This is a genomic window from Hallella bergensis DSM 17361, assembly GCF_000160535.1.
Lineage (GTDB): Bacteria > Bacteroidota > Bacteroidia > Bacteroidales > Bacteroidaceae > Prevotella > Prevotella bergensis.
Genome location: NZ_GG704780.1, coordinates 55,631 through 113,301, shown reverse-complemented (window position 1 = coordinate 113,301; position 57,671 = coordinate 55,631). Strand labels below are relative to the sequence as shown.

General features: G+C 51.6%; 47 protein-coding genes (1 of these 47 cut by a window edge). 22 read left to right on the top strand and 25 right to left on the bottom strand.

What is annotated here, in order from left to right:
* From HMPREF0645_RS00450 to HMPREF0645_RS00415, 8 genes are all read left to right on the top strand, one after another.
* Nucleotides 1-2,793: the 3' portion of a PD-(D/E)XK nuclease family protein gene (locus tag HMPREF0645_RS00450; RefSeq protein ID WP_007172806.1), read on the top strand. 171 nt of this gene lie to the left of the window's left edge; the window shows 2,793 of its 2,964 coding nt (coding positions 172-2,964); the start codon falls outside the window, past its left edge; it ends in the stop codon at nt 2,791-2,793.
* 113 nt (nt 2,794-2,906) lie between these two features.
* The gene (locus tag HMPREF0645_RS00445) at nt 2,907-5,459 is read left to right on the top strand and encodes an ATP-dependent Clp protease ATP-binding subunit (protein ID WP_007172805.1); all 2,553 of its coding nucleotides are present in this window, start codon (nt 2,907-2,909) and stop codon (nt 5,457-5,459) included.
* A 633-nt stretch (nt 5,460-6,092) separates the two neighbouring features.
* Entirely contained in the window at nt 6,093-6,659 is a 567-nt protein-coding gene (locus HMPREF0645_RS00440; protein WP_007172804.1) for an L-threonylcarbamoyladenylate synthase, read from the top strand.
* Nucleotides 6,660-6,744: 85 nt separating this feature from the next.
* Nucleotides 6,745-8,466 (top strand): chloride channel protein, encoded by a 1,722-nt coding sequence (locus HMPREF0645_RS00435; protein WP_083793787.1) that lies wholly within the window; start codon nt 6,745-6,747, stop codon nt 8,464-8,466.
* A gap of 29 nt (nt 8,467-8,495) precedes the next feature.
* Nucleotides 8,496-11,126 (top strand): hypothetical protein, encoded by a 2,631-nt coding sequence (locus tag HMPREF0645_RS00430; RefSeq protein WP_007172802.1) that lies wholly within the window; start codon nt 8,496-8,498, stop codon nt 11,124-11,126.
* A gap of 71 nt (nt 11,127-11,197) precedes the next feature.
* Nucleotides 11,198-11,869: a LysE family translocator gene (locus tag HMPREF0645_RS00425; protein WP_044123098.1), complete on the top strand. Its 672-nt coding sequence runs from the start codon at nt 11,198-11,200 to the stop codon at nt 11,867-11,869.
* Between the two features lie 77 nt (nt 11,870-11,946).
* On the top strand, nt 11,947-12,492 hold the full coding sequence (locus tag HMPREF0645_RS00420; RefSeq protein ID WP_007172800.1) for a DUF4924 family protein: 546 nt from the start codon (nt 11,947-11,949) through the stop codon (nt 12,490-12,492).
* Between the two features lie 30 nt (nt 12,493-12,522).
* Entirely contained in the window at nt 12,523-14,109 is a 1,587-nt protein-coding gene (locus HMPREF0645_RS00415; protein ID WP_007172799.1) for a peptide chain release factor 3, read from the top strand.
* 101 nt (nt 14,110-14,210) lie between these two features.
* Here HMPREF0645_RS00415 and HMPREF0645_RS00410 read toward each other — a convergent pair whose 3' ends face one another.
* Complete coding sequence (locus tag HMPREF0645_RS00410; protein WP_007172798.1) at nt 14,211-16,703, bottom strand: glycosyl hydrolase 115 family protein; 2,493 nt, start codon at nt 16,701-16,703, stop codon at nt 14,211-14,213.
* Nucleotides 16,704-16,828: 125 nt separating this feature from the next.
* Nucleotides 16,829-17,617, bottom strand: a complete 789-nt coding sequence (locus tag HMPREF0645_RS00405; protein WP_169305442.1) for a GDSL-type esterase/lipase family protein — start codon at nt 17,615-17,617, stop codon at nt 16,829-16,831.
* 158 nt (nt 17,618-17,775) lie between these two features.
* Here HMPREF0645_RS00405 and HMPREF0645_RS00400 point away from each other — a divergent pair, with 158 nt between their 5' ends.
* Complete coding sequence (locus HMPREF0645_RS00400) at nt 17,776-18,879, top strand: Mrp/NBP35 family ATP-binding protein (protein WP_007172796.1); 1,104 nt, start codon at nt 17,776-17,778, stop codon at nt 18,877-18,879.
* Between the two features lie 95 nt (nt 18,880-18,974).
* Here HMPREF0645_RS00400 and HMPREF0645_RS00395 read toward each other — a convergent pair whose 3' ends face one another.
* Together HMPREF0645_RS00395 and HMPREF0645_RS00390 are read right to left on the bottom strand one after the other, a co-directional pair.
* A complete protein-coding gene (locus HMPREF0645_RS00395) occupies nt 18,975-19,607 on the bottom strand; it encodes an HAD family hydrolase (protein WP_007172795.1) in 633 nt (210 codons plus the stop codon).
* Nucleotides 19,595-20,086 (bottom strand): low molecular weight protein-tyrosine-phosphatase, encoded by a 492-nt coding sequence (locus HMPREF0645_RS00390; protein ID WP_007172794.1) that lies wholly within the window; start codon nt 20,084-20,086, stop codon nt 19,595-19,597. The genes HMPREF0645_RS00395 and HMPREF0645_RS00390 overlap by 13 nt, the downstream gene beginning before the upstream one ends.
* A 697-nt stretch (nt 20,087-20,783) precedes the next feature.
* Between HMPREF0645_RS00390 and gdhA the strand changes: the two genes are divergently transcribed.
* The 4 genes from gdhA to HMPREF0645_RS00370 all read left to right on the top strand — a co-directional run bounded on the left by gdhA (nt 20,784) and on the right by HMPREF0645_RS00370 (nt 26,851).
* On the top strand, nt 20,784-22,121 hold the full coding sequence (gdhA, locus tag HMPREF0645_RS00385) for an NADP-specific glutamate dehydrogenase (protein WP_007172793.1): 1,338 nt from the start codon (nt 20,784-20,786) through the stop codon (nt 22,119-22,121).
* 9 nt (nt 22,122-22,130) lie between these two features.
* Nucleotides 22,131-22,769: a septal ring lytic transglycosylase RlpA family protein gene (locus HMPREF0645_RS13085; RefSeq protein WP_007172792.1), complete on the top strand. Its 639-nt coding sequence runs from the start codon at nt 22,131-22,133 to the stop codon at nt 22,767-22,769.
* 265 nt (nt 22,770-23,034) lie between these two features.
* On the top strand, nt 23,035-24,327 hold the full coding sequence (gene serS, locus HMPREF0645_RS00375) for a serine--tRNA ligase (RefSeq protein WP_007172791.1): 1,293 nt from the start codon (nt 23,035-23,037) through the stop codon (nt 24,325-24,327).
* Between the two features lie 94 nt (nt 24,328-24,421).
* Nucleotides 24,422-26,851: a bifunctional dihydroorotate dehydrogenase B NAD binding subunit/NADPH-dependent glutamate synthase gene (locus HMPREF0645_RS00370; RefSeq protein ID WP_007172790.1), complete on the top strand. Its 2,430-nt coding sequence runs from the start codon at nt 24,422-24,424 to the stop codon at nt 26,849-26,851.
* A gap of 117 nt (nt 26,852-26,968) precedes the next feature.
* Here the strand turns inward: HMPREF0645_RS00370 and HMPREF0645_RS00365 are convergent, their stop codons facing one another.
* On the bottom strand, nt 26,969-27,421 hold the full coding sequence (locus tag HMPREF0645_RS00365; protein WP_007172789.1) for a lytic transglycosylase domain-containing protein: 453 nt from the start codon (nt 27,419-27,421) through the stop codon (nt 26,969-26,971).
* Between the two features lie 437 nt (nt 27,422-27,858).
* On the opposite strand from HMPREF0645_RS00365, the gene HMPREF0645_RS13540 reads away from it, so the two are divergent.
* Nucleotides 27,859-28,008 (top strand): hypothetical protein, encoded by a 150-nt coding sequence (locus HMPREF0645_RS13540; RefSeq protein WP_156777806.1) that lies wholly within the window; start codon nt 27,859-27,861, stop codon nt 28,006-28,008.
* A gap of 12 nt (nt 28,009-28,020) precedes the next feature.
* On the opposite strand, the gene HMPREF0645_RS00360 is transcribed toward HMPREF0645_RS13540, so the two are convergent.
* Together HMPREF0645_RS00360 and HMPREF0645_RS00355 are read right to left on the bottom strand one after the other, a co-directional pair.
* Nucleotides 28,021-28,896, bottom strand: coding sequence for a sigma-70 family RNA polymerase sigma factor (locus tag HMPREF0645_RS00360; RefSeq protein ID WP_007172786.1), 876 nt, complete (start codon nt 28,894-28,896; stop codon nt 28,021-28,023).
* Nucleotides 28,897-29,679: 783 nt separating this feature from the next.
* On the bottom strand, nt 29,680-30,816 hold the full coding sequence (locus HMPREF0645_RS00355; protein WP_007172783.1) for a glycosyltransferase family protein: 1,137 nt from the start codon (nt 30,814-30,816) through the stop codon (nt 29,680-29,682).
* Between the two features lie 331 nt (nt 30,817-31,147).
* Here HMPREF0645_RS00355 and HMPREF0645_RS13535 point away from each other — a divergent pair, with 331 nt between their 5' ends.
* Nucleotides 31,148-31,285, top strand: a complete 138-nt coding sequence (locus HMPREF0645_RS13535; RefSeq protein ID WP_007172781.1) for a hypothetical protein — start codon at nt 31,148-31,150, stop codon at nt 31,283-31,285.
* A gap of 64 nt (nt 31,286-31,349) precedes the next feature.
* On the opposite strand, the gene HMPREF0645_RS00345 is transcribed toward HMPREF0645_RS13535, so the two are convergent.
* The 3 genes from HMPREF0645_RS00345 to HMPREF0645_RS00335 all read right to left on the bottom strand — a co-directional run bounded on the left by HMPREF0645_RS00345 (nt 31,350) and on the right by HMPREF0645_RS00335 (nt 33,148).
* Nucleotides 31,350-31,910, bottom strand: a complete 561-nt coding sequence (locus tag HMPREF0645_RS00345) for a Maf-like protein (RefSeq protein ID WP_007172780.1) — start codon at nt 31,908-31,910, stop codon at nt 31,350-31,352.
* Nucleotides 31,911-32,106: 196 nt separating this feature from the next.
* Nucleotides 32,107-32,625 (bottom strand): KdsC family phosphatase, encoded by a 519-nt coding sequence (locus HMPREF0645_RS00340; RefSeq protein ID WP_007172779.1) that lies wholly within the window; start codon nt 32,623-32,625, stop codon nt 32,107-32,109.
* Nucleotides 32,618-33,148: a nitroreductase family protein gene (locus HMPREF0645_RS00335; RefSeq protein WP_007172778.1), complete on the bottom strand. Its 531-nt coding sequence runs from the start codon at nt 33,146-33,148 to the stop codon at nt 32,618-32,620. Before HMPREF0645_RS00335 ends, HMPREF0645_RS00340 begins: the two co-directional genes overlap by 8 nt.
* An 85-nt stretch (nt 33,149-33,233) precedes the next feature.
* Here HMPREF0645_RS00335 and HMPREF0645_RS00330 point away from each other — a divergent pair, with 85 nt between their 5' ends.
* Complete coding sequence (locus tag HMPREF0645_RS00330; protein ID WP_007172777.1) at nt 33,234-34,211, top strand: GNAT family N-acetyltransferase; 978 nt, start codon at nt 33,234-33,236, stop codon at nt 34,209-34,211.
* Nucleotides 34,212-34,357: 146 nt separating this feature from the next.
* Here the strand turns inward: HMPREF0645_RS00330 and HMPREF0645_RS00325 are convergent, their stop codons facing one another.
* On the bottom strand, nt 34,358-35,713 hold the full coding sequence (locus HMPREF0645_RS00325) for an SLC13 family permease (RefSeq protein WP_336433159.1): 1,356 nt from the start codon (nt 35,711-35,713) through the stop codon (nt 34,358-34,360).
* A gap of 3 nt (nt 35,714-35,716) precedes the next feature.
* Nucleotides 35,717-35,914, bottom strand: a complete 198-nt coding sequence (locus HMPREF0645_RS14045) for a hypothetical protein (protein ID WP_007172775.1) — start codon at nt 35,912-35,914, stop codon at nt 35,717-35,719.
* 287 nt (nt 35,915-36,201) lie between these two features.
* Here HMPREF0645_RS14045 and HMPREF0645_RS00315 point away from each other — a divergent pair, with 287 nt between their 5' ends.
* The 4 genes from HMPREF0645_RS00315 to HMPREF0645_RS00300 all read left to right on the top strand — a co-directional run bounded on the left by HMPREF0645_RS00315 (nt 36,202) and on the right by HMPREF0645_RS00300 (nt 40,785).
* Nucleotides 36,202-36,489 carry a hypothetical protein gene (locus HMPREF0645_RS00315; protein ID WP_007172774.1) on the top strand — a complete coding sequence of 96 codons (288 nt, stop codon included), beginning with the start codon at nt 36,202-36,204 and terminating at the stop codon, nt 36,487-36,489.
* Between the two features lie 78 nt (nt 36,490-36,567).
* Nucleotides 36,568-38,943: a TonB-dependent receptor gene (locus HMPREF0645_RS00310; protein ID WP_007172773.1), complete on the top strand. Its 2,376-nt coding sequence runs from the start codon at nt 36,568-36,570 to the stop codon at nt 38,941-38,943.
* A gap of 30 nt (nt 38,944-38,973) precedes the next feature.
* Nucleotides 38,974-40,053 (top strand): 4Fe-4S binding protein, encoded by a 1,080-nt coding sequence (locus HMPREF0645_RS00305; protein WP_007172772.1) that lies wholly within the window; start codon nt 38,974-38,976, stop codon nt 40,051-40,053.
* An 81-nt stretch (nt 40,054-40,134) separates the two neighbouring features.
* Nucleotides 40,135-40,785, top strand: a complete 651-nt coding sequence (locus HMPREF0645_RS00300) for a nitroreductase family protein (RefSeq protein WP_007172771.1) — start codon at nt 40,135-40,137, stop codon at nt 40,783-40,785.
* 448 nt (nt 40,786-41,233) lie between these two features.
* On the opposite strand, the gene HMPREF0645_RS00295 is transcribed toward HMPREF0645_RS00300, so the two are convergent.
* From HMPREF0645_RS00295 to HMPREF0645_RS00285, 3 genes are all read right to left on the bottom strand, one after another.
* Nucleotides 41,234-41,815 (bottom strand): LutC/YkgG family protein, encoded by a 582-nt coding sequence (locus HMPREF0645_RS00295; protein WP_044123184.1) that lies wholly within the window; start codon nt 41,813-41,815, stop codon nt 41,234-41,236.
* Between the two features lie 14 nt (nt 41,816-41,829).
* Nucleotides 41,830-43,203 (bottom strand): lactate utilization protein B, encoded by a 1,374-nt coding sequence (locus HMPREF0645_RS00290; protein ID WP_007172768.1) that lies wholly within the window; start codon nt 43,201-43,203, stop codon nt 41,830-41,832.
* A gap of 76 nt (nt 43,204-43,279) precedes the next feature.
* Nucleotides 43,280-44,020, bottom strand: a complete 741-nt coding sequence (locus HMPREF0645_RS00285) for a (Fe-S)-binding protein (RefSeq protein ID WP_007172767.1) — start codon at nt 44,018-44,020, stop codon at nt 43,280-43,282.
* A gap of 116 nt (nt 44,021-44,136) precedes the next feature.
* Here HMPREF0645_RS00285 and HMPREF0645_RS00280 point away from each other — a divergent pair, with 116 nt between their 5' ends.
* The gene (locus HMPREF0645_RS00280) at nt 44,137-46,203 is read left to right on the top strand and encodes a DNA topoisomerase 3 (RefSeq protein WP_007172766.1); all 2,067 of its coding nucleotides are present in this window, start codon (nt 44,137-44,139) and stop codon (nt 46,201-46,203) included.
* Between the two features lie 69 nt (nt 46,204-46,272).
* Nucleotides 46,273-47,514 carry a D-alanyl-D-alanine carboxypeptidase/D-alanyl-D-alanine-endopeptidase gene (locus tag HMPREF0645_RS00275; protein WP_044123095.1) on the top strand — a complete coding sequence of 414 codons (1,242 nt, stop codon included), beginning with the start codon at nt 46,273-46,275 and terminating at the stop codon, nt 47,512-47,514.
* A gap of 423 nt (nt 47,515-47,937) precedes the next feature.
* Here HMPREF0645_RS00275 and HMPREF0645_RS00270 read toward each other — a convergent pair whose 3' ends face one another.
* The 10 genes from HMPREF0645_RS00270 to HMPREF0645_RS00225 all read right to left on the bottom strand — a co-directional run.
* Entirely contained in the window at nt 47,938-48,327 is a 390-nt protein-coding gene (locus tag HMPREF0645_RS00270; RefSeq protein ID WP_007172763.1) for a fluoride efflux transporter FluC, read from the bottom strand.
* A gap of 68 nt (nt 48,328-48,395) precedes the next feature.
* Nucleotides 48,396-48,947, bottom strand: coding sequence for a hypothetical protein (locus tag HMPREF0645_RS00265; RefSeq protein WP_007172762.1), 552 nt, complete (start codon nt 48,945-48,947; stop codon nt 48,396-48,398).
* 38 nt (nt 48,948-48,985) lie between these two features.
* Nucleotides 48,986-50,215, bottom strand: a complete 1,230-nt coding sequence (locus HMPREF0645_RS00260; protein WP_007172761.1) for a BaiN/RdsA family NAD(P)/FAD-dependent oxidoreductase — start codon at nt 50,213-50,215, stop codon at nt 48,986-48,988.
* Between the two features lie 1,172 nt (nt 50,216-51,387).
* Entirely contained in the window at nt 51,388-52,680 is a 1,293-nt protein-coding gene (locus HMPREF0645_RS00255; protein ID WP_007172760.1) for a DegT/DnrJ/EryC1/StrS family aminotransferase, read from the bottom strand.
* Nucleotides 52,681-52,708: 28 nt separating this feature from the next.
* On the bottom strand, nt 52,709-53,650 hold the full coding sequence (locus tag HMPREF0645_RS00250) for a GNAT family N-acetyltransferase (RefSeq protein WP_007172759.1): 942 nt from the start codon (nt 53,648-53,650) through the stop codon (nt 52,709-52,711).
* Nucleotides 53,638-54,048 (bottom strand): sugar 3,4-ketoisomerase, encoded by a 411-nt coding sequence (locus HMPREF0645_RS00245; RefSeq protein WP_007172758.1) that lies wholly within the window; start codon nt 54,046-54,048, stop codon nt 53,638-53,640. The genes HMPREF0645_RS00250 and HMPREF0645_RS00245 overlap by 13 nt, the downstream gene beginning before the upstream one ends.
* 4 nt (nt 54,049-54,052) lie before the next feature.
* Nucleotides 54,053-55,234 carry a formate-dependent phosphoribosylglycinamide formyltransferase gene (gene purT / locus HMPREF0645_RS00240; RefSeq protein WP_007172757.1) on the bottom strand — a complete coding sequence of 394 codons (1,182 nt, stop codon included), beginning with the start codon at nt 55,232-55,234 and terminating at the stop codon, nt 54,053-54,055.
* A gap of 4 nt (nt 55,235-55,238) precedes the next feature.
* Nucleotides 55,239-55,733, bottom strand: a complete 495-nt coding sequence (locus tag HMPREF0645_RS00235) for a metallophosphoesterase family protein (RefSeq protein ID WP_007172756.1) — start codon at nt 55,731-55,733, stop codon at nt 55,239-55,241.
* Entirely contained in the window at nt 55,730-56,392 is a 663-nt protein-coding gene (locus tag HMPREF0645_RS00230; RefSeq protein ID WP_007172755.1) for a cytidylate kinase-like family protein, read from the bottom strand. Before HMPREF0645_RS00230 ends, HMPREF0645_RS00235 begins: the two co-directional genes overlap by 4 nt.
* Nucleotides 56,385-57,671, bottom strand: a 1,287-nt coding sequence (locus HMPREF0645_RS00225) for an MATE family efflux transporter (protein ID WP_007172754.1), incomplete at its 5' end; no start/stop codon positions are given. The genes HMPREF0645_RS00230 and HMPREF0645_RS00225, both read right to left, overlap by 8 nt.

Below are 57,671 nucleotides of genomic sequence, written 5' to 3'. Positions count from 1 at the left end.
AGCGACCTCTTTCGCCAGCACTCCGAATGGAGCGTGCCCGACCAAATACTCCTTGTCTTCAAGCTCTACAACACCTTCTGCCACGTTACCGGAAGCGACGAGCCGCTTGATCACTTCTATTCGTGGGGGCAATTGCTGCTGGCCGACTTCGACGATTTAGACAAAAATATGGCCGATGCCGACAAACTGTTCATCAATTTAGAGGCTTGGCAGGAGATGAAAGACTTCTCCTTCCTGAGTGAAGCGCAACGCGAAAGCTTGGAAAACTTCTTTGGCAAGATGTTCGACAATACCGAGATGCAGCGCCGTTTCAACGACACTTGGAGACATCTGGCCGAGATTTACCACTGCTTCAGGCAGGAACTCCAAACCGAGAAAATGGCCTACGAGGGGATGTTATACCGGCAAGTGGCTGAAACCAAGCATATAGAGTTCCGCTACAAACATTATATTTTCATCGGTTTCAACCTGTTGCAAAAGGTCGAGCAGCAGTTGTTCCGCCGCCTCAAGGCTGAGGGGCGCGCCGAATTCTATTGGGATTACGACAAATATTATATCCACAACAACAGCGAAGCCGGCAAGTATATATCAGGCTATCTTGATAAATTCCCCAACGAACTGTCGCCAACCCGCATCTCCGGAGACCTGTCACACGATGCGGTTTACGACAATATGTCAGCCCCGAAAGACGTGACCTATATCTCTGCACCCACGGAAAACATCCAAGCGAGATACGTTAGCGAATGGCTGAAGCAGGGTGACCGCATCAAAGACGGCAGTCGCACGGCTATCGTGCTGGGCAACGAAAGCCTGTTGGAGACCGTGATTCACTGCCTGCCCGAGGAGGTGGACAATGTAAACATCACCACCGGCTATCCCTTAGCATCATCACCGGTCAGCACCCTGGTTAACGTGCTGCTGAACTTACAACTGCGGGGGAGGGTGGAAAACACCGACAAATACAGGCTGAAATACATCAACCAAGTGTTGAGACACCCCTATGCAAAATATATTTCGGATGACTGCGCCTTGCTTTTGAACGAACTGAACACCCACAAGCACTACTTTCCCACCCGCACACTGCTGACCGGAGAGTACGACGAGGCCATGGCCGACCTGTTTGCCGATGTGAAAGAAGATAACGGCAAGCTGCCTGTGCTGTCGTGGATCGCGGGCATTCTGAAGCGCATTGGCGTGGGCTCGAGGGAGGAGAAAAACCCTTTGATGCACGAGTCGGTATTTAGAATGTACACGCTCATCAACCGTTTGGACGACATCATGATTGCAACCACGGAGAATGCAGGGCTGTCTTATGGGAATATTGATGAGGAGAGCGGAAGGCAGATCGTATCGGTCGCCATCTTGCAACGGCTCCTGACCCAAGTGATACAAAGCACCACAATTCCCTTTCATGGCGAGCCGCTGCTGGGAATCCAGGTGATGGGCGTGCTCGAGACGCGCAACTTGGACTTCGACCATGTGCTGCTGCTGTCGTGCAACGAGGGCAATCTGCCCAAGAGCGTGAACGACGCATCGTTTATTCCCCATTCCCTCCGCGCAGGATACGAACTCACCACCGTGGAAAACAAGGTGGCCATCTATGCCTATTACTTCTATTCGCTGTTGCAACGCGCCGAAGACATTACCCTCACCTACAACAATTCCACCGATGAGGGACAGCGAGGAGAGATGAGTCGCTTTATGTTACAGTTCATGGTGGAGAACGCAGACAGGCAGCATATCAGCTTCAAGACCTTGCAGTCGGGGCAGAGTGTCACCCTAATCCGGCGTCGCCCCATCGAGAAGAATGCCATCATCAGGCAGCAACTCGACTCGATCGACCGTCTTTCACCATCAGCAATCAATCGCTATCTGCGCTGTCAGCTTCAGTTTTATTACAACACCGTGTGCCATCTGCGGGAGGAATCCAACGACGACGAAGATGAAATAGACAACGTGACCTTTGGCAATATCTTTCACCGATCGGCCGAATTGACTTATCTTGACCTGTCCGCCCACTACACCAAGCCCGTCACCTCGGGGGGCATCGACACCTTTCTGAAAGACAAATCCATACTCGACAGGCACATAGACCAAGCCTTTCGGGAAATCCTATTCAAGGTAAACGACAGTAGGTTCTCACCCCAATACAACGGCTTGCAGCGACTCAACAAGAAGGTGGTAAGGCTGTATTTGGAACGCCTCCTGACCTTGGACAAACAGCTTACACCCTTTGACATCCTGACATTAGAGGGAAGTTTTTATGACAACCTGACATTTGAGGTACAGGGTAAACAGCGCACGCTCCGTGTGGGTGGACAGATCGACCGTTTGGACAGAATACAGATGGACGGACAACCGGTGATTCGGGTGGTGGACTACAAGACCGGCCGACCCTTGTCCTCCTTGCCCTCGACGGTCGAAGACATCTTCGAGCCCCAGTATATCGACACCAAGCACACGGCCTATTACCTGCAGGCCTTTCTCTATGCCGGCATCATCCGCCACGGAAAAGAGGCTCGAAAGTCGGTCAACCCGGAACAACTGCCCGTGTCGCCGGCCCTGTTCTTTATCCGGCAAACGGCTTCCGACAACTACAATCCCACCCTTTCGTTCAGCGTGGGGAGGGGCAAACGCGAAATGATCCATGACATCGACACCCGCTACGACGAGTTCATTCAGGCCCTGCAAAACCTCATGGGCAGCATTTTCGATCCCGATCAGAGCTTTCTACCCACCGAGGACGGCACGCGATGCATCAGTTGTCCCTACAAGAATATCTGCGGACTGTAACCCCACCCACGCCCAAGGACATGGGCCGTTATGACCACACACGCCGATGTTTGGCACGGTAGTTGCTGGTTATATAGCACATTCAATAGGATAAAACCCAGAAAGGATAAAACATGACCAGTCAATTTTCACCCAAAGTATCAGAAATACTTGCTTTCAGCAGAGAGGAGGCAACTCGTCTGGCCAGCAGTTTTGTTGGGCCGGAGCATCTCCTGCTCGGTATCCTCAGGGAGAAAGGCGGCCCGGTGACAGACCTCCTCAACCGTTTGGAACTCGATATTTCACATATTAAATACGCATTGGAAGAGCGCGTGCGCACCGACCAGGGTGCCACACCGATACATCCAAGCGAAGTCGTCCTCAACGACAAAGCCAACAATATCTTGAAGTTGGCCGTTCTCGAGGCGCGCATTCAGCACACCCAAATCGTAGATGTACAGCACTTGTTGCTCGCCATCCTCCACGACCAAGTGAGCAACGGCGCCAAGGAGGTGTTGGAGGACAACAACTTGGACTACGCGAAAGCCATTCAGCATTTACAGAAAAAGCCCATGACCGACGGTCTGGGACTGCCCGATGAGGACGAGGAAGAGCTTGAAGAACACACGCCGTTCAGCGGCAAAGGTGGGAACGTGCGACTCGCCCGCACCTCCGCACAGCCACAAGGCAAGAGCGACACCCCCTTCCTCGACAACTTCTCGACCGACCTCACACGTGCGGCGACCGAAGGAAAACTCGATCCGGTCGTGGGTCGCGAAAAGGAAATCCAGCGCGTAACCGAAATTCTATGCCGACGCAAGAAGAACAACCCTATATTAATAGGTGAACCCGGAGTCGGCAAAAGTGCCATCGTGGAGGGACTGGCACAGCTCATCTCGAAACGCCTCACATCCCCCGTGCTCTTCAATCGCCGCGTGGTGAGCCTCGACATGACCGCCATTGTGGCAGGAACCAAGTACAGAGGCCAGTTTGAGGAGCGCATTCGGGCGCTGCTGAAAGAGTTAGAGCAAAACCCCGACATCATTGTCTTTATCGACGAGATACACACACTGATCGGCGCAGGCTCCACTCCGGGCAGCATGGATGCAGCCAACATCATGAAGCCGGCCTTGGCCCGCGGCACCATCCAGTGCATCGGAGCCACCACCCTGGATGAGTTTCGCAACTCCATCGAGAAAGACGGCGCACTGGAACGGCGCTTCCAAAAGGTGCTGGTAGAGCCCACGACAAGCGAGCAAACCCTTCGTATTCTGCAGAATATCAAGGAGCGATACGAAGAACATCACCACGTAGACTATACCGACGAGGCCCTCAAGGCCTGCGTCAAGCTCACCGAACGATATATCACCGACCGGTTCTTCCCCGACAAAGCCATCGATGCGCTCGACGAGGTGGGGTCTCGCGTGCACCTGCAACACGCAGAAGTGCCACAGGAAATCACCGACATGGAGAAGCAAATCGAGGAAGTGAAGGTGAAAAAACAGCAGGCCGTGAGCAACCAGAACTTTGAACTGGCTGCAGGGTTCCGCGACAAGCAAACCAAGCTGGAGCAGGAACTTGACGACATGCAGCGCCGATGGCAGCAGGGCGATGCCGAGTCGAGACAGACCGTGACCGACAAAGAAGTGGCCGATGTGGTCTCCATGATGACGGGTGTGCCCGTACAGCGCATGGCCGAGGCCGAGGGAGAGCGACTTAGAAACATGGGAAGCACACTCAAGGAGAGCGTGATCGGACAAGACCAGGCCATCGACAAGATGGTCAAGGCCATCCAGCGCAACCGCATCGGACTGAAAGCGCCCAACCGCCCCATCGGTGCATTCATGTTGCTTGGCCCGACCGGTGTGGGAAAAACATACCTCACCAAAAAACTTGCAGAAGTCATGTTCGGATCAGAAGATGCCTTGATACGCATCGACATGAGCGAATACACCGAAGGCTTCAACGCCTCGCGACTCATTGGAGCCCCTCCGGGATACGTGGGCTACGAGGAGGGCGGACAGCTCACCGAGCAGGTGCGCCGACACCCCTACTCCATCGTGCTGCTCGATGAGATTGAGAAGGCACACGGCAACATTTTCAACCTGTTGCTCCAGGCGCTCGACGAAGGTAGGCTGACCGACGGCAATGGCCGCACCGTGGACTTCCGCAACACCGTTATCGTTATGACTTCGAATGCCGGAACACGCCAACTCAAGGAGTTCAGCCGAGGCGTGGGATTCAATGCCGGCGGCATATCCAATGCCACCAACATGGACGAAAAGGACAAGGAATATGCACGCTCGATTATCCAAAAGAGTCTGAGCAAGCAGTTCTCGCCCGAGTTCCTCAACCGCTTGGACGAGATCATCACCTTCGACCAGCTCGGACTGGATGCCATCAAGAAGATCATCGACATCGAACTCCGCGGACTCTACAAGCGCATCGGCGATTTGGGCTACACGGTTCAGCTCACAGACAAGGCCAAAGAGTTTGTGGCCACCAAGGGCTACGATATTCAGTTTGGTGCCCGCCCGTTGAAACGAGCCATCCAAACCTATATTGAGGACGGCATTTGCGAGCGCATCCTCTCCGGAAAGGTTAAACCGGGAGACACCATCTCGATTGGAAAGGTTCCGGGAAAAGACGAGCTAAGCTTTAAAACCGGAACCCAGCAACCAGCTTAAGGAGAGGTTCAGGCGCACTCGCCGACACCACGGCCATGAGCCGTAACACCAACACGGTCTGCACACAACCCCGTCAGGGAATGTGTACAGACCGTTTTTTCATACCGCTGCGGACTGTCCCCGTCGTCTGCCTCATTCGTTTGAAACATCCTGACAAAACCTTCTCCAAATTTCGCGTATTTCAAAACAAATGATCGGTCGAGCCAAATACGCGAAATTTGACGCTATTTTATATCCGTCTGTTTTTCAGAAACTTATACTCGCCACCGCTTTTCCGTCTCTCAGCCAACGCTTTTTTGCCCTGCCATCAAGGCCTGATCGCCAGGTGAAAGAGCCCCAATCGCAACCCGACTAAAGCTTTGTCGCCCCGCCACGAGGCCGTTCTCGCATGGCCATTAGGGTTCAACGGCGGCACCTTGTGGCTTATATCGTTTTAAAACCGAGTTTTTCCCAAGAAAACATGGCGCATTATTTTCTGGAGCAAAGAAAATTCGACATCCCGAAAAAGTGAAGTTTTTTTGACACTTCGCAAACCTTACACCCCATTCGACAGGGTTGCTCCATGCAAAAAACACGGCAAAGATTTTGGAGGAATCGAAAGAATGATTATCTTTGCGTATATTTAGTAAAGAGATGACACGGGAAGAAGATATTAAAAATGCCGTCGAAGTATTGAAGCAAGGCGGCGTTATTCTGTACCCCACCGACACCGTATGGGGCATTGGCTGTGATGCCACGAATACAGAGGCAGTGGCAAAAGTATATAGGATTAAGAAGCGCGACGATTCCAAGGCACTCATATGCTTGGTCGATTCGGATGCACGCCTGCAGCGCTATGTGCGCAACGTGCCGGCCATAGCGTGGGACCTGCTGGACGTTGCCGACAAGCCCACCACCGTGATTCTCGACGGAGCCGTGAACCTGGCTCCCAACCTCATTGCAGAAGACGGAAGCATTGCCCTACGCATCACGAGTGAGCCTTTTTCCAAGGAGTTGTGCTACCGTTTCCAGAAAGCCTTGGTGAGCACCAGCGCAAACATCAGCGGCGAGCCGCCCGCACAAAACTACAAGGATATCTCGGAGGAGTTGCTCAACAGTGTGGACTATGTTTGCTATTCGCGCCGCAACGAGCACAAGCCCCATACCCCAAGCTCCATCATCAAGCTTGGCCCGTCGGGCGAAGTTACCGTCATCCGGTAACCCCACGTAGCGACTTTAGACCAACAACGACAACGTGATTAGAAAACTTATAGTCTGGACCAACCGGAATCTGACCGACAAGCAGATGACCTGCATCCTCGCCTTTATCATTGGCATATTGGCGGCGGTGGCGGCATATTTGCTTCACGCACTGATACACCTCATCCAGCGCCTCATCACCCACGGAGCCTTCGTCGAGCAAGTCAACTGGCTCTATCTTGTCGTTCCGGTTGTGGGCATCTATCTCACATCGCTCTTTATCAAATATGTCGTGCGCGACAACATTTCGCACGGCATCACACGCGTGCTCTACGCCATATCCACCAAGAACTCGCTCATCCGCGTTCACAACACGTGGACTTCGCTGGTGGCATCGGCCATTACCATTGGTTGCGGAGGGTCGGTGGGAGCCGAGGCTCCGATCGTGCTCACCGGGTCGGCCATCGGTTCCAACCTGGGTCGGCTCTTTAAGCTGAATCGCCGCACGGTCATGGTGCTCGTGGGCTGCGGCGCAGCGGCAGCCATTGCCGGAATATTCCAGGCTCCCATCGCCGGGTTGGTGTTCACGCTCGAGGTGCTCATGATCGACCTCACCATGGGTTCGCTCGTCCCGATACTCATTGCCAGCATCACGGCGCACATTTTCTCATACCTATTCAACGGCTCCTCCGCCCTGTTCTCCTTTCAGTTGGACAGTGCCTGGAGCGTGGATCGCGTGCCCGGCACCATACTCCTGGGCGTTTTCTGCGGACTGATGAGCCTATACTTCATACGCATGATGACCTTCTGCGAGGACAAGTTTGCCCAGATGAAGAAGCGCCCGTACAACAAGCTGTTCATCGGCGGACTGGTGCTGAGTTCGCTCATCTTCCTCTTCCCCTCGCTCTATGGCGAGGGCTACAACTCGATCTCCATCTTCATGGAAGGAAAAACCGAGGCCGACTGGAGCCAGGTGATGAACGGATCGCTGTTCTACGGCCACCCGGAGTTGCTGCTTGTCTATATTGCCTTGGTGATGCTCACCAAGATTATTGCCACCTCGTCGACCAACGGAGCCGGCGGTTGCGGCGGTACATTTGCCCCCTCGCTGTTTGTTGGCAGTTTTGCCGGCTTCCTGTTTGCCCGCCTATGGAACCAGGAGCAGTTTGGCGTCTACCTGCCCGAAAAGAACTTCACACTGCTGGGCATGGCCGGCGTGATGTCGGGGGTGATGCATGCCCCGCTCACCGGCATATTCCTCATTGCCGAAATCACCGGTGGGTATGCCCTCTTTGTACCCCTGATCATCGTCTCGGTGGTCAGCGTCATGGTGATCAGCATCTTCGAACCCCACGGCATCTATGCCATGCGACTTGCACGACAGGGGCGGCTGCTCACCCACCACACCGACCGGAGCGTGCTCACGCTGATGAGCATGGACTCGGTTATCGAGAAGGAAGTGACCTGCGTGCCGCCTGACATGACCATGGGCCGGCTCATCAACGTACTCTCCAGCAGCAGCAATATGCTCATTCCTGTGGTCGACGATGACAAGCGGCTGCTCGGAATGATAGACATTAACAAAATCAGGCACCTCGTTTTCCGACCCGAACTCTACCACCGATTCCACGTCAACCAGCTCATGTCACCCGTGCCGACGATTCTCTTCGACAACGAACCCATGGACGAGGTGATGACAAAATTTGACAAGACCAACGCAGAAATTCTGCCCGTGGTCGACATCAACAACCGCCTGAAAGGCTATATCACCAAAAACCGACTCTACAGAACCTACAGGCAGATGGTGGCCGACTTCTCGGCCGAATAGCGTTATTTACTCCTGTTCTCCCCCATTGCATGATAAAGAACTCAACATACCTGTTCCTTACCGTGGCCGTTTGGCTTGCCACCTTGTCAACGCGTGCCCTGCCTCGCCAAGGTCACGACACCATTCCGGCCATGACGCTGGTGCCGGCAACGGCAATCCATGGCAATCCGACCGAAGTCGACCTGCCCAGTCCCACCGAAGGCACGGTGACCGGCGAGTTCGTGGGCGAAGATGCTATGAAAGCCGACCTGCTACAGATGCTGGCCAACTTCATGACCTATGTGAAAAACAACTTCCTGCCCGACGCAGGCACAAACCGTGTAGGTGAAGCCTGCGGTGCGTTTCGCAGCGAGAACACCATGGGCAGCGGCGAACGCGGCGTGCGTCCCATTGCCGACTTGTCAATGGTCTGCGCGTTTCTGGCCAAGCACGGACCGGGTAAGGTGACGCTGCCTGCGGGCGTGACCTGGGCCGACGTGGAGTCGATGGCCATGAAATCGCTCGTCTATTCCTACTCCACCCACAAAGCCAACAAGCTCAAGGCGTGCGGCGACAACAAGTATTGGGGGTCGGTCTCCGTTGCCGACCACGTCTGGGAAAGTTCGCTCTGGGCAATGTCGGTGGCCTATTCAGCCTTCTTCCAATGGCACAAGTTGAGTGCAGCACAGAAGGGATACATCAGGACTATGCTGAAGGCGGAGTGCAACTACGAGTTGGAGCGAACCATTCCCACCGGTTTCGAAGGCGACACCAAGGCCGAGGAAAACGGCTGGGAAGCTTGTGTGCTGGCTGCCACACTCGGTCTTTTTCCCGACGACACGCTGGCACCGCAGTGGTTCGACCGCCTGCGCGCATTCGCCATCAACAGCCATTCGCAGAAAGACGATGCCAACGACAGCACTGTGATCGACCCCGACTACGACACAAAAACCATTGCCGACTACTATGTGGGGCAAAACCTGTACGACGACTTCACGCTCCGCAACCACGACTTCTTCCACACCAGCTACCAGAATGTGGTGATTCAGGAACTCGGCGAGGCCGCACTGGCACTCAGACTCTTCCAGCAGGGCATTCACGGCGCGGAGCGATGGAAGACCAATGCCCTAATGCACAACAACGATCGCGTGATGAACGACGTGCTGAAGTGGCTCGCCCTGGCCGACGGCGAACTGGCCATGCCCAACGGCAACGACTGGAGTTTGTTTCTGTATGACCAGATAACCTCGTACACCACCAATGCCTGCTTCCTGCGAGATGCCGATGCGCTGATGCTGGAAAACATGGCCTACAAGATGATTAAGGCTCGCCAGACCACCACGTCAGACGGCTCGTGGCTGCTCCGGCCCGACGTGGGAGCACGTCGTATGGGTGTGCAGGCTCATCGGGTGATGATGACATGGCTCATGCACGAGGCCATGCCTACCGACAAACTCAACCCCACTGCATGGGAGGACTTCAACAAGCGGTATGCCGAAGCCAAGCTGTTTCGCTCGCAGAATGTGGTGCGCGCGGCGACAAAAGACCGCTTCACCTGCTTCTCATGGAGCAAGGGCAAGCACAGCTACACGGGATATATCGCAGCCAATAGTCCGGATCGCAACAAGATTATCGTGCCCTATCGCGAAGGCAACACCGGGAATTTTATCGGAAGCTATGAGGTGAAAGGCAGGAAAACCAACGCCGTGCCTGTGGTGAGCGGACTCTACGACCTGCGCGGCAACAGTTACACCATGAACGGGGAACTCAACACCAACGACTCTGCGCTCAACAACCGCTTTGCCATCTACTCCACCACGGGCAATGCCGTGGTGTATCTCGACTATGTGAGGGCCAACATCGACGCCGAGATTGTGAAAGAAAAAGGTGGATTGATGGCCATCAGCACGGACGAACTGACCAAAACCAAGCGCACCTTATATTATAATGGTACGCATACGCAGCTCGATGGCAGCAGGTTTGTCAAGCTAAAGGGCAACTATGTGAACATTGACAACGCCATGGGCATCGTTGTTGGCGATGCCAAGCAGATTGGCTTTGGCGACAAAGCGAACAACAACTCTGTGATGACGTCGAAAGTTTATCCGTCCTATAGTGACCAAAGCCGGAATTATGAAAGCGGCGAGGTAGTGGACAGGCGTAGCATCGTCTACTACAGCAACATCGATGCGCTCACCACGCAAGCCATGGCGCGACAACTCATCGTGCTGGGGCATGCCGTGCCCGAGGGCTGGAACGGCGTCATTGCGCCCGATCCCGACGGCACACATCACCTGCTCCTGTCCAACTTTGCGGGTGTTGGATCGTGCACGCTGCACGACGTGGCCTGTCCGGCAGGCGCTCCGGTGTTCACCGTTCCGACCCAAATCAGCAACGGCAAGGCCACCGCAACCTTCGCCATGGAGCAGAACCACTCGGTGGGCAACACCCTGAAATTCTTCCTCACGGGCGACAACATCGTGGCCGTGCAGGATAAAGCCGACCCGACCACGATCTGCATCACGGCCATCAAGAAAACCAAAGCAGTCATCAAGGCCATAACCAACCACGGCACGATGGCCCGAAAGGCCAAGATTGCAGCCAGAAAAACCATCAAGGTAACGCTTCGAGGGACAAAGATTCGCATTTCCAAATGCCCGGGAACAACGTTGAATTCGTAGCGGCATAAGCATATTTTATTCTTATAAAGATGCAAGTTACAAAGGTTTTTTGTAACTTTGCAAGCAATATTATGCCGTTTCCGATTCAAATAGACATCATGGAACTCATCCTCAAGGGGATGCTCATTGGGATTATTGCATCTGCCCCGATGGGACCCGTGGGCGTGCTGTGCATCCGGCGCACCTTGAACAAAGGGCGGTGGTATGGCTTTGTAACCGGTGTGGGAGCCAGCGTGAGCGACATTATCTATGCCATGATTACGGGCTTGGGCATGAGTTTTGTCATGGACCTCATCACCAACCCCACCAATAAGTTCTGGTTGCAGATCAGTGGCAGCGTGGTTCTGTTGGTCTTTGGCCTGTATTGCTGGAAAAGCAAGCCCAAAAGCAACATACATCCAAGCAGCAAAAATGGCAAGGGGTCGCTTATTCACAATGGCATCACAGCCTTCTTGGTGACGTTTTCAAACCCCCTGATCATCTTTTTGTTTATGGCATCGTTCGCCCAGTTTGCCTTTGTTATCCCCAATCATCCCGTGGAGATGACCTTGGGATATGCCAGTATCGTGGCCGGCGCATTGGTTTGGTGGTATGGACTGACATGGCTGGTGGACAAAGTGCATAATAAATTTGATGAGAATGGTATCCAAATGATCAACAAGATTATTGGTTCGGTCGTGATATTATTCTCTTTGGTTGTGCTCATCGGTACGGTGTTCAACCTCTATACCATTCAATATTAGCACTCCAAAACAAAACAGGCTGGTGTCAGCCAGAATAAACAACAGAGGAAGCACGGGTATAAAACACTACCAGAATTATGTTTGTAGCAAAAGAATTACGCAAGACATCCATCGCAGAATACCTGCTCTACATGTGGCAGATGGAGGATTTGATCCGCGCATACGGCCTTTCGCTGTCAAAGATTCGCAATGAGTATATCAGCAAGTTTGAATATACCGACGAACAAAAGGAAGAAGAGACCGACTGGTTTGGCAGCCTCATCCGCATGATGAACGAAGAAGGGCGCAGGGAGAACGGGCATTTGCAAATCAATAAGATTGTTTTGCAGGACCTGGCCGACCTTCACAACCAGCTGCTGGCCTCTTCCAAGTTCCCGTTTTATCATGCCGAATACTACAAGGTTCTGCCGTTTATCGTGGAATTGCGCAACAAAGGCGACAAGGATATCAACGAGATCGAGACCTGTTTCAACGCCCTCTACGGTGTCATTCTGCTCAAACTGCAGCAAAAGGACATTTCGGACGACACCAGTCGGGCCGTGAAAGAAATAACAACCTTGATTGGAATGTTAAGCGATTATTATGTCAAGAACCGAGACGAAGGGCTGGACTTCGGTGATTAACGATTCTTGAGGAATACTTCTTAAATAAAAATGAACGAAACAAACCGCAGGCGAACATTCGCCATTATATCGCACCCGGACGCCGGAAAAACCACACTGACGGAGAAATTCCTACTCTTTGGTGGGCAAATTCAAGTGGCCGGAGCTGTGAAAAGCAATAAAATCAGGAAAACAGCAACATCAGACTGGATGGACATCGAGAAGCAACGTGGCATCTCGGTAACCACATCGGTCATGGAATTCGACTATCTGCCGGAGGGCCACGAAGGCAAACCGTATAAAATTAACATCCTCGACACCCCCGGACACCAGGACTTTGCAGAAGACACTTACCGCACATTGACAGCCGTAGACTCCGTTATCATCGTGGTAGACTCGGCCAAAGGCGTGGAGATGCAAACACGAAAGCTCATGGAGGTGTGTCGGATGAGGAATACGCCCGTTATTATTTTCATTAACAAGATGGACCGTGAGGGACGCGACCCCTTTGACGTTCTTGACGAATTGGAGCAGGAACTGCAAATCCATGTACGCCCACTCTCGTGGCCAATCGGGCAAGGACAGAAGTTCAAGGGTGTCTATAACATCTACGAGCAACAACTCAACCTCTTCACGCCCAACAAGCAACGTGTTTCGGAAAAGGTGGAAACGGACATCAATTCGAACGACCTGCCCAAACATGTAGGCGAGAGTGGAGCCTCCCAGTTGCGTGAAGATCTTGAGCTAATAGACGGGGTGTACCCTGAATTTGACGTGAAAGAGTATCTCGCTGGCACCACAGCACCTGTGTTTTTCGGTTCGGCGCTCAACAATTTTGGTGTCCAGGAACTACTCGACTGCTTCGTTGAGATAGCCCCCAGTCCCCAACCCACTCAGGCTGAAGAGCGTATGGTGGAGCCGTCAGAGCCGAAGTTCACCGGCTTTGTCTTCAAGATTACGGCCAATATCGACCCCAACCACCGCAGTTGCATCGCCTTTTGCAAGGTGTGTTCGGGCAAATTTGTACGCAACCAGCCTTACAGACACATCCGCTTGGACAAGACTGTGCGCTTCTCTTCGCCCACGCAATTCATGGCTCAACGCAAGAGCACAGTGGACACAGCTTATCCCGGGGACATCATAGGACTGCCCGACACCGGTATTTTTAAAATTGGAGACACGCTCACCGAAGGCGAAGATCTGCACTTCCGCGGCCTTCCTTCGTTTTCACCGGAGCTTTTCAAATACATCGAGAACGAGGATCCCATGAAGTCCAAGCAGTTTTTCAAGGGATTGGAGCAGCTCATGAACGAGGGCGTGGCACAGTTGTTTGTCAACCAGTTCAACGGACGCCGCATCGTTGGCACGGTGGGACAACTGCAATTCGAAGTTATTCAATACAGGCTGGAGCATGAATACAATGCGAAATGCCGCTGGGAACCGGTGCATCTCTACAAGGCTTGCTGGATCGAAGCTGACTCTGCGGAGGATCTTGAGAACTTCAAGAAGCGCAAATATCAGTACATTGCCAAGGACATTGAAGACCGCGACGTGTTCCTGGCCGACTCCGGATATATGCTGAGCATGGCTCAACAAGATTTTAAAGGAATCAAGTTCCACTTCACCAGTGAGTTTTAGGACTCCACCAACCCTACATTTTTAACAGCAATCCCCTGACGAAACCATGCATTTCGTCAGGGGATTGCCTGTTCAGACAAGCCCGTAGGAAGATGTCCAACCTACAGAGCCGGAGCTATCGGAAACATATAGAAGCGGCGGTTCTTGTCATAATCGATCATCCATTGATCCACGACGATATGCGCATCGAGCGCCTTGATCTCCAGCGTATGCGTTCCAGACGACAAGTTGACCTCCTCACAGCGTATGGTTTGACCACGCAACACGTTAAGTTTCCATCTTTCGGAACGGAACTTTTCCTTCAGAGAATAGACAACTGGCGTACCTCCGTCAATGCTGATCGAATAGCGAATATCACCCTTATCGTTGGCCTGGGTGGGTATTAAAGCCGTGTAAAGGTTGGCCTCACCACCCTTGGCATAGAATTGATAGGTCAGGCTGCCACCTTTGGGAAGCGCAACGGCCTTCATGGAGTGACCGAGCATTTCCACGGTATAGGCCCCCTGACTGGCCCTGCTGTAGTCACACGCATTTCTTACGACACATTCCCCGCTCTCCATCTTGGAAGGCACAGGCCTTGCACCACCGTATTTCTCGATTTCCGAAGCAGTCAGTTTTCCCGGAAGAAACGGGGGACCGAAGACATATAAGTCGCGGGGAGCCATGTGCATATTGCCGTCCCACTTGCCATGAGCCATCCTCTTGTTGTAATGTTCGGTCAGTTCCTTGATTTCGGTGTAGGCTTTCCAACTCCTCACAGCCGACTCCAAAGCCTCATCATCATTGTGAAAACTCGAGGGTTTACCGATATGACGAGCCTCCTGGGCTTGTAAATGTTTGGTGGCCATGGCCGCTGCTCCATACACCGGATACTTGATAGCCGCGAAGAAAGCATCTTTCAGTTCCGGGCGAATCAGCTTCTCCACCTGATCGATTTGCCGCTTCACCTCCGCATAGTCTGCCAGATAACGCTCCAATTCGTTGCCAAACTCCTCCGCATTAAACTCGGTGTCTTGTATAGGCGACCATCCCCGCTTGTATTTTTTATGTTCAAGTTCCACCTGGTTCCAACCCATAAACTCCGGGCGTCGGACAGCGCATAGTTGGTAAAAACGCGTCATCGGCTTGGTCAGTTGTTTACCCGCAACCTCGCCAAACTGCTGTATGAGCCAGTCTTGCAAATGTTTCTGCAGGGTATTGGGACCCACACTATTGATATTCCATGCCATATCCATAAAGAGACTGAGGTCGTAGGCGGCCACCTTCGGGTCGTGAACATTGGCGATCCACAGCCTCCGTGCATGATGGTCATAGGCCTGCTTCATCTCGTTATAGATCAAACCCGGTTGTGTGGTCGTAAGCCACAGGTAATCATGTGGCCTACCCCAATAGCTCAGGTGATAGTAAACGCCGGCCCCTCCCCTACGCTGCTGCTGAATCTCATCCGACAAACGCGTCATGTAACCATAGTTGTCGTCACACCACATCAGGCAGACATCGTCCGGCACACGGAGTCCTGCCTCATAGATTTCGAGCACTTCCTTATAGGGAACAAACACCTGGGGCACCTTTGTGATGTCCTTGTTCACCTCCTGAGCCAGGAGTTTGCGCTGGAAATCAATAACAGCCTGAAGTCCGGCCACTTTTTCCTCCATGGTCTTCACCCCCTCCATCGACCCATCATGAATACCACGCATACCAATAGTGTACAGGGCGTCCATCCCTGCCGTTTCCTTGGCGCGCTCACGCCAATAATCCTCTACCGACTTGCGGTTGCTGATAAAGTTGTACGCTCCACGCTTTTTAGAGTCCCATTCGTCCACATTGTTGCGAAGAATAGGCTCACAATGCGACGACCCTATACAGATGTCAAAGGAGTCGGCCACCTCCTTGTTGCCCCTAACCTTGAAGAAAGCTGTCGTACCGGCGTGCATGGCCGGCCACAAAGCGTTGCCTCGAAGGCGTAGCAACAACTCGAAGACCTTACGATAATACCGAGGTCCCATCGTCCCCGACCTGTGATGCGTGTCCAATTTCCTGGCCGCCCAGACACGGTTCGTCCAGTCTTCATCGTTGATAAACACGCCTCGGTATTCCACCGAGGGGCTCTGCAGGGTTTCAAAATTACTGTCGATGCTCAGGCTTTTCCTGCGAACAGGCTGCACATCCCCCCAATAGATCCACGGAGACACACCAGCCTGTCGCGACAATTCCAAAATACCGTATGCCGTTCCCCGACCATTACTACCAACAACGATAATCTTTCCCTTGCGGATTCCGATCCAAAACGCATCGCTTTTGGTAATAAACCGATGGTAAGGCACATGATATTGGTCGAGCACCTTCATCTCTTTGTTGTTTGCCAGGTCGAGCTGATACACCTCGATGGCCGCCTTGTCTCTCTGTTGGGCTTTCTTACCCGTCACGGCGTGCATGTCCGATTCGAACATATCCAACGCCTTGTCCACCACCGTACCGTAATTTTTTTGTACGGAATAGGTGACATGTCCGCCGGAATACCATATAATCTCCTTGGCCTGTCCCATCAACGGGAGAGCCAAAAGAGCCGCAAAAATCAATTTATATTTCTTCATGAATTGTTCTTTTTTCAGTTCAACATCTATGATGGGACAACCGGATGGGCTTCAGTCCGTGTGTCTACAGTTTACTTTAAAGGTGTATAACCCTTTCAGACTGTGCACACAGTCGTCACGTTCCATCATTTTCTGCCTATGCCCAGTGCCTTGACAATACCCCTGCCCCAATATTCGGCCAAGACTTTCGACCCTTCCTCATTGGGATGCAGCCAAAAGTCGCAGTTCTGATAGCCGCGCTCGTGCACGAGCTGGGTACGATAGTTCTTCTTGAAGTAGTTGTAAGCCTCCTTATCTCCGGCATGCACCTGCCCCGGATACCTGTCTTCGAAATGGGAGATAATAGATTTGACCTGTTTGAAATAGACCGTAAGCATTTTCTGTCCCACCTTACTTTGCAGGCTCCCGTTCTTCGTTATAAAGGGTGCAGAGAAAAATATGGGACGATGAATCACTACGTGGGCCTTAGGGTACAAAGCCAGAAGCGAGTCGACGATCAACTCCATGTTGTGCTTATACATATAAGGTGTAGTCCTGCTGTTCGCCGGTCGTTCAGCAGCATCGTTGGTTCCCAGCATAATCGAGAACACCAACTGCGCCCTCGGAAACCTGTTCACAAGATCTGCGGTCTTGCTTTTCAGTTCGTTCCAATGGTTTTTAATCCCTGTTTTAACGGGCACAAAATTGAACGTCGTGCGCCCACTCTTGCCCATATTCACATGGTTACATTCTCCTACCCCATCCTGCTGAGCTAACCATTGCGAGCAAACCACCGGTGGTGACGTGCGTTCGGGATGCTTGTGCAAGGCTCCATACGTGATGCTGTTGCCCACATACACCACATTGTAGTCTTGTTGAGCAAACATGCCAAGCACAGCGAACAGCAGCATCAAACTGCAAACTGTTCGTTTCATTCCATTCTCTCTTCTTTGAAATTGCATAAGGATAAAGTTGTTCAGAGATTTACAAAGTTAATAAATTCTGACCGTTACATGAAATTATCAACGCTTTTATTCGTTCATTCCGCATTTATTGGGTATTTTTGCCAATTATCAAAGTTACACAAAAGAATATGGCATTATATCCAAAATTAATAGAAGAAGCACTGGCAACCGTGATCTATGCAGGTACCAAAAAGAACCTCATCGAGAGCGGCATGCTGGCCGACACACCCAGCATAAACGGCATGAAAGTCTCGTTTACGCTGATATTCCCTCGCAACACCGACCCCTTTCTCAAATCCACACTCAAGGCTGCCGAAGCCGCCATACACTATCGGGTGAGCAAGGACGTCGAGGTGAGCATCAATACTGAATTTAAATCCCAACCCCGACCGGAGGTGGAAAAGTTGCTTCCACAAGTGAAAAACATCATCGCCGTGAGTTCCGGCAAGGGTGGTGTGGGCAAAAGCACCATATCGGTCAACCTCGCCATAGCCCTGGCCAAGCTGGGATACAAGGTGGGGCTGCTTGACACGGACATCTTCGGACCCTCCATACCCAAAATGTTTGGCGTGGAGGAAGAGCGCCCCTACGCCGTGAACGTGGACAACCGCCAACTGATCGAACCCATCGAGAAATACGGTGTAAAACTGTTGAGTATCGGGTTCTTCGTCAATCCCGACACGGCCACCGTATGGAGGGGCGGCATGGCCACATCGGCACTGAAGCAACTCATCGCCGATGCCCACTGGGGCGAACTCGACTATTTCATTCTCGACACCCCTCCCGGCACCTCCGACATTCATCTCACACTCCTGCAAACCCTGGCCATCACGGGGGCAGTCATTGTCTCCACCCCGCAAAAGGTGGCACTGGCCGATGCACGCAAGGGCATCGACATGTATACCAACGAGAAAATCAATGTACCCATACTCGGACTTGTGGAGAATATGGCATGGTTCACGCCAAAAGAATTGCCCGACAACAAATATTACATCTTCGGCCAGGACGGCTGCAAGAACTTAGCCAAAGAGATGGGGTGCCCGTTGCTGGCTCAAATACCCATCGTTCAGAGCATCCGCGAGAATGGCGATGAGGGAACGCCCGCTGCCCTCCACACCGACACCATGACCGGACAGGCCTTCATCAACCTAGCCCAGGCCGTGGTAACCGTGACCAACTTGCGGAACAAGAAACAACCCAAAACAAAGATTGTGAAAACAAACAATGACTGACAAGTCATTGGTTTGCAGGCTTTGCCAAACTTCATGCAAAGCCTGCGAGATGGGCAGCCGCGGTCATGATCCCCGGCTGCCCATCTGTAATCTGTCTACCTGATACTTAGGAACGAATCGCAAATCTGGTCGGCGCCAGCCGCTTGCAGCTCTTCCACCGTGCCATTGCCATAGGTCACCCCGCAGGTGTGGCAGCCGGCACGCTTGCCCATCAGGATGTCGAAACTCATATCCCCCACCACCAAGGTGTCTTCCGGGGCGATGCCGAAATGCCGCATCGTCTTCAACACTGGGTAAGGATGGGGCTTGGCAATCTCCACATCATCGGCACCGAGGATATACGACACATACTGGTCGAGTCCCATTTGACTTACAAACGCAGCGAGTGACGCGTGCCCGCGACTACTGGCCAACGTGATGATTGCACCATCGGCATGCCACTGCTCGATCTTCTCCATCACCCCGGGAAAAACATCGACCTTCATCGTCCGGTTGTATTCGTCGAAAATTCGCCTGTAGGTGTCGGCACAGCTGTCCAACTGACTGTCGGACATGGGCATCAGAGCCTCAAAACATCCCTTGAGGGGCAGTCCGATGGTTTTGCGGCACTCCTCGGCCGAACGCATCGGCAGTCCCAATTCCCGGAGAGTGGACTGCATGGTAGTGGTTATAATTTTGTTGGTGTCACCTATCGTGCCGTCAAAATCAAGAATAATCAGTTTGTACATACCAGTTCCTTTAAAAGATTCTCACAACCATCCTCGATCAAGTCGAGCGCCAACTCAAAGTCTTGCTCTCCCCCGTAATATGGGTCGGGCACACTGGTGGCATCCGGATGCGCTTTCAGGTAGTCGCTCATGCGAACCACCTTCTTGCGGTCGTCATCACCGGCAGCCATGCGCGTGATGTCGCGATGGTTTTGCTCGTCCATAGTAACAATCAGGTCAAACTCGTCAAAATCGGTTGCGGCGTCAAACTGCCGTGCACGGTGGGAAAAATCATAGCCACGCATCTTGCCGTGTCGTCGCATGCGCACATCGGGCAGGTTGCCTGTGTGCCACCCTCCGATTCCCGCCGAATCGATAGAGAAGCGATGAGCCAGTCCCCGGTCGTCAACCATCTGCTGCATAACACCTTGAGCCGCAGGCGATCGGCATATATTTCCTAAACATATAAAAAGTATCCTGACCTTACCTTTTTTGATCATAAAATGAGAGTTAAAACGCTGAATACAAGTTTACAAAGGTGCAAAGATAACAAAAAATAATGATAAATCGGTCTGCTTTTATATATAGGTGGAGCGATGCTCAAAATTATTGACAATCACCCTTCCATATTTCGCTGATTTGAAAATCAAACCCTCCCCGCCCTGAATTTCGTGAAATTCGCGTAATTCGTAGTAGCCTAACCATCAAAGGTTTATAAAAACAGACCTTAGCAGTCTTATTTTATCGTTCGCGATTACATATTGAATCGCAACGCGGTTAGAGCCCCATCGCACGACGAGAAGACTTTCGTCGCATCACCACAAAGCCCGAACCGTACCGCCGTTAAGCCCCAATCGCTGTACCCCGTCAGAATCTTCGGCGTACCGAACCGAAATTCCCGTCCGAAACATGGCGCTTTTATCTCTATTTGATCCTCCAAAACACCCTCCGATTTTGGTTATTCTTTTTGACATCGCCCGAAGTGATCAGAAAAATTTGAGCAAGCACTGGCGTTCACATCCATATAATATAAGGTGATGAACAAAATGTTAGTTAATTGCGTGAAAATATATGAAAAACATTTGGAAGCTATGGAATAAACCCCTATATTTGCGTTAAGAAATAGACAAGTTGAAACAACACTGATTGGAATTGTCTAAATCATATTGACCTATAAAACTAAATCGTATTACCACTATGGAAGTAGAACAAGTAATGAAAGGCCTGATGTGGAAACATTCAGGCGAACCTGAATTTCTTCAGGCTGTAAAAGAAGTTCTGGAATCTATTAAAGATGTGTACAACCAGCACCCGGAGTTTGAAAAAGTATCACTCATCGAACGACTTGTAGAGCCGGAGCGGGTTTATATGTTCCGTGTGCCTTGGACCGACGACAAGGGTGAAGTGCACGTCAATACGGGCTACCGCGTACAGTTTAACAGTGCCATCGGCCCATACAAGGGTGGCCTGCGCTTCCATCCATCGGTCAACCTGAGCATCATGAAGTTCCTGGGCTTTGAGCAGACTTTCAAGAATGCGCTCACCACACTGCCTATGGGTGGTGGCAAGGGAGGTGCAGACTTCTCTCCCAAGGGACGGTCGGACGCCGAAATCATGCGATTCTGCCAGGCATTCATGCAGGAATTATACCACCACATCGGCCCTGACGAGGACGTTCCCGCAGGCGATATCGGCGTGGGTGGTCGCGAAATAGGTTATCTCTTCGGTCAATATAAAAAACTGACCCACCAGTTCCAAGGTGTCATGACAGGCAAGGGAATGGAATGGGGCGGCTCGATCCTTCGTCCGGAAGCAACAGGCTTCGGAGCGCTCTATTTTGTGAATCAAATGCTGAAGACTCACGACATCGACATCAAGGGCAAAACTGTGGCCATCTCCGGCTTTGGAAACGTGGCATGGGGAGCTGCCAAAAAGGTTGCCGAACTTGGCGGCAAGGTCATCACTATCAGTGGACCCGACGGCTACATTTACGACCCGGATGGCATTTGTGGCGAGAAGAATGACTATATGCTCGACTTGCGCAACAGCGGCGAGGACATCTGTGCCCCATACGCCAAGGAATTTTCCGGTGCTAAGTTCTTTGAGGGCAAAAAGCCTTGGGAACAGAAGGCAGACATTTACCTGACGTGTGCCACACAAAACGAACTCAACGGCGATGATGCCGAGAAGATATTGGCCAACAAGCCGCTCTGCGTTGCCGAGGTGAGCAACATGGGTTGCACCGCCGAGGCCATCAGCAAATTCATAGAAGCCAAGCAGTTGTTTGCTCCGGGCAAGGCTGTGAATGCCGGTGGCGTAGCTACATCTGGACTGGAGATGACTCAAAACTCTATTCACTTGCACTGGAGTGCCAAGGAGGTAGACGAGAAACTCCACTACATCATGCACTCGATTCACGAGCAATGCGTGAAATATGGCAAGCAGTCTGATGGCTACATCAACTATGTGAAGGGTGCCAACATCGCCGGATTCATGAAGGTGGCACACGCCATGATGGCGCAAGGTATCGTATAAACTAATATTGTGGATTATAGAAGAAAATTCGTATTAGCAATTCTATTGATAGCAGGCTTTACCCCTATAATAGCTCAAAAAAATAGGGGTAAGGCTTCTTATTATTCTAAAAGAGCCACCGGGGCAAGAACGGCCAGCGGTGAACGTGTGCATCATGACAGCCTGACGTGCGCCCACCGCACGTATCCATTCGGCACACTGCTCAAGGTCACCAACCTGTACAACGACCGTCAAGTGGTGGTCAAAGTAACCGACCGTGGGCCTTTTGTACGTGGGCGCATCATCGACTTGAGCTATGCGGCGGCTGAAGAATTAGGTATGCTGGCCCAAGGCATAGGGATGGTGGAGGTGGAGAGAGTGGAAGAACTGAGGCCCCCATATCGCATAGGGAACACCGAACGCGGACTACCCAACATCAGTTTTGATATCGCAAGTTTCGGCAAGGGAACCATGGAGATGGAACGAGTGCCTGACGACGAATCCGGACAAACTTTTCCAACCACTAACACCCCAATCTTAGTGACCAAAGCAAATGTCAGGAACCACAGCACAAAAACAGGCAGAGACCGCAAAACAGTTGCACAACAAAAAGAAAAACACAACACAAAACAAACTCACAGCAGGGTTAGGGCAGCTGTGAAAAAGTAAGCAGGTGAACGCGTTTCAACCTGCAACAGGTGGGTTTTATGGGATAACTGTGTATCAATATTATTAAAGCAAACCGAGAAAGCCGATCATGGAACGCTATAACGGCTGATTGTCACTGTGAAAACCTATTTTCACAGACAGATATTCACAGGACATGGCGTCGAAAATATGAATTTTTAGCCTCACGTGAAGATTTAGTTTGCACTTTCATAGTTTTTTTGTACTTTTGCCTAATAAATTGACAAAAAAATAAAATCATAGCATTATGCTCACACTTAAACTCATCGGTGAGGAAACAGAACGCGTGATCAAGGGGCTGGAGAAGAAGCATTTCGAAGGCGCACGCGAAGCCATTGACAAGGTATTGGAACACGACAGGGTGCGCCGTGAGTCCCAGCAGAAATTAGACTCGAACAAGCAGCAGCAGAATTTGCTGTCCAAGAAGATTGGAAGCTTGATGAAAGAGGGAAAGAAAGACGAAGCCAACGAAATCAAAAACGAAGTTGCTGAGCTGAAAGCCCTGGACAAAAGCCTGCAGGAGATCATGAACAAGGCTCAGGAAGACATGAACAACGAGCTGCTCCAAATTCCCAATATTCCACTCGAAAAAGTGCCGGAAGGCAAGGATGCAGCCGACAATGTCGTGGTGAAGGAAGGTGGAACGGTGCCCGACTTGGGTGAGAACGCCCTGTGCCATTGGGATTTGCTGAAGAAATATAACCTCGTGGACTTCGACCTTGGCGTCAAGGTGACCGGCGCAGGCTTCCCTATCTATATGGGCAAGATGGCTCGCTTCCAGCGTGCCCTCGAAGCATTCTTCCTTGACGAAGCCCGAAAATCGGGCTATCTTGAAGTGCAGCCACCATACGTGGTGAACGAAGCCTCAGGCTACGGAACAGGTCAGCTGCCCGACAAAGAGGGTCAGATGTATCACGTTAACCTCGACGAGCTCTACCTAATACCAACAGCAGAGGTTCCGGTAACCAATATTTTCCGTGATGAAATCCTCGATGAGAAGGAGCTACCCATCAAGCGTTGCGCCTATTCGGCTTGCTTCCGTCGTGAGGCCGGGTCATACGGCAAGGATGTTCGTGGTCTGAACCGCCTGCATCAATTTGATAAAGTAGAGATTGTGCGCATTGACACGCCCGACCATTCAAACGATAGCCTGTCCGAAATGCTCAATCATGTGGAGGGCTTGCTCAAGAAATTGGAACTTCCTTACCACATACTGCTGCTCTGTGGCGGCGACATGAGCTTCACGTCTGCCATTTGCTACGACTTCGAAGTGTGGAGCGCTGCACAGAAGCGATGGCTGGAAGTATCGTCGGTGTCAAACTTCGGAAACTATCAGGCCAACCGTCTGCACTGCCGATATCGCCGTGAAGACACCAAGAAGACGGAATTGTGCCACACGCTCAACGGTTCGGCTCTGGCATTGCCACGCATTGTTGCGGCCATCATCGAAAACAATCAGACTCCTGAAGGCATACGCGTGCCCAAGGTTTTGGTGCCCTATTGTGGCTTTGAGATGCTTAACGACAAGAACTTTGATTAGGCTCCCGCGATAATCAAGGTATGCCTTCTTCCCGCTGAGGAATATAAATATATGTTGCGCTATACAAAAACATGAAGATTAACACCATAAAAACATGAACAAGATTGTTAAGAAGGAGCAGTTTTCGGAGAAGGTATATTGCTTTGAGGTGGAAGCACCCCTCATTGCCAAGAGCTGCCGCCCCGGGAACTTTGTTATCGTAAGAGTAGACAAAAGAAGCGAGCGAGTGCCTTACACCATTGCTAAAGCCGACGTCAAAAAAGGCACATTGACCATGGTTATCCAAGAGGTGGGACTGTCGTCAACCAAATTTTGTCGGCTCAATGTAGGCGATAGCGTGAACGATATTGTAGGACCATTGGGAAGTCCGTCCAAGATACAGAAGTATGGCACGGTGGTTTGTGCCGGCGGTGGCATTGGAATCGCAGCCATACTCCCCATCCTTACTGCTTTGAAAAAAGCCGGAAACCGTGTGATTTCGGTATTGGCCGGACGCACGAAAGAGCTGGTTATCATGGTGGATGACGTGAAAGCGTACAGCGACGAGGTCATCATCATGACCGATGACGGAAGCTATGGCCAGAAAGGTGTGGTGACTGTGGGTGTGGAACAAGTTATCAAGCGCGAACATGTAGACAAGGTTTTGGCCATCGGACCGCCCATGATGATGAAATTCACATCGCTTTTGGCCAAGAAATACGGCATTCCCAACGATGTTTCATTAAACACCATCATGGTGGATGGGACGGGCATGTGCGGTGCATGCCGCCTGACCATCGGTGGAAAAACCAAGTTTGTATGCATCGATGGACCCGAATTTGACGGCGACCTGGTGGATTGGGATGAGATGATGAAGCGTATGGGCACCTTCAGGAACATGGAGAAAATCGACATGGATAATTATAACATCATGCCAAAAGCAACCGCCTGCTCCATCACTTGCCCCGATAAGCAGGAAAATCAAACGACCGAGACATGCTCCGCAGGTGCCAAAACATCTCCCACCGCTACGAAATGCGGGGACGAAAATAAAGAAACCGCGGGCGAAAACAAAGGAAACCGGGACGAAGAATCCCTCACCGACCGCAATGCACAATGGCGAAAGGACCTGCGTGCCTCCATGAAGGGGAGGGAAAGAACAAGTATTCAGCGAGTGAAAATGCCGGAACTCGACCCCGCCTATCGAGCCACGACTCGTTTGGAAGAAGTGAACCAAGGCTTAACATCCGAGTTAGCCGTTATGGAAGCGCGTCGTTGCTTGGACTGTCCCAAGCCGACTTGCGTGGAAGGATGCCCGGTTAACATCAACATTCCCTCGTTTATCAAGAATATTGAACGCGGCGAATTTCTGGCCGCAGCCAAGGTATTGAAGATGACTTCGGCACTCCCGGCCGTGTGTGGTCGCGTTTGTCCTCAAGAGAAACAGTGCGAAAGTCGGTGTGTGCATCTCAGGATGAACGAGCCGGCCGTTGCCATCGGACACTTGGAACGATTTGCAGCGGACTATGAACGCGAAAGCGGACAGGCCTCGATACCCGCCGTTGCACCGAGCAATGGCATGAAAGTAGCTGTGGTTGGCTCAGGGCCGGCCGGACTGAGCTTTGCCGGAGACATGGTGAAGAAAGGGTTTGAGGTATATGTGTTCGAGGCTCTGCATGAGGTAGGAGGCGTTCTTAAATATGGAATTCCGGAATTTCGCCTACCCAACCACATTGTCGAAGCAGAGATAGAGAATCTTAGAAAGCTCGGCGTTCACTTCCAAACAGACACTATTATTGGAAAAACCATCAGCATTGAAGAGCTCGATGAAAAGGGTTTCAAGGGCATCTTTGTAGCCTCTGGAGCCGGTCTGCCCAACTTTATGGGCATACCTGGAGAGAATCTTATCAATGTCATGTCGAGCAATGAGTATCTGACCCGTGTCAACCTCATGGATGCTGCCAGTTCCGATAGCGACACACCCATTCTCCTTGGCAAGAAAGTGATGGTCGTTGGAGGTGGTAACACTGCCATGGACTCGTGCCGAACAGCGAAGCGCCTCGGTGCAGACGTGACATTGGTATACCGCAGATCGGAGGCCGAAATGCCCGCTCGTTTGGAAGAGGTGAAGCATGCAAAAGAAGAAGGCATCAAGTTCATGACCCTACACAATCCCAAAGAATACGTGGGTGACGAGAACGGGCGGATAGCCGCAGCCGTACTGGATGTGATGCAACTCGGCGAACCCGATGCCTCCGGACGCAAGCGCCCCGTTGCCACGGGAGAAACCGTAACACTGGAATGCGACCAAGTTGTGGTGGCCGTGGGAGTTTCGCCCAACCCATTGGTTCCAACATCAATTCCAGGATTGGAGCTGGGCCGCAAGAACACAATCGTAGTCAACGAACAGATGCAGTCTTCGCGTGAAAACATATACGCCGGTGGTGACATCGTTCGTGGCGGAGCAACAGTAATTCTGGCCATGGGCGACGGACGACGAGCAGCAAAAGGCATGGCAGAAAAGCTGCTGGGAGCGTCCAAATAGAAAAGATAAGAAGGCAAAACCAGTTTGCTAACCTGCAAATTAAATTGCCCCCACCAAGCATTTCTTTCACGATGATGCTTGGTGAGGGCAATTTTCTTGACCTGTTGAACGGCAGGATTACCTCCCTCGTTTCATAACAGCCTTAACCTTCTCAAAATAGCGTTGTGTGCTACGTATACTGTAGTTGTTACCTCCATTCCAGGATCGAATGGCCTTCTCAACGTTGTTTTTGGGATTATACTTCGATTGAAATAACAAAAACATTTCCTTTGATTTCTTCACACTAAAGCGATCCGATAAAGTAAAACGTCGTTTGCTCTTTCTACTCCTTAAAATTCGATTGCATTCCGCAACCATAATGGGTGTAATTTGCATTGCTCCAACCGAATTGCCACTTCTCGCTTTCGGGTTACCCTTACTCTCAACCATGATAATGGCATGGATTACCTGACTCCAATCGAAATTTGAAACATTACTTGTCTCTGCTATTTTTGAAGCACTCACTGCTTGAGCAGAGCATACTGTAAAAAACATGACCATTGTAAACAATGCTCTTTTTATTTTCTCCATAATGATTTTTTTATGGAACCTGAAAGACAATTGTCATTCGCGGCTTTGCTTATGAGAAAAAGTTTAGCAAAAACCTCAGCTCCGTTAAGATACCTTAGCGAATAGCACCACCAAAACAAAAAGCAGATGTTATCCTTATTCTTATCGGCTGCAAAGGTACATAGAAATTTTGATATACAAGACGAAAGGAATCATAAAAAACGTGAACAAAACCCATAACTCCCTGTCCTATTGGCGTAAACACCAAGTAGAGCCTATATAATCACAAACAAATATCCCTTAAGAAAATTTAAAAAATATACAAATTATATTGATTTACAAACTAATATTGTATCTTTGTATCGTGTTTTTCATGGTATTAGATTATTAAGGTTAATTTTGAAATCGGCATGCTCGTGAGAGTATGCCGATTTTCTATCATTCAAACATTGATTAAAATGAACAAGTCTGAACTGTATATTCTCATCGCTGTGTTTGGCCTACTCACCATTTCCTTGGTGTGGTTTGGTGTCAAATTCCTGCTGGACATCCGCAAACGGAAAAATTCTCAAAAACAACACCGGCAGCCCAAGCACTTCGACGCGTGACATTCTTGCACGTCAACCCAAATACTGCCTCAGTGTGGATGCATATTTGCTGAAACGGATTTTCCGAAGCGCCTTTTCGCGCACCTGGCGAATTCGTTCCCGCGTCATGCCCATACTGTCGGCTATCTCCTCCAGACTCTTCTCCATAACTCCAATACCAAACGACTCCTTGATGATTCGTTGTTCGCGGGCACTGAGCACCTCGCGCAGCAAGTCATTGATAAACTGATTCATCGATTCCTTGTCCAGCGAACTGTCGGACTTCATCCCGCTATCATCAGAGGCGAGCATGTCAGCCATTGACCCATCTTCGTCGTTACCCAAGGGGGCGTCTATACTTGTGGCCCGTGCACCGGCGCTCATGGCCGCCGTAATTTGTGCCTCCTCCACTTGGAGTATCTCCGCCAGCTCATGGTTGGAGGGTACACGCCCATGTTCCTGCAAAAAAGACTCAGTCGTTCTGATCACCTTGCCGTAGATGCCCACTTGATTCAGCGGCATGCGCACAATGCGACTCTTCACCGCCAAGGCTTCCATAATGCTCTGCCGAATCCACCACACCGCATACGAGATAAACTTGAAACCCCTCGTTTCGTCAAACTTCTCTGCCGCCTTTACCAAACCCATGTTGCCCTCGTTGATCAGATCAATGAGCGATATGCCCTGGTGCTGGTATTGCTTGGCCACCGAAACCACAAACCGGAGATTACCACTCACCAACCGGTCGCGCGCACGGTCACCCTCCGGACCACCCTTATGAATGGCCTGTGCAAGCATAGCTTCTTCGTCGGGAGAGAGCATGGGTTCACGTGCTATCTCGCTGAGATACCGGTCGAGGGCCTCGCTGTTGCGGCTGGTAATGTTCTTCGTGATTTTAAGTTGTCTCATCTCTCTTGGAAGTTATGTTAAAGTTAGGTGCTGTAGATTATACCACAAATGTACAAAGAAATATTAAATCTCACAAAGAATCCTCCGAAAAATGCCGCAACTCCGTTTCATGGCAAAGTCAGGTAGCAAGTGTACGCTGGGCTGAATCGTTCATCAAAGATGCGTTTGCCCATCTTAAATTTTATGCCTCCCAATCATCATATCTTCAAACGTCAAGGATACAGAAAGGATAGGCATGTAGGCTGTGAGAGCCGGCTCCGAACTGCAGCTGTATCAATCCGGGTAGCGTGATCTCCTGATTCAGAATAGCGAAAATCACACGAAATTGACTGCTGTCCTGACCCAACAAACATTTCTGCATGTCAAAAAGATTAACCAAAAATCAGTAGTTCTCAATCAACCCATCCAGAGAAAAATGCGCCATGTTCTGACCGTCAAAACCCTTCAGAACATGCGAAAAATATTGGCGGAGCTGCGGTTAAGCTTCAACGGCACCGCGATACGAGCCTCGTCAGGATGCGAAAGAAGCCTTGTCGCACTGCGATCAGGCCTTAGTCGCACGGCCATTCGATATGCAATCGCAGGTGATTCAATTGACGCCAAAACAACATTTTATTTATTTCCCTGTCTGTCAAACTGTTATAAACTCGTGAAATTTTCTCGTATTTCCAGCTTCCATTCTTTTTATTTTTCAATACGCGAAGCATTGAGCGGCTAATGTAAAGAAAAATAGCAATCCTCCAAAAACAGGTTGAGCATGCGCAATGGCAGCTTGATGGGCGGTCAGCGGGCAGATATCGTTGTTCCCACGGTGAACGACTCGGGACGGCGATTCTGCTCAACCTGCTCCAGTACACTTTCCAGACGCGAAACAACCATCATCTCGGCCTTGTTTACCCACATCCTGAACTCCACGTCTTCCTCATATTCGTGTCTGAAAGCCAGCAGTCGACTCAGGTCGAACGTCTCGCCCACCACGCCAGCCCCATACTTACTGGCTTCGTAGGCATTACACTCCTGCTCGACATGCGCCGGAACCATCATCACGGGTTTGCCCATATACATGGCCTCACACACCGACTCAAAACCGCCCGTCGTGGCGTAGGCTTTGCAATTTGCCAGATAATACAGGAACATGAGGTCGTCAATGCGGTGGAAACTCAGCGTCTCGTCGATGCACGTGGTTGCGTCGACGCCCTGCTTGTCCCAGAAAAAGTGCATGCGGTATCCAGGGTTCTGTCTGTGCCATTCCATCACCGACTCGCTGAACCCTGCATTAAGAATGTATCCCGTGATGTAGTCGCCGTGATGGCGGGGCATATCAAGAGCCTCCTGCCTGAGCAGTGGCGGAACCACCGAGATGCCCTGTGCATCGTCATCAGCCAGATGCCTGAAGGAAAGTGCCAGCAACCTGCGTGCCCCGAGACACGTGGCACGGGTGAAGGCCAGCATCATTTTCTGGCTCGCCTTATGTTTCCCTGGAAACTCGTATTCAGGATGCAGAAACAAATATTGATGACCTATGCATACCATCGGCACTTGGGGACGAAGAAAATAATTGGTGAGACCGGTAAGAATTTCATAAAAATTGATCACGAGGTCGGCACCGCTCTTCTTGATTTGGCGATAGAGAAAATGCATAGCCGCCATATACTGTGGCACTTTCATAATGTTATAGACCACCGACATACCGATGCCCACTCGCTGATTTTCCTTCGACGGCAGGAAATTGGGACTGGGGAATCCTTGCACGGGTGCACTCGCCTGATCCATAAAAAACCGGGGCACCTGGCGCGCCTTGCTGCGGCCCACAAGTATTCCAACCACCTCGTGACCACTATCTCTCAACATTTTCTCCAAGGCCAAAGCCTGGGTGAGATGCCCCCTGCCTTCTCCCTGCACTACAAATAATACTTTCATCACTGTCTGTGTTTTAAGTGGTCATGGACTGACCCAAACCTTTGTATGCAGCAAAATTACCGACTTGGTGTTTCAATCTCATTGAGATGAAAATAAGAAACCAAAACCATTGTGTGTCAAAACGATGATTCCACCTGCCATCATGGTGACACATGCCGGCCAACAGGCTGTTTAACGGAAATTTAGTGCGAACCGTTTGGTCATTCCAAATGAAATGGTTATATTTGCAATAAGCTGAAATATGCAGCAAGTCGCTGTGTCGACACACACGCAGCTGCATGACACGGCAAACACAAGTAAGGAATAACGAGTCAAACCATTATTTAAATTCATGAGAGAATACGCAAGGATCCAAAACCGGAACACCGTGTTGAACAAAAAGGAAGAAACCAAAAAGAAAACGGTGGAAAGAGAAGTCGGCTTTGACATCAACCAGCACGACATCACAGATGAGTTCACCTTATTATAATATAGAAGTGAACCACACATCAAAACACATACTGTAAACCGCAGGCTCCGGCCTGCGGTTTTTGTTAGATCAGCTGTTGCAGCTCTTGGTAGATGCGCTGCACGGGCAGCCCCATCACGTTGAAGTAACTGCCGTGGATATCCGTCACACCGATATACCCAATCCACTCCTGAATGCCGTAAGCACCGGCCTTGTCGTAAGGACGGAAGGTGGAGATGTAATGGTCTATCTCGTCATCGGTGAGTTGTTTGAACGTCACCTCGGTAACGACCGAGAACCTGCGCTGCGCGCCTGCGGTGGTGAGACATACTCCCGTGATGACACGGTGTGTACGCCCGCTCAATGCATGGAGCATGCGACTTGCATCGGCGGCATCCCGGGGTTTGCCCAGCACCTCACTACCCAGCACCACCACCGTGTCGGCCGTGAGCAACACCTCGTCAGCGCCCACGGTGTAGGCCTCGGATTTCTCTCGCGCAATGTACTGTGGAACCTCCTCCACCGCCAGATCTTCCGGGTAGCTCTCGTCTATGCCCGGCACAACCCGTACCTCGAACTCGAAGCCTAATCCCGCAAGCAACGCCTTTCGACGGGGGGAATTACTGGCTAATATAATTTTCTTCATGATGTATGATAATGTCAAAAACAGTATGAAAGGCTGCAGGGCGGAGCGTGATAACTCGCGCAACACAATGAAGAATGAAGAGTGAAGAACGAAGAATCAACGCGCAGCCAATTGTGAATTGTAAATTTTGAATTGTGAATTGCAAAGCGCGTCAGCCTAATTTTGAATTGTAAATTGTGAATTGTGAATTACAAAATTACCATCCAAACGCCTTCGCCGATTTAAGCCAAAGCCCTTGTGCCCGCATCACCTGCTCCAGCACGTCGCGTGCACAACCGTGGCCTCCCCGCTTTTGGGACACATAGACCGACACTTCCTTCACCTCGCTGCAAGCATCCGATGGGCAGCAGGCACAGCCCACACGCTGCATAATCTCGTAATCGGGAATGTCATCACCCATGAAGATAACCTCGTCATCCTGCAGACCGTATTGCTTCAGGAACGTCTCATAGGTCTGAATCTTAACCGAACAGTTCATATAAATGTCGCTGACCCCCAAATAGGCGTAGCGGTTGCGAATCGATTCACAGTTGCCACCCGTCATGATGGCCACGCGAAGTCCCATCTTGACAGCCAGCTGAATGGCATAGCCGTCCTTGATATTCATGGTGCGCACGGGCATTCCATCTGTCCCCATGCCGACGGTTTCGGCAGAAAGAACGCCGTCTACATCAAAAATAACGGCCTTGATCTTTTTTAAATCGTAGTTAATCATCCGACTTAATTCTAACATTCTCCCACTTCAGACTGCCCTCTTCCCGTGGTTTGCGGTCTTCTGCCGGATAGCCAATGGCCAACACACACAGCACTTCCAGCTTCTCGGGCAGGCCCAATATGCCGTGAATCACCTCGTTGGCGGTATGCCCGTCGCTCAGTCCGCGCCCCCTCATCTGGACCCAGCAACTGCCCAGCCCCAGGTCTTCGGCCTGATACTGCATCGAGATGGCCGCTATGCTACAGTCCTCCACCCAGCAGTCGTTTTCCGCAGGGTTACACATCACCACAATGGCAAGCGGTGCATCCTTTATAAACTTGGCTCCCGTGTCCTTGGCATCGGCCAATTTCTCGAGGTCTTGCTTGTTGTCCACAACGGCAAACTGCCAGTTGCGCCGCGCCATCGAGGTGGGCGCCATGAGTGCGGCGCGCAATATCAGCTGCACATCTTCGCCCGGGACCTGTCGGTCGCTGAACTTGCGGTGACTGCGCCGCTGCTGTACTAAAGTCTTGAAATTCTCCATATCGTCTTCTGGTTTATTATTGCAAAGTTACGAAATTTATAACAGCAAAACGTTGGATATTAGAGTTTTTTGCTATCTTTGTTGCATGGAAAGGTATGAGGTAAGACTATATACCACCGGGGAGGAATTGCCTGACATGACTTGTCACAACTTCTTCCACAGCACCGAACTCTTCCGGATGATAGAGAAAACACCCGGGCAAAAGCCCTACATGGCCGTGGCAACCGATGGCAACGGTCAGGTGGTAGGACATGTTCTGGCCACTGTCCGCCGCAGGGGCAGTTGGTTGCCTCCTATGCTCTATACGCAGGGGCGTGCCTATGGCGAGGGAGAATATGCTGACGGGGTGGATCGCGAGGAGGTCTTCGGTCAACTTCTTGCCGTGCTGACCCGCAAACTGCGCCGCAAGCTGTGTTTCTACATCGAGTTCAGCAACCTTTCCCGCAAGATGTTCGGCTATCGCTTTTTCCGCCGCAACACCTATTTCCCCGTGAATTGGCAGGAGGTGCGCAACTCGCTTCACTCCAAGACGCCGGCCGAACGCATCGAGCCCAAGGTGCTGGAACGCATTGAGCATGTCTATAACCTGGGGGTGGTGACACGCGAGGCAGCGTCGGAGGAAGAGGTGAAAACCTTCCACCACCTGCTCCGCAACTTCTATCGCTTCAAGCTACGCAGGCTCATTCCTCCCGAAAAAATGTTTCTCGAGCTGTACAACAGCAAGCGGGCACGCGTTTTCGTGACCCTATACAAAGACAAGATTATAGGCGGGTGTGTCTGTGTCTACTCCGAAGGCAATGCTTTTCTGTGGTATTTCGCCTCGCGCAGGAAACGTTACCCGCACCTTTACCCCAACACCATGACCATTTGGCATGCCCTGAACTGGGCGTGGGAACACGACTATGCCCACCTGAGCTTCCTCGATGCAGGGTTGCCCTTCCCGCACAACCCTCTCCGCGAGTTTCTCCTGCGCTTCGGCGGAAAGCCCACGGCCAACTATCGGTGGTTCCGATTCTCCATAAGTTTGGTCAATCGGATGCTCTCGTGGCTTTACAAGGAATGACGATGTACAGCCTTTGAGCACATGGATTTACTCTTAAATAAACACGCCATCAGGACATAAAACCACGATGCCCATTGGCGGAACAGATTGAATGTATACCCTGTTCCGCCAATGGGCTTGTTGTCAACATCTGTCAAGATGAGGGATTAGCCAATGACCATCTTGACTAGATAGAGCGCTACGGGAATGGTGACAATAGCTATCCCGATAAAGTCGATGAAGATCCCACTCTTGATCATCTTAGTGATGGGAACATAGCCACTGGCATAGACAATGGCATTGGGGGGTGTGGAAACAGGAAGCATGAATCCAAGCGATGCCGAGAGAGCCACGCCGACGGCCACGGGAACGGGATTGAACCCAGCCGAGAGGGCTGCGCCAATGGCCAACGGGCCAATCATGTTGGTGGCTGCGGTATGCGAGGTAAGCTCGGAGAGAAGCAGCGACATGACGCAGAAGACAGCAATGAGGAGCAGTTCGGTGGGATTACCACCCATAAAGTTGATGATCTGATCTCCGATCCATTTGGACAAACCAGTGGCATACATCATTCCGCCCATCGCGAGTCCGCCGCCGAAGAGCAACAGTGTGCCCCACTCCACGCCGGCCACAGCATCCTTCCACTCAAGCGTCATCTTGTGATTCTTGAGATCCACGGGAAGGAAGAACAGTAACAGGGCACCCACCATAGCTGCTATAGCTTCGGGAAAGAGGGCATTATATTGGTTGAGCACCGGACTCTGCGTGCCGAGAAAGATACTGAGAATGCCCGGGGTAACCCAGAGTATGACAGCCACGAGGAAAGCAATCATCGTGTTTTTCTGTGCGCGAGTCCATCTGCCAAGCCCTTTCACCTTGCCAGCAATGAACTCCGAAGCTCCCTCAATGTGCTTCACGTCAGAGGGGAACATGCGGGCGAGCACGATATAAGCAATGACGAAATAGGCCACCATGGCCACAAAACCCCACACCATCCACTGGAAGAACGACACGTGGAGGTCGCACATCTCGTTGAGAAATCCCAGCATGATGATATTGGGGGGCGTGCCGATGGGCGTGAGCACACCTCCGATGGAGCAGGCGTAGGCCGTCATGAGCATCAGTCCGGTGGCATATTTATAAGAATTGAGTGCTATTATTTTTCCCTGTGCAGCCATCATCTCGCGTATGGCCTCAAGAAGTCCGAGTGCAATGGGGAACATCATGGCCGCTGTGGCAGTGTTGCTGATCCACCCCGAGCAGAGCATACAGGCCAAACCAATGGCGAGGAAGATGCGCCTGGGATCGTCTCCCACCCATCGCATCGACATGATACCGTAGGCGATGCGCTTGTCTACACCATTGACCATCATGGCCTTGGCAATCATAAATCCACCCATGAAGAGGAAGATCATTGGGTTGGCAAAGGCGGCGAAAGCCTCTTTCATCTTCACCACACCAAATACTACACACAGTGTTGGGCCGATAAGTGAGGTCACAGGGATGGGCACAGGCTCTGTGATCCATCACAAAGCTACAAGCGTCATGATGGCCAGCAGTTTGTGTGCCTCCGGCGAGAGACCAGCAATGGGCGTGATCCATACTAAAATGGCACAGATGGGGCCAAAGATGGCACCAATAATTCTTCGTTTTCGGTCGAACGACGATTCCGAGTTCGACTGTTCCTGCCCCGATGGTTTGGGATTGTTTTTAGCATCATTCATAAGGTAAGTATAAGTAGTAGTAAATTATATCCGCAAATGTAAGGGTTTAATCGATTCATGTTGGTAAAAAATCGGAAAAATATAAGTTGCGGAATACTTTTTCTTTAAAATGACGATGATTTCTCCATAAAAGCCCTATATCTGCAGAAAAGCAGCTGTCTGGCATGACATGGACACCGCTGCCGTTGTAGGGAATACCCGTTCTCTCTTGTCCGCACGTTGTGGTCAGAAAAAGTCCGGAATCCCCACAAGGCTGAATGTCAGGATTTACCTTAAACGTTTATCGTATGAATAAAGTAGTTGTTATTGTTATTGTAGTAGTGCTTGCGTTGGCACTTGTTTATCTGAACTATCGCAACCGTCGTCGTTTCAGCTTTAACGAAAACCAGCTTCGCGCCGCCATCGATCGCGTATTCAGCGAGAGCGGTGCTTCCGTGCTGTCGCAACATGATTTTGTTCACAAACTCAGGCAAGCGCTGAATTGCACACAGAAAGAAGCGCTCTATCTCTATGGGATAGCTCGCAAAAGAAACATGGTCATCGCTGAAAACAAGGAAGTCAGGCCCATGGCATAGCGATATGCACACGGTCGTGCCCGATTGCTTGGGAGAGAACGATACAATAATCGGCTGTGACTTTCGTTATTGTATCGTATGAAGCAGAGAATCCTATTTCTAACGCTACTCATTGCCTGCGCGATTGGCGCATCGGCACAAAGCTTCACCCTCAGGGGACGCGTGAGCGATAGCGACAACAACCCGGTGGAGCTTGCCAGCGTGTCTTGCCCGTCCCAGGGCAAAGCCACAGTGACCTCGCTCAAGGGCGAGTTCAAGCTCTCGTTGCACTCTGCCGACTCCGTTGTGGTGAGATTCTCAATGCTCGGTTACAAGACCAAGACGCGAGTGCTGCGCAACCCCAAGGGCACCCAAACCCTGCAGATTGTGCTCTATGAAGAGACCGGCACACTGGGCGAAGTGAATGTCACAGGGCAAAAGATTCAGTCGGGGCAGACCCAAGAACTTTCCACCGAAGAACTCAAGTCGATGCCTTCGACCACAGGCAATGCCGTGGAAGAACTTATCCAGAGTCAGGCCGGCGTATCTACCCACTCCGAACTTTCCTCCCAATACAATGTGCGAGGCGGTTCGTTCGATGAGAATTTCGTCTATATTAATAATGTAGAAATATTCCGCCCGTTCCTCGTGCGCAGTGGTCAGCAGGAGGGATTGTCAGTTATCAATCCCGACATGGTGGGCAAAATTGGTTTCTCTACGGGAGGTTTTGAGGCCAAATACGGCGACAGGATGTCGTCGGCACTCGACATTACCTACCGCCTGCCCAAAAGATTCGAGGCCAACGTCACCGCTTCGCTACTCGGCGCCAGTGCCTATCTGGGCTTTTCGAACAAGAAATTGGCTTGGTCGAACGGTCTGAGATACAAAACCAACAAGTATCTTCTGGGGTCACTGGAAACCAGTGGAGAGTACAAACCAGACTTTCTGGATTATCAAACTTACCTGAGCTATAAGCCCAACAAGCGTTGGAGCATAGCCTTTTTAGGCAACATCTCTGACAACCACTACAACTTTAACCCCAAGGATCGTGAGACAAAGTTCGGCACATTGGAGAACGTGAAGGCCTTCAAGGTGTATTTTGACGGACAGGAGAAAGACCTCTTCCGCACCTACTTCGGCACGCTCGGCATCACCCGACACTTCGGCGACTCGACGTCGGTGACCCTCTTGGGGTCGGCTTACAACACGAGGGAGTCGGAACGCTACGACATCCAGAGCCAATACTGGCTCACACAAACCGAGACATCGGAAAACCTCGGTGTGGGAACTTATTTCGAACATGCCCGAAACTACATCAAGGCACACATGGAAAGCGTCAAACTCATGCTCCGACACACCGCCAAACAACACAACATCGAGGGAGCCTTGACCTACAAGCGGGAGCATATCGAGGAGAAATCCACGGAGTATGAAATGCGCGATTCGGCCGGATACAGCGTGCCCCATACGGGCAAAGACCTCTATATGATCTACTCCCTGCGTGCCCGAAACCAGCTCAGCAGCAACCGTCTCGAGGTATACTTGCAAGACACTTGGCGTTTCCGTTCACGCGGAGAGCACACGCTCTTCACGCTCAACTACGGTCTCCGGTTCGCCCATTGGAACTACAACAAAGAGTCCATCCTCTCCCCCCGCATATCATTGGGCGTCATACCGCCTTTCAACCATAACATCACCATGCGCTTTGCAGCCGGTTTGTACTATCAGTCCCCATTCTTCAAGGAACTGCGCGACACGTCTACAGTGAACGGCCTGACATCCGCCCGCCTCAACAACAAAATCAGAAGCCAGCGCTCCATACACTTCATCACGGGCATGGACTACCGGTTCACAATGATGAACCGCCCCTTCAAGTTCACCGCAGAGGCCTACTACAAACTGCTCGGCAACCTCGTACCCTACTCGGTCAACAATGTCAAGGTAGTGTATTACGGCAACAACTTAGCCAACGGCCATGCTGCGGGCGTAGATCTCAAGATTTTTGGGGAGTTCGTTCCCGGCACCGACTCGTGGTTGTCGCTCTCGGTGATGGACACCAAGATGAAGCTCAACGGCGTGACCATCCCCATGCCAACCGACCAACGATACGCCATCAACCTGTTCTTCACCGATTATTTCCCGGGTACCTCACGTTGGAAAATGAGCCTGAAGCTGTCTCTGGCCGACGGCTTGCCCTTCTCTGCCCCACACCGAGAACTGGAGAGCAACAGCTTTCGCGCACCGGCCTACAAGCGTGCCGACATCGGCATGAGCTACCGGTTGCTCGACAATCAGGACCGCTCGCGCAAAAGCATCTTTCGCAACATCTGGCTCGGCGTTGACTGCCTCAACCTCTTTGGTATGAACAACGTGAACTCTTACTACTGGATTACCGACGTCACCAACCAACAGTATGCCGTGCCCAATTTCCTCACGGCGCGTAGGTTCAACGCCAGGGTTCAATTCGAATTTTAATACTCGTATTCTATTGTCAGAAAACGACTTATGAAAAAGATAGAACAAATCATGCTACTGCTCACTTGCCTTGCCATCATGGTGGTTTCTGCCATGCAGCGCGATGGCAAGATATGGGGGCACGACATGGCCAAGACAGCAAGCACCGACACCACGGCCTCCGACAGCATCAACCCCGTGACCACACTCAGCGATGGCACCACCGTTATCAACACCACCACGCTGGCCAAAGACATCCTGGGTTATGTCGGCACCGTACCTTTGGAAATCCACCTGAAAGACGGAAAGATTAGCCAAGTCAAGGCACTGAAGAACAACGAAACGCCCGAATTTTTCGATGAGGCCAAGAAACTGCTTACCTGGTGGGACGGCAAAACGCCGGAACAGGCGCTCGCCCATCGACCGGATGCCGTGAGCGGAGCCACCTTCTCCTCCAATGCCATCATCGGAAATGTGCATGCCGGACTGCGGTATGCGTCAGCTCATGCCAGCGATACGTCCGCCAGCATCGCACCCAGCCTCACCTCCAAGACCGTCGTCGGACTGATCGTGGTGCTCATGGCTGCCATCATTCCACTGTTCTTCCGCAACAAGACCTACCGCACCATCCAATTGGTGCTCAACGTTGTGGTACTCGGACTGTGGTGCGGCACATTCATCAACTGGTCGCTCCTCGTGGGCTACACGTCGAGCGGCATCAACTTCTGGGCGTCGCTCATCCCCATCATCATGCTCGTCACCGCATTTGTTTACCCGCTTTTTGGCCGGAAGGATTATTATTGCATCAACATTTGTCCCTTCGGCTCTATCCAGGACTTGGCCGGAAAAGCCAACCATAGGAAACGAAAGCTCAGCAACAAAGCCATAAAATATCTGAGATACTTCCGACAAGCCCTCTTCGCTGCCCTGATGATACTCATGCTCACGGGCGTGAGCTTCGAATGGATGGACTACGAGGTCTTCTCGGCGTTCATCTTCCGGTCGGCCGCCACGGTGGTCATCATCATGGCCGTAACGTTTGTGTTGCTGGCCATCTTCGTGCCACGCCCTTACTGCCGCTTCGTATGTCCCACCGGAACACTCCTCAAACTCGCCGAGGGCAACAGATAGTGGCAGACCTCGGCATGCCGCAGCGCATCGTGAGCACCACCCCGACAACCCGTAACAATCCAACAATCATAAAAAGATACAATGAAAGCAAGTTCACTGTTAAGTCTGATATTGGCCATAGCCCTTGTCATTGTTTGTGGCAAGATGGTGGCAGGTGGAAACAACAAGGAAGCAGTCGACACCGAAACGAAGACCGACTCCGTCACCAATCCGGCCATCGACAACCTGATGACACGCGTCAGTGTGCGTGCCTTTCAGGACAGAGCGGTGGAGGACAGCAAGATCGACACCTTGCTCCGAGCCGCCATGGCAGCCCCGACTGCCGGCGACAGGCGACCCTGGCGTTTTGTGGTGGTGACCGACAAGGACCAGTTGAAGGCCATCGCCGCAGCCAACCCGTATGCTGCCTTCACGGCCAAGGCTCCGCTGGCCATCGTGGTCTGCGGCGACATGCGCAAGACTTTCGACGGCGAAGGCAAGGACTACTGGGTGCAGGATGCCTCTGCCGCATCCGAGAACATTCTCCTGGCTGCTCACGCCATAGGACTTGGCGGGGTGTGGACAGGTTGCTATCCCGTCAGGGAACGTTGCAAGGCTCTGGCCAACGTGCTCGAACTGACAGACGAGGTGATTCCCTTGAACGTCATCGTGATTGGCTATCCCTCACAAATTCCCGCCGTGAAAAACAAGTGGGATGAGGATTTGGTGTCCTACGATGCCTACGACGAGTAGTGTAATCAACACCCTCCGCCCCGCACTTTTACCATACCAAATATATCAACAAACTGTTGCCCAAATTTCGTGTATTCTGCACCAAGGATTCTCCTTTCACCAATGCGCGAAATTTGAGCATATTTTGTAAACCTTTGTAAATCAACGCCTTGCCATTATTGTGGCAAAACGGTACTGTTTTTCGTTCCCATTACGCCCGCGACTACTATCTAATCATGGTGCGAAAGAGCCCTATTCATCGGACGTCTACGGCTCTTTCGCCTCACGACCAAAGCCTTATCGCACGGCCATGAAGGCCCAATCGCAAGGCCTTGAGATTTTTCAGGTCATCTCAAACGAAAATCTTGCTCAAAACATGGCGCATTTTTCTCTGAATGCGCCGAAAACAATCACCGATTTTCGGTATTTTAATCTTACAAAAAGGAAATCCTGTTTGGAAGACGCAGCACTATGAGAGAACAAGCACCGTAACCCCTCTTGCCGCCTGAGCGCCCAAGACAAGAGCCTGCTCGATGTCGGCCGTCTTGGATGGTCCGCTGATAAAGGTACCAAAATTATATCGCTCGTCCATCTTGATTTTGGCGTATGCCTCGTGCATGTTGTGCACAATGTTTTGCTTGTAAAGCACAATAACCAAATACTCCGAGATGAAGCACACCACCCGTTCCTTCATGGTCTGCGGAACCCAGATGCATCCATTCTCAGCCACGCCCACCGTGCCCTGCACAATACCCACGTCGGTGCCGTTGAGTTCGCCGGCTTCTGCCACGGTGTCCGGGTTCTTCTGGGCTATGGTAATAAAGGGCAAGTTGGAGGCAAAAGTCGTGACATCGGGGTAGAGATTGCGTATCATCTGGTTCAGGTCGTCGGTCATCCTGGCTCCAAGCACCCTTGCACCGGAGAGCTCGGTGGCCTCCACAAACTTTCGGTAAACATCGGGATAGGTTATTCCGTCGATGTTCATATCGGGCATGTCGTACTGCTTGTAGGTGTTTCGCCGAAGTTTTTCAAACAAATCTTCTTTCTTCATAGGGTATATTCCGGTTATTTCTTGTTTTGGCTTTTCCACCATTCATGGAACGATTGCCTGGCAAACTTGGGCATGGCATGGCCAATGCCCCATGGGTTGAGCTTGCGGGAGCGGGTGAGTGCTTCCGGCACGTAGTTAGCCAGCGGTGCAAACTTCAGAGCTGTGGTATAGAGTTCGGGGTTGTTGTATAGCAGGCTCATGCCTTTCGACATGACCTTTTTCATCTGATCCGACTTGCCGAGCGCATCAAGCTCCTGCCGCCAATAATAAATCTGCGACCCGGGCTCCAACTCTACGGGGCAAACCTTGTCGCAACTGAGACAGAGTGTGCAGGCCGAGACGTTGTCGCTGTATTTCACGGGGTCTGCCAGCATACCCAGGTTGATGCCGATAGGGCCGGGAATAAAATAGGTATAGCTTGGTCCGGTAGACCTGCGATATACGGGACAGGTATTCATACAGGCTCCACAACGAATACATTTCAGTGTTTGCCAATGCTGCTCGTTAGCCAGAATGTCGCTTCGCCCGTTATCCAAGAGCACGACGTGCATTTTGCCTCCAGGCCGTGCCTGACGGAAATGAGAGGTGAACGTGGTGGTGGGTTGTCCGGTGCCGCAGCGGCAAAGCAGACGTTGGAAAACGGCTAAGCTTTCGTAGTCGGGCACTAATTTTTCGATACCCATGGTCACAATGTGGAGTTTCGGTATCGAGGTTGCCATGTCAGCATTCCCCTCATTGGTGCAAACCACCATGTCACCCGTCTTGGCCACACCGAAATTGCAACCGGTAAGGCAAGCCTGGGCTTCGAGAAACTCGTTGCGCAGATTCTTTCGGGCACAATAGGTAAGGTAGGTAGGGTCGTAGTTGCCCACTTCCTTGGAGATGCCCTTGGCCTCGAACATCTTACCCACGTCTTCACGCTTGATGTGGACAGCCGGCACAACGATATGTGCTGGGGCCTTGCCCATGAGTTGAAGAATACGCTCGCCGAGGTCGGTTTCCACCACATCGATATCCCGTTTGCTCAGATAATCGTTCAGGCCGCATTCCTCGGTGAGCATGGACTTCGATTTCACCAACTTGTCTACCTGGTTGGTTACAAGTATGCCATAGACTATCTCGTTGAGTTCTTGGGCATTTTTCGCCCAATGAACCACCACCCCACGGCTTTCCAGCTGATTTGAAAATTCCTCCAAATAGTCGGCCAGGTGGGTAATGACGTGCCTCTTGATATCGGAGGCATGGTTTCTCAGCGACTCCCATTCAGGAAGCATCCCGGCCATGATATCGCGAAAAGTGCGTATCGACCAGAAGGTTTGGTCGTGTCGGCTTACATCGTCATAATCCTTGAGGACCTCCCGTGCTCTCTGTGAATGTATTGTACTCATATTCCTAATTCAAAGTGATTGGCAAGCTCAATGACTCATTAAATTCATCGTTGACCATGCGATACATGGCGAATAGCTAAATCCCAGCTGCCAATATCTGTGACACATGAATGAATTTAATATCTTTTTTCTGTTTCTTGGCGAGTCCGGCCATGTGCATCAGGCACGACGAGTCGGGTGCAGTAACATATTCCGCCCCCGTGGCCATGTGTCGTTCTATCTTGTCGCTACCCATACGGATCGACACGTCGGGCTCCTCGACGGCAAACATCCCGCCAAAACCACAGCACTCGTCCGGCCGCTCCGGCTCCTTGACGGTGATGCCCTGCTTAAGCTTCAGCAAGTCGACGATCTTGTTGAAAGGTGCGATGTGCTGCTCCGAGGGCGACGACAGTCCCAATTCCCTCACCCCATGACAGCTGTTGTGTACACTCACGATGTGGGGGAAGCTGCCCGGTAGTGACTTGATTTTGATCACATCGTGCAGAAATTCCACGATGTCCATGGTTTTTGCGGCGCTTACACAAGGGTGGTCTTCGCCTTTCAGCAAGTCGGGATGGAAGTAGCGCACGTAAGCGGCACACGATGCCGACGGGGCTACCACGTAGTCGAACTCCTTAAACATATCGTCGTATTTCCGGGCGAGTGGGCGGGCCATGTCCTCGAATCCGCCATTGGCCATAGGCTGTCCGCAGCAGGTTTGTTTCTCGGGATAGCTCACGTCGAGACCTAAATAACGAAGCAATTTAAGAGTTGCTATGCCGGTCTCGGGGTAGAGAGCGTCGACATAGCAAGGTATAAATAATCCGATTTTCATAACGTTTTTGTTCGAACTGTCAATCAAAATTACGTAAAAATTACGATTATACTATTGATTTGGCATTATTTAACTAAAGTTTTTAGTAACTTTGTGCCCCAAGATATGCTGAAATTATGATAGTTTGTATTGCGGAGAAACCCAGTGTGGCACGAGATATCGCGAGGATTCTTGGCGCGAATGTGTCCAAGGATGGCTATATGGAAGGCAATGGCTACCAAGTGACCTGGACTTTCGGTCACCTGTGTGAGCTGAAGGAGCCCAACGACTATATGACAAACTGGAAGTACTGGACACTGGCAGCCCTGCCCATGATACCGCAACGTTTCGGCATAAAACTCATTCCCGGGGAAAGTATTGAGCGCCAATTCAAAACCATTGAACGCCTGTATAGTCAGGCCGAGATGATTGTGAACTGCGGTGATGCTGGTCAGGAGGGTGAGTTGATCCAGCGATGGGTGATGCAGTTGGCCCAGGTGAAGTGCCCGGTGAAGCGACTTTGGATTTCGTCGATGACCGATGAGGCTATCAAGGAGGGCTTCAACAACCTGAAAGAACAGAACAATTACGAGAGCCTTTACCTGGCAGGACTGTGCCGGGCAATCGGCGACTGGGTGTTGGGCATGAATGCTACACGGCTCTACACGCTGATGTATGGTCGCAACCGCCAGGTACTGTCGGTGGGACGGGTGCAGACTCCGACGCTCGCCCTGATTGTGAACCGGCAGAAAGAGATAGACAATTTCAAGCCGGAACCCTATTGGGTGCTGTCCACCATTTATCGCGACACGCTTTTTACCGCCACATCGGGCAAGTATTTGTCCAAGGAAGAGGGTGAGAAAGACTTCGCCACCATCGATGGAAAACTCTTCATGGTGACAAGTGTGCAGAAAAAGCAGGGCAAGGAAATGCCCAAACAACTCTACGACCTCACTTCATTGCAGGTGGATTGCAACCGCAAGTTCGGGTTCTCGGCAGAGATGACGCTCAACCTGATACAGGGACTCTATGAGAAAAAACTCACCACCTATCCACGTGTGGACACGCAATATCTTTCTGACGACATCTATCCGCAATGTCCAAACATACTGAATGGTGTGAGCCAGATGACGACAGCGGGGAAAAAACCCTATCTCGACATCATCAAAACGCTGGCAGGCATGGCAGCCAAACTGCCCAAGCCCAAGCGCGTATTCGATACCTCGAAAGTGACTGATCACCATGCCATCATCCCCACGGGACAGGTGGCGACCGGGCTTACCAACTTCGAGCTCAAGGTTTATGACCTGATTGCCCGTCGCTTTATTGCGGCCTTCTATCCCGATTGCAAATTCTCCACGACAACTGTGCTGGGAAAGGTCGACCAGGTGGAGTTCAAAACAACAGGCAAAGAGATTCTGGACCCGGGGTGGCGGACCGTTTATTCGAAGGACGAGGAGCAAGATGAGGAAGATGCCAAGAAAGCCGACGAGGAGCGTACCCTGCCCACATTCGTGAAGGGAGAGTCGGGAGAACACCAGCCTACGCTGACCGAGAAACAAACAACTCCGCCTAAATACTACACCGAGGCTTCTTTGCTCAGGGCCATGGAGACGGCGGGGAAGTTTGTGGACGACGAGGAGCTCCGCTCTGCCATGAAAGAAAACGGCATCGGCCGCCCGTCATCGCGCGCGGGAATCATCGAAACGCTCTTCAAACGCCACTATATTCGGCGCGAGCGTAAGAACCTGGTGGCCACCCCAACGGGCATCCAACTTGTTGACACGATTCGCGAACGTCTGCTCACAAGCTGTGAACTGACGGGTATTTGGGAGAAGAAACTGCGCGACATTGAGGCACGCCAATACAGCCCCGAGCAGTTTATCAACGAACTCAAAGAGCAGGTCACAAGCATCGTTCAGGATGTATTGCACGACAACAGCAACCGGCAGATAGACGTTGTTGAGCAGAAACCTGCACCCAAACCGGCCGACTCAGCCAAGTCCTCAGCCCAACCGTCTGCCACCAAACGCAAACCGAAGTCCGGAAAACGCAAATCTGCGGCCACGGCAACCCCGGCGGTGAAAGAAGGAGACGCATGTCCCAAGTGTGGAAGGGGTCATGTTGTTAAGGGGAAAACAGCCTTCGGATGCTCCCGATGGCGCGAAGGTTGCGACTGGCGTATGCCTTTTAAAAAACTCTAATAGAACAGAAACCGGCAGCAAGAAGCCTTTGCATAACGCTGCACGGACACCAAAAAAGAACATAACAGATTGAAGTCAACTCATCAATTCTATATTTCCATTCTGACATTCCTTTGCCTGTTTCTGGCAACGGGATGTGGCAGTGACAAGAAAACCAACACCAGCTCTTTTAATTCATCCGCAGCACGCCCACCCGAAACAGTGGACACGGCCCTGCAAAACCGCCTCGATGCCTTTGGAAAAAAGCCAAGGGTGAAAGGGCAGTTTGCTTTCCACGTGTACGACCTCACTGTGGACAAACCCGTATATGGCCTCAACGAAAACCTGGCCATGTCGTCGGCATCATGCATGAAACTGCTCAGCGGTGTGGCCGGACTACATCTCCTCGGCACAGACTACATGTACGAAACGGGCGTATACACACGCGGGCAGGTGAACAACGGACTGCTTCAGGGCGACGTGGCCTTTCGCGCCGGCCTCGACCCACAGTTGCAGGCGCCTGACTTGGCCAAGTTCGCTGCAGCGGTGAGGCGTCGGGGCATCACCAAGATAGGCGGCAAACTGTATGTCGACCTCACCATCACCGAACCCGTGGAAAGCGAGGAACACTGGTTTCCATGGGATCTGAGCTTTTCGCGCTATGGCATTCTCTACAAAGGTCACGAACATGCCATCAGGGAACTCAAGTATGCCATGCGCGCCCAAGGCATAACCGTGGCCGACAGTCAGATGGTGCTGGGCGACATGCCCAAGGGAATGCACTGCGTTTACCGTCTCCTCAGACCGATAAACCATGTCACCCGCCGCATGTGGAAGAACAGTTCCAACACGCAAGCCACGGCCATGCTCTACACCATTGGGCATCGGGTAAACCCTCGAGCCAATCCCGTGCTGGCCGGCGTAGACTACCTTCGCGGCTTCATGCGCGACTCACTCGGACTGAAAGACTCCGCCCTCGTTGTTCACGACGGCTGCGGACTCTGCATTCACAACCACTTGTCGCCCCTCGCCCTGACCACCATTCTGCGCTTCGGTCATCGTCACAGCCCCATATACGAGCGATTGTACAACGACCTTTCCATTGCCGGAGTGGACGGAACCATACGGCGCGAGATGACGGGCAACAAGACGCGGGGGAAAATCCGCGCCAAGACGGGTACCCTGTCGCATCCTTACGGCATCAGCTCGTTGGCCGGATACTGCCGTGGCAGCAACGGCCATTTGCTGGCGTTTGCCATCATGGACACGCAGATGTCGGTGCTCGATGCGCGCGTATTGCAACGAAAGCTATGCGAAGCGTTGGTGGAATAACAACAAAGCAAGACTCCAACGAGCCTTGCTTCTATCTTTATTCTGTCATTTTCAGTTTGATGCTTGAGAGTAGGTTCCCGCCTCACGGCGTTCGCCAACTATCTCGCGTCAATGTGTTATCCTAATCTTTTATAAAACCTTAAATACTAATAACCTATGTTCTGAACAATCTTCTGTTCACTTTAATGAAAACTAAAAACCTAATTAAACTACTAACCTATAACCTAAATGATTCTTTACTTAATGATATTGCAAAGATAGGGCTTTTAGGCTTACACTCCAAATCCAACCCCTTATATTTAACCCATTTCAACATTTTTGTGTCCGCGCACAACATCTATTAACGTTTAAACTACACTTTTACCGTTAACGGCGCAGCGTGTCGGCCTTTTCGACTCAGGCTAAGACCACGTCAGGCTCAGCCTACAGCATCTTTGCAGCCTCATGGCCGCCTATCATGGCAAGAAAGCCAACCACCAAACTCGATACCACATAAAGGGCCAGATAGACAAAGTTGTCTTCTTTCATCAGCGTGGAACTCTCTTTCATAAAGGTGGAAAACGTGGTGAATCCACCACAAAAGCCCGTGGTCAGCAAGAGTTTAGTGGTTGCCGACACCCCTCTCCCACCCTCTCCGGAGGTAAGGGAAAGTCCTGAGACAAAACCAAATATCAGGCAGCCCAGCACATTGACAGCAAAAGTGCCGAGGGGGAACGGAACAATGGAGACAGCGCGGAGCGCCCCGGACACCAAAAAGCGCATGCCGCCACCGAAGAAACTACCTATACTTACGATAAAAAACTCTTTCAACATTCGATCAATTCATCCGTTTCAAAAGTTCGCTTTTGCAAAATCTGAATGGGCAAGACAAGTCGCGGAAATCAGTCATGTCCACCTCCCAGCTGGGTCATGTGGTAACCCATGCGCCTGAGCTGCATGGCTGCACCCATGAGATACATCTGGTGCAGAGCCGCCACAAAAGCACGGAAGGCACTTTCGGTGCCCGGTTCCAAGTTCAGCCGGCACATCAGGCCATACACCCTTGCCGAAGCCTCTCTCACCACGGCCTGCAATTTCTCAGCTCCGGCATCGTCAAGTCGCAGCACCTCACCGCGAACATAGTCGTCCAAATGGTCAAAACCGGACTTGTCGCGAAGGGTTGTATACAAATCCTCCTCCTTCTGATAGCGCTCCCAGTCCTCGTCCCAGAACTTGGCCACGGCCATACCGACATACATCACCCATCCCAGCGCAACCGTGGGATAGGTGTTAAACTCGCGAATGGCATCGGGCAAATAGCTCTCGCCTATCTTGCCCCAGAGCGCCTCAATGTCGGGTGCTTCGGGCAGACGCTCATCCACCTCACCCTTTCTTCCAAGATATTCGGACAGGTTGGTCCGAATCATGGTCTCGTAATCTGCTTTCAGTTCCATATCTGCTATCTATTTACGGTCACTTTCCTAATCGGCCATCAGTCGCCGGCGATATGTCGCCCCATCACATAGCCGGTGGTCCAGGCCGCCTGCAGGTTGAACCCTCCGGTAATGGCATCGATGTTGAGCACCTCGCCGGCGAAATAGAGGCCGCCGCACCGTTTGCTCTCCAACGTGTTGTAGTCCACATCGCGGAGCGACACGCCACCACACGTCACAAACTCGTCGCGGAAAGTTCCCTTCCCATTAATCCGATACGTGTCGTTGGTCAGCGTTTCTGCCAGGCGGTTCATACTCTTGGTTCCCAACTCTGCCCACCGCCGGTCTTCGCTCAGGCTCGTCTTTTGCAACAGGTATTGCCACAGGCGGGACGGCAACCCGAACGGGCGCACGGACAGCAGTTGTTTCTGCGGATGCATGTTAACCTGCTGTTGCAACTCCTGCCACACAGTGTCGCGATGGAGTTCGCCCAGCCAATTGACCGCCACAGCCGATTGGTAGTTGCACTCCTGCAGGTAGCGGGCCGCATACGATGACAACTTGAGGATAGCCGGACCACTCATGCCCCAGTGCGTGATCAGCAGAGGCCCCTCGCTGCGCATCTTGGTTCCGGGAATGGAGGCCAAGACAGGGCTGACCACCGTTCCCATCAGCGCAGAGAGTTCAGGGTCGTTGATGTGAAAGGTGAAGAGCGACGCAATGGGTTGTTCCACATCATGACCCAGTTGCCGAAGCATGAGAAAATCACCCGTCTTGGGCATGCCACCCGTGGTGACGGCCACTCTGTCGAAATGTTCCGAATCCGCATCATCAAAAAGCACAGTCCAGCCACCTCGGCTGTCCACCTTTGCCCCGACAACCTTGCGGCCGGTCAGCACACGCACGCCCTGCCTGTGGGCTTCGTCCACAAGACAACGCACCACACTCATCGCATCCTGCGACTGCGGAAACACACATTGGTCGTCCTGCGTGACAAGCTTCACGCCGTGATCCTCGAACCACCGGAACGCATCGCGATGGTCGAACTGGTTGAACAGTCTCTTCATCAGCCTGAACCCACGCGGATAGGCTTGCCTGAGATCGTGTATCTCCTCAAACGAGTTGGTCAGATTGCAGCGACCACCACCGGTGATGGCCACCTTGCCCAATACCTTGGCCGATTTCTCGAGAATCGTAACCTCGGCATTAGCATTCTGCTCCTTGGCTGCTATGGCCGCAAAAAATCCGGCTGCACCACCGCCAACTATCGCCACTTTCATCTTCCTCATACGCTATGCGGGTCAGTAGGTGTTCAAAAATCAGCGCAACAATATCGCTCCTCCTTTTCCCATTCCTTTCGCATTGAGCACGCATCTGAAACGCCACCTAACCTGCCTGCAAAGTTAGCCATAACTATCGAGAATCTGCAGTTTTGAGGGCAAGAATCAAACAAATCACTCTCTCGTGACATGGATGTCGTGGCATAGTCTCCTATCGTTTTCAGTTGCACACCCTAACCGGCATAGTACAACCTGCATACCTACCGGCTTATTCAACGTCATGGCGCATGACGAGAGGACTTGCACATTTGTATTCTACTTGAGTGACAACGATAGATGTAAAATCAATTGGTCAAAAACTGATGATTTTCTTTGTTCCTTTCAGAGAAAAAGACGCCATGTTTCGATCGGGAAATTCGGTTCGGCACACCGCAAATTCTGACGTAGCACGGCGATTGGGACTTCATGGTGGTGCGGTTAGGGCTTCGCGGTCATGCGACGAAAGTCTTGTCGTCATGCGACGAGGCTCTAACCGCACTGCGATTCGATATGTAATCGCGGATGACAAAATGAGACTCCTTACGTGTAATTTGCTAAACCGCTGATTATTAACGGACTACGAATAACGCGAATTTCTCCAATTTCAGAACGGAGAGGGTTGAGTTTTCAAATAAACGAAATTTTAAAGGACGAATGTCTTAATAATTCAAAATTCATAATTCATAATTAGGCTAACGCGCTGTGATTCAAAATTATTCGCAAGCTCTCAACTCGTCACAATTTACAATTCACAATTGGCTGGCGCGTTGACCCTTTCCTCTTTCCTCTTTCCTCATCCCTCTTCGTTCTTCACTCATAATTAGGCTGGCAAGGGTTGTGGAGATATTCTTAGATTGTTTGCGAAGCAAACGAATAGATTTTCTGCGATGAGCTTTATGTTCATGAAAAGATATTCTCTGGATATTCTAAGATTCGGCAAAGTCGAGCGGAGGGATTTTTTAATTCATAATTCATAATTCATAATTAGGCTGACGCGCTGTGATTCAAAATTATTCGCAAGCTCTCAACTCGTCAAAATTAAGCTGCGCGTTGACTCTTCATTCTTCACTCTTCACTCTTCTTTCTTCACTCTTCACTCTTCTTTCTTCACTCTTCTTTCTTCACTCTTCATTCTTCACTCTTCACTTTTCTTTCTTCACTCCGAAGTCGTTTATCGCCCTACAAACATCCTCTACTTGCGCATCCGTCATGGTCTGGTTGCACGGAATGCTCAATTCGCAGCGGTGGATGTGCTCGGTGATGGGCAACGACAGGGCGTTCCACTCCCAATAGCACGCCTGCTGATGTGGCGGAATGGGATAGTGGATCATCGTACCAATGCCCTGTTCTCCCAAATATCGCTGCAAGTCGTCGCGACGCTCGCACAGCACGGGAAAGATATGATACACACAATCCTCGTTGCGCCAACGACCGGAGACATCGGCCGGCACGGCCGCCCTCCACTCCGCCTTGCCGGGAAGCACTATCAAGGGATTGTCGATATGGGTGTAATAATAGTTGGCGATGGCCTTGCGTCGCGCATTTTCCTCATCGAGATACTTCAACTTGACACTCAGCACGGCCGCCTGTATTTCGTCCAAGCGACTGTTCCGACCCAGAAACGGGAACACATACTTCTTGCTCGACCCGTAATTGCCCAAAGCCCTGACCGTGTCCGCCAATGTCCTGTCGCTGGTCGTCACGGCTCCGGCATCCCCGAGCGCCCCCAAATTCTTGCCGGGATAAAACGAATGGGCAGCCGCATCACCCAAGGAACCAGTGCAGGGCAATTCACAATTCACAATTTTCAATTCACAATTAGGCGAAGCGGAGGGGGGTAATTCACAATTCACAATTTTCAATTCACAATTCGACCTACCCTTCGTTGCTCCTAATTGTGAATTGAAAATTGTGAATTGTGAATTGCCACACCCTTGCGCCTGCGCATTGTCTTCTATCAATTTCAGCTGGTGTTGCTCGCAGATACGTTGTATGGCGGGTGTCCAGGCATTTCGCCCATAGAGATGAACTAAGAGAATGGCGCGCGTACGAGACGTGATCGCCTGCTCTATCAGCGTGTCGTCGAGTTGCAGGTTATCCGCCCGAGGTTCTACCAAGACAGGGGTAAGCCCATTCTCCGTAATTGAAAGTATGGAGGCAATATACGTGTTGGCCGGCACGATGACCTCGTCGCCGTCGTGGAGAACGCCCAACTCCTTATAGGCACGGAAGATGAGTGTCAGGGCATCGAGGCCGTTGCCACAGCCCACACAATGCTGCGTACCGATGTAATCGGCATATTCCCTTTCGAACCGGGCGTTGGCCTCGCCCTGAAGATACCAGCCGGAGTCCACCACACGTGCCACAGCCTCTTGTATTTCGTCACGATGCAGGGCCGTGACAGCCTGTAGGGAAAGATAAGGAATCGTGTTCATCTATATAATAAGGTTGGTTGGTTTGGATTTATACGTCCCACTCATACCAGTCGTAGCACACGCCGCGCCCGCCAAAGCCCTCCTTCTGATAGACAAGACCCTCGTTGAGCACCCGTCCCCGTTGTTCATTGGAGGTACCGAAATCGAAATACGGGCAGTGGCGATAGTCTTGCGTGAGAATGGTTCGGAATATCGCGTCGACAACATGCGCACGCTTACCCTCTGGCGAGGCCGATATATACTGCGCGTGAACGACACGCGGCGTGACATAGAGCAGAGCCCCTCCCAGCACCTCGTTGCCGAGCCGGGCAGTGTAGAGTTTGATGTTGTCGGGAAAGGCGGCATACAGTCGTTGAATCTCCTCGAGCGTATGCACCGGTGTGGCCTGGTGGGTGGTTTTCAGGTTATCGGTGAGTATGTTCCAGAACAGTGCAAAGTCGGCATCTCGCTGCGCGACGACCACCCCATGCGTGTGCGCCTTGTTGGCACCATAGTGTCGGTCGCGACTCCATTTCGGAGCATTTGCCTGATTGACAACAGACGCGACATTCCTGACCGTCAGCCGCGCCCGGCAAACATTGAACACAGCATACAAATCTTCCTCGGCCGGCAACCGATGGTAGATCCAAGGCGTCGGCTTGTAGACAACACGATGGAAGTCGTGGGCACGAAGGTAGTTGTTGATGTGGCGGAAAATGTCGCAAACCTCTGCCGCCCCGGTCTTATCAAGCGTGAGCAACCCACCATAAGTCAGTCCTTGGTGCGACCACAACACGCCAGCTTCCTGATTGGCCGGAAGCACGGCGACGAGCGCATCGTTGCTCCAGACCATCAGCGAATGGTCGTGGAAACGATCGCTGTGATAGTCCATATAGTCGCGGCAAAACAAAAACGTACCTTGCCTGGACCGTGCAACGAAATCGTCCCAAGCCGTCTTCCGATCAGCAGTGTATCGTGTTATTTCAAACATGAGTTCACATAGTTTCTATATTCGTCATCATCACGAATATAGTCCTCCTCGTCGAAGGGAAGTTCTGCCAGCACAAGGCACACGGCTCCCGACGAGAAATCTTCCAGCGTACGCCACACTCCGGTCTCCACCAAAAGTCCTTGGTAGGGGTGGTTCAGCAGGAAAGAAGATTTGTGCTCGGTGTCGTCCAAAGTGACCGTGAACGACCCGCTCACGGCAACGATAAACTCGCGGCAGCGCTTGTGGGCATGCCCGCCCCGGTGTTCGCCCGACGGTACATCATAAACCCAATACACCCGGCTGATAGGAAAAGGCACATTCTTGAATTGCTCAACCACCGTGAGATTGCCCCGGGGATCCAATATCTTGGGGAGGTCTATGATTTCACCTAATTTCATACGCTTATTTTTTCATATATGGGTCTGTTCCCAACACCGTTTTCGCCAGCCGCTTGGCCTTGTCGCGCAGGCAGTTCATGTCGCTGCCCACCTCGTCGTAGCACAGCACCACGCCCATGCGACGGCCAACATGAGCCTGCGGTTTGCCAAAGATACGAACCCGCGCACGGTCTTCGGCACACACTTCTTCGAGCTGATAATCCAAGGGTGTGTCGGACTCGACGGGCGAGAGCACCACCGCCGACACACCGTGATGTTCCAAGTGGATAGCCGGGATAGGCAGACCCATGACTGCACGGAAATGCAGTTCAAACTCGCTGAGGTTGGTACAGTGGCTGAGGGTCACCATACCGGTGTCGTGAGGCCTCGGACTAAGCTCCGAGAAGATGACTTCTCCCTGCTTCGTCAGGAAAAACTCCACACCCCAGAGTCCGGCTCCGGTCAGTGCCTTGGTCACTTCGTCGGCCATGTGTTCGGCTGTTTTCAGGGCTTCATCAGGAATGTGGAAAGGCATCCAACTTTCTCGGTAATCGCCGCCTTTCTGGACGTGTCCAATCGGAGGGCAAAACAAAGTCGTTCCGTTCTGTTGTGTAATGGTGAGCAATGTGAACTCGGAATCGAAGTCGATGAACTCTTCGATGATCACCTCCTTCACATCGCCGCGGCCCTCTTCCATCGCCTCGCGGAAAGCTTCTTCCAACTCTTCCTCGTTATGCACATAACACTGACCGTGCCCGGAGGATGACATCAGAGGCTTGACCACACACGGATAACCGATTTGGTCGGCGGCATGCTTGAATTCCTCAAAGGTTTTGGCATAGAAATACTGGGCTGTGCGCAGCCCGAGCTCGCGTGAAGCCAAGTCGCGGATAGCCCTCCGGTTCATCGTGTAGTTCGCCGCGCGGGCCGAGGGGACAACCTGTATGCCCGCCTTTTCAAAATCGAAAAGGCGCTCGGTGCGAATGGCCTCAATCTCCGGCACAATGATGTCAGGCTGATGCCGTTCCACCACGGCAGTCAAGGCGTCGCCGTCGAGCATGGAGAACACCTCACATTCGTCGGCCACCTGCATGGCCGGTGCATGCTCGTAATGATCGCATGCCACTACATATTGTCCGGCCCGCTTGGCCGCTATGACAAATTCCCTGCCCAGTTCGCCTGAGCCTAATAATAGTATCTTCTTCATCGTGTTATCGTTTTCCCAATGTTATAACCTCACAATCCGTGAATTGATTGTCCTCGACGGTCAGCCTGACGAGTGTTCTATCCTTGTGCCACCCCGTCTTTCCCGCTGCACCGGGGTTGATGTGCAAGAGATTGAGGCGCTTGTCGGGCATGACCTTGAGAATGTGCGAGTGTCCGGAGATGAACAACCGGGGCGGATTGGCACGCAACTGCGCCGCTATCGAACGGTCGTATCTGCCGGGGTAGCCGCCAATGTGGGTCATTAGCACCTCGATGGAGCCGACCTTCAAACGGAGCACCTCGGGATAGCGCGCACGCAACTTGTCGTCGTCTATATTGCCATGCACGGCCCTGAAAGTAGGCCTCATCGCTTCGAAACGGTCGGCAACCTCGGTGCTACCGATATCGCCGGCATGCCACACTTCGTCACAATCGGCAAAGTAAGTCTCGAACCTGTCGTCCCAGCAGCTGTGGGTGTCGCTGATAATTCCTATTTTCATTTGCCTTGAGCTTGATTCGGCTGGTTGTGCTGCCCGTTCAGGTTAAATCTCCTGCGGATGAAATCGGCAATAAACGCCGATGTCCCCTCAACGCCCAGCAAACTCGAATTGATGCACAGGTCGTAGCTCTCAGAATGTCCCCACTGTTTGCCGGTATAGTAATTGTAATAAGATGCCCGGTCGTCTTCCTGATGAGTGATGTATTTGCGTGCAGTGGCTCTGTCCCAACCATGCCGCTTGCACACACGCTGAATGCGTTGGTCCATGTTGGCCGTGATGAAGATGTTGACCGTGTTCTTGTAGTTGCGCAGCACATAGTCGGCAGTTCTTCCCACGAACACACAGTTTCCCTGATCGGCAGCCTTGCGTATCGCGTTGCTCTGGAAGAGATAGAGATTCTCCTGGGAGAAATTGTTCTTATAGAAATTGTTGTCGCCCAACAAAGGCATGTGGACATGGAACAAAGATTTCAGGAAGCCCTTCTTCTCATCATTTTGTTCAAAGAACTTCTCACTGAACCCGCTCTCCTTGGCCGCAAGATTCAGCAACTCCTTGTCGTAGAAGGAACATTCGAACTCGTCGGCCAGTTGCTTGGCAATGATTCGCCCACCCGATCCGATTTGGCGGCCGATGTTAATAATCATTTTGGGTTTATCCATGATGTTGTGATGTTAATTGCTGATGGAATCTCTTCATGAATACAGCCAGAACAATGGCTGCGACAACAGCCGCGACGACGTCGGATGCCGGCAAGGAATACCATACGCCGTCCACTCCGAAGAATCTCGGAAGCGTTGCCAAGAGCGGCAATAAAAAGAGTAATTGTCTGGACAAAGATAGGAATATGCTGATCTTGACCTTTCCAATGCATTGGAAAAAGTTGGTAACAACCATCTGGAATCCAATCATAGGAAAGAACAGCATGTTGAGGCGGATACCCCTGACCGACAGGCGAATCAGTTCGCTGTCAGATGTAAACATCCGCGCACAGAAATGGGGAAGAAACATGGCTATAAACCAGCCGAAGGTCATGATGCACGTGGCAACGATAATGGAGAGTTTCAGCACGCGCATCAAACGGTCAAGCTGCTGACTGCCGTAGTTGTATCCCGCGATGGGTTGCATGCCCTGGTTGACACCGAAGACGAACATCACGAAAACCGTTCCAATGGAGTTGGCTATGCCGTATGAACCCACAGAGAGGTCGCCACCGTATTTCACAAACTGGTTGTTCATGAAAATAACAATGATACATGCACACACATTCATCATGAAAGGAGAGATGCCAATCTCTAAAATATTCTTGACCAAAACCTTTTTCAATCGGTATATTCCCGGTTTCAGATGCAAAAACTCACGTTTGTTGGTCAGCAAGCGCATCTGATAAATCAAGGCCAGCGACTGTGAAAGAATTGTGGCGAAGGCTGCCCCGCGTATTCCCCAGCCAAACCATAGAATGAAAATCGTAACGAAGATAATGTTCAACACCACAGTGACGATCGTTGCTCGCATGGCTTGGCGAGGCTTTCCAGCTGCTCTGAGTACAGCGTTCATGCCAAAGTACAGGTGTGTCACGGCATTACCCAGAAGAATGACTTGCATGAAACTCCGGGCGTAGGGGATCGTTTCGTCGCTGGCACCGAAGACGCGGAGAATGGGATCGAGAAATATAAAACAGACCAGACCAAAGCAAATACCCACAAGCAGCGAGAGCGTAACCGTATTGCCCAGCAGGTGCTCGGCCGTGCGGTAGTCGCGTTGTCCCAACTTCACGGAGATGGCCGTGGAGGCTCCAACGCCCACAGCTGCACCAAAGGCAGCAGAGAGGTTCATAAAAGGAAATGTGATGGCGAGTCCGGAAATGGCCATCGCCCCAACCACCTGACCAATAAAAATGCGGTCAATAATATTGTACAGGGACGATGCGGTCATCGCTAT

Excerpts from the sequence above, each read along its gene's own strand:
- HMPREF0645_RS00445 (WP_007172805.1), top strand. The coding sequence starts at position 2,907 with ATGACCAGTCAATTTTCACCCAAAGTATCAGAAATACTTGCTTTCAGC.
- HMPREF0645_RS00440 (WP_007172804.1), top strand. The coding sequence starts at position 6,093 with ATGACACGGGAAGAAGATATTAAAAATGCCGTCGAAGTATTGAAGCAA.
- HMPREF0645_RS00435 (WP_083793787.1), top strand. The coding sequence starts at position 6,745 with ATGACCTGCATCCTCGCCTTTATCATTGGCATATTGGCGGCGGTGGCG.
- HMPREF0645_RS00430 (WP_007172802.1), top strand. The coding sequence starts at position 8,496 with ATGATAAAGAACTCAACATACCTGTTCCTTACCGTGGCCGTTTGGCTT.
- HMPREF0645_RS00425 (WP_044123098.1), top strand. The coding sequence starts at position 11,198 with ATGCCGTTTCCGATTCAAATAGACATCATGGAACTCATCCTCAAGGGG.
- HMPREF0645_RS00420 (WP_007172800.1), top strand. The coding sequence starts at position 11,947 with ATGTTTGTAGCAAAAGAATTACGCAAGACATCCATCGCAGAATACCTG.
- HMPREF0645_RS00415 (WP_007172799.1), top strand. The coding sequence starts at position 12,523 with ATGAACGAAACAAACCGCAGGCGAACATTCGCCATTATATCGCACCCG.
- HMPREF0645_RS00410 (WP_007172798.1), bottom strand. The coding sequence starts at position 16,703 with ATGAAGAAATATAAATTGATTTTTGCGGCTCTTTTGGCTCTCCCGTTG.
- HMPREF0645_RS00405 (WP_169305442.1), bottom strand. The coding sequence starts at position 17,617 with ATGAAACGAACAGTTTGCAGTTTGATGCTGCTGTTCGCTGTGCTTGGC.
- HMPREF0645_RS00400 (WP_007172796.1), top strand. The coding sequence starts at position 17,776 with ATGGCATTATATCCAAAATTAATAGAAGAAGCACTGGCAACCGTGATC.
- HMPREF0645_RS00395 (WP_007172795.1), bottom strand. The coding sequence starts at position 19,607 with ATGTACAAACTGATTATTCTTGATTTTGACGGCACGATAGGTGACACC.
- HMPREF0645_RS00390 (WP_007172794.1), bottom strand. The coding sequence starts at position 20,086 with ATGATCAAAAAAGGTAAGGTCAGGATACTTTTTATATGTTTAGGAAAT.
- gdhA (WP_007172793.1), top strand. The coding sequence starts at position 20,784 with ATGGAAGTAGAACAAGTAATGAAAGGCCTGATGTGGAAACATTCAGGC.
- serS (WP_007172791.1), top strand. The coding sequence starts at position 23,035 with ATGCTCACACTTAAACTCATCGGTGAGGAAACAGAACGCGTGATCAAG.
- HMPREF0645_RS00370 (WP_007172790.1), top strand. The coding sequence starts at position 24,422 with ATGAACAAGATTGTTAAGAAGGAGCAGTTTTCGGAGAAGGTATATTGC.
- HMPREF0645_RS00365 (WP_007172789.1), bottom strand. The coding sequence starts at position 27,421 with ATGGAGAAAATAAAAAGAGCATTGTTTACAATGGTCATGTTTTTTACA.
- HMPREF0645_RS13540 (WP_156777806.1), top strand. The coding sequence starts at position 27,859 with ATGAACAAGTCTGAACTGTATATTCTCATCGCTGTGTTTGGCCTACTC.
- HMPREF0645_RS00360 (WP_007172786.1), bottom strand. The coding sequence starts at position 28,896 with ATGAGACAACTTAAAATCACGAAGAACATTACCAGCCGCAACAGCGAG.
- HMPREF0645_RS00355 (WP_007172783.1), bottom strand. The coding sequence starts at position 30,816 with ATGAAAGTATTATTTGTAGTGCAGGGAGAAGGCAGGGGGCATCTCACC.
- HMPREF0645_RS13535 (WP_007172781.1), top strand. The coding sequence starts at position 31,148 with ATGAGAGAATACGCAAGGATCCAAAACCGGAACACCGTGTTGAACAAA.
- HMPREF0645_RS00345 (WP_007172780.1), bottom strand. The coding sequence starts at position 31,910 with ATGAAGAAAATTATATTAGCCAGTAATTCCCCCCGTCGAAAGGCGTTG.
- HMPREF0645_RS00340 (WP_007172779.1), bottom strand. The coding sequence starts at position 32,625 with ATGATTAACTACGATTTAAAAAAGATCAAGGCCGTTATTTTTGATGTA.
- HMPREF0645_RS00335 (WP_007172778.1), bottom strand. The coding sequence starts at position 33,148 with ATGGAGAATTTCAAGACTTTAGTACAGCAGCGGCGCAGTCACCGCAAG.
- HMPREF0645_RS00330 (WP_007172777.1), top strand. The coding sequence starts at position 33,234 with ATGGAAAGGTATGAGGTAAGACTATATACCACCGGGGAGGAATTGCCT.
- HMPREF0645_RS14045 (WP_007172775.1), bottom strand. The coding sequence starts at position 35,914 with ATGAATGATGCTAAAAACAATCCCAAACCATCGGGGCAGGAACAGTCG.
- HMPREF0645_RS00315 (WP_007172774.1), top strand. The coding sequence starts at position 36,202 with ATGAATAAAGTAGTTGTTATTGTTATTGTAGTAGTGCTTGCGTTGGCA.
- HMPREF0645_RS00310 (WP_007172773.1), top strand. The coding sequence starts at position 36,568 with ATGAAGCAGAGAATCCTATTTCTAACGCTACTCATTGCCTGCGCGATT.
- HMPREF0645_RS00305 (WP_007172772.1), top strand. The coding sequence starts at position 38,974 with ATGAAAAAGATAGAACAAATCATGCTACTGCTCACTTGCCTTGCCATC.
- HMPREF0645_RS00300 (WP_007172771.1), top strand. The coding sequence starts at position 40,135 with ATGAAAGCAAGTTCACTGTTAAGTCTGATATTGGCCATAGCCCTTGTC.
- HMPREF0645_RS00295 (WP_044123184.1), bottom strand. The coding sequence starts at position 41,815 with ATGAAGAAAGAAGATTTGTTTGAAAAACTTCGGCGAAACACCTACAAG.
- HMPREF0645_RS00290 (WP_007172768.1), bottom strand. The coding sequence starts at position 43,203 with ATGAGTACAATACATTCACAGAGAGCACGGGAGGTCCTCAAGGATTAT.
- HMPREF0645_RS00285 (WP_007172767.1), bottom strand. The coding sequence starts at position 44,020 with ATGAAAATCGGATTATTTATACCTTGCTATGTCGACGCTCTCTACCCC.
- HMPREF0645_RS00280 (WP_007172766.1), top strand. The coding sequence starts at position 44,137 with ATGATAGTTTGTATTGCGGAGAAACCCAGTGTGGCACGAGATATCGCG.
- HMPREF0645_RS00270 (WP_007172763.1), bottom strand. The coding sequence starts at position 48,327 with ATGTTGAAAGAGTTTTTTATCGTAAGTATAGGTAGTTTCTTCGGTGGC.
- HMPREF0645_RS00265 (WP_007172762.1), bottom strand. The coding sequence starts at position 48,947 with ATGGAACTGAAAGCAGATTACGAGACCATGATTCGGACCAACCTGTCC.
- HMPREF0645_RS00260 (WP_007172761.1), bottom strand. The coding sequence starts at position 50,215 with ATGAGGAAGATGAAAGTGGCGATAGTTGGCGGTGGTGCAGCCGGATTT.
- HMPREF0645_RS00255 (WP_007172760.1), bottom strand. The coding sequence starts at position 52,680 with ATGAACACGATTCCTTATCTTTCCCTACAGGCTGTCACGGCCCTGCAT.
- HMPREF0645_RS00250 (WP_007172759.1), bottom strand. The coding sequence starts at position 53,650 with ATGTTTGAAATAACACGATACACTGCTGATCGGAAGACGGCTTGGGAC.
- HMPREF0645_RS00245 (WP_007172758.1), bottom strand. The coding sequence starts at position 54,048 with ATGAAATTAGGTGAAATCATAGACCTCCCCAAGATATTGGATCCCCGG.
- purT (WP_007172757.1), bottom strand. The coding sequence starts at position 55,234 with ATGAAGAAGATACTATTATTAGGCTCAGGCGAACTGGGCAGGGAATTT.
- HMPREF0645_RS00235 (WP_007172756.1), bottom strand. The coding sequence starts at position 55,733 with ATGAAAATAGGAATTATCAGCGACACCCACAGCTGCTGGGACGACAGG.
- HMPREF0645_RS00230 (WP_007172755.1), bottom strand. The coding sequence starts at position 56,392 with ATGGATAAACCCAAAATGATTATTAACATCGGCCGCCAAATCGGATCG.